This window comes from Kitasatospora sp. NPDC058170 (assembly GCF_042883905.1).
Classification (GTDB): Bacteria; Actinomycetota; Actinomycetes; order Streptomycetales; family Streptomycetaceae; genus Kitasatospora.
The window spans coordinates 111866-168261 of sequence record NZ_JBHVUV010000003.1 but is presented as its reverse complement, the minus strand read 5'-3'; the positions used below and the strand labels follow the sequence as shown (position 1 = coordinate 168261).

The 56396-nt window shown below is 73.4% G+C and carries 52 protein-coding genes (1 of these 52 cut by a window edge); 27 read left to right on the top strand and 25 right to left on the bottom strand.

What is annotated here, in order from left to right; all coding sequences use genetic code 11:
- Positions 1-8 precede the first annotated feature (8 nt).
- Genes sufB through ACFVVX_RS05280 form a run of 7 tightly spaced genes read left to right on the top strand, consistent with a single transcriptional unit; the run spans position 9 to position 5944 of the window.
- Positions 9-1424 (top strand): Fe-S cluster assembly protein SufB, encoded by a 1416-nt coding sequence (sufB, locus tag ACFVVX_RS05310; RefSeq protein ID WP_387941605.1) that lies wholly within the window; start codon positions 9-11, stop codon positions 1422-1424.
- Positions 1425-1480: 56 nt separating this feature from the next.
- The gene (gene sufD / locus ACFVVX_RS05305; RefSeq protein ID WP_387941603.1) at positions 1481-2713 is read left to right on the top strand and encodes a Fe-S cluster assembly protein SufD; all 1233 of its coding nucleotides are present in this window, start codon (positions 1481-1483) and stop codon (positions 2711-2713) included.
- Entirely contained in the window at positions 2713-3030 is a 318-nt protein-coding gene (locus ACFVVX_RS05300; RefSeq protein WP_209411713.1) for a bifunctional 3-phenylpropionate/cinnamic acid dioxygenase ferredoxin subunit, read from the top strand. The genes sufD and ACFVVX_RS05300 overlap by 1 nt, the downstream gene beginning before the upstream one ends.
- Positions 3031-3036: 6 nt before the next feature.
- A complete protein-coding gene (gene sufC / locus ACFVVX_RS05295) occupies positions 3037-3801 on the top strand; it encodes a Fe-S cluster assembly ATPase SufC (RefSeq protein ID WP_387941601.1) in 765 nt (254 codons plus the stop codon).
- A gap of 23 nt (positions 3802-3824) precedes the next feature.
- Positions 3825-5072 carry a cysteine desulfurase gene (locus ACFVVX_RS05290; RefSeq protein ID WP_387941922.1) on the top strand — a complete coding sequence of 416 codons (1248 nt, stop codon included), beginning with the start codon at positions 3825-3827 and terminating at the stop codon, positions 5070-5072.
- A 16-nt stretch (positions 5073-5088) separates the two neighbouring features.
- Entirely contained in the window at positions 5089-5541 is a 453-nt protein-coding gene (sufU, locus tag ACFVVX_RS05285) for a Fe-S cluster assembly sulfur transfer protein SufU (RefSeq protein WP_387941599.1), read from the top strand.
- Positions 5542-5563: 22 nt separating this feature from the next.
- Positions 5564-5944 carry a metal-sulfur cluster assembly factor gene (locus ACFVVX_RS05280; RefSeq protein WP_387941597.1) on the top strand — a complete coding sequence of 127 codons (381 nt, stop codon included), beginning with the start codon at positions 5564-5566 and terminating at the stop codon, positions 5942-5944.
- A gap of 147 nt (positions 5945-6091) precedes the next feature.
- On the opposite strand, the gene ACFVVX_RS05275 is transcribed toward ACFVVX_RS05280, so the two are convergent.
- The gene (locus tag ACFVVX_RS05275; RefSeq protein WP_387941596.1) at positions 6092-7423 is read right to left on the bottom strand and encodes an MFS transporter; all 1332 of its coding nucleotides are present in this window, start codon (positions 7421-7423) and stop codon (positions 6092-6094) included.
- Positions 7424-7787: 364 nt separating this feature from the next.
- Between ACFVVX_RS05275 and ACFVVX_RS05270 the strand changes: the two genes are divergently transcribed.
- A complete protein-coding gene (locus ACFVVX_RS05270) occupies positions 7788-9419 on the top strand; it encodes a hypothetical protein (protein ID WP_387941594.1) in 1632 nt (543 codons plus the stop codon).
- Positions 9420-9559: 140 nt separating this feature from the next.
- Here the strand turns inward: ACFVVX_RS05270 and ACFVVX_RS05265 are convergent, their stop codons facing one another.
- Positions 9560-10003: a VOC family protein gene (locus ACFVVX_RS05265; RefSeq protein WP_387941592.1), complete on the bottom strand. Its 444-nt coding sequence runs from the start codon at positions 10001-10003 to the stop codon at positions 9560-9562.
- A 177-nt stretch (positions 10004-10180) separates the two neighbouring features.
- Here ACFVVX_RS05265 and ACFVVX_RS05260 point away from each other — a divergent pair, with 177 nt between their 5' ends.
- Together ACFVVX_RS05260 and ACFVVX_RS05255 are read left to right on the top strand one after the other, a co-directional pair.
- On the top strand, positions 10181-11365 hold the full coding sequence (locus ACFVVX_RS05260) for a hypothetical protein (RefSeq protein WP_387941590.1): 1185 nt from the start codon (positions 10181-10183) through the stop codon (positions 11363-11365).
- A 228-nt stretch (positions 11366-11593) separates the two neighbouring features.
- On the top strand, positions 11594-13075 hold the full coding sequence (locus ACFVVX_RS05255; RefSeq protein WP_387941588.1) for an alkaline phosphatase PhoX: 1482 nt from the start codon (positions 11594-11596) through the stop codon (positions 13073-13075).
- Between the two features lie 141 nt (positions 13076-13216).
- Here the strand turns inward: ACFVVX_RS05255 and ACFVVX_RS05250 are convergent, their stop codons facing one another.
- Positions 13217-14818, bottom strand: coding sequence for a PucR family transcriptional regulator (locus ACFVVX_RS05250; protein ID WP_387941586.1), 1602 nt, complete (start codon positions 14816-14818; stop codon positions 13217-13219).
- A gap of 253 nt (positions 14819-15071) precedes the next feature.
- Here ACFVVX_RS05250 and pruA point away from each other — a divergent pair, with 253 nt between their 5' ends.
- Positions 15072-16700 carry an L-glutamate gamma-semialdehyde dehydrogenase gene (gene pruA, locus ACFVVX_RS05245; protein WP_387941585.1) on the top strand — a complete coding sequence of 543 codons (1629 nt, stop codon included), beginning with the start codon at positions 15072-15074 and terminating at the stop codon, positions 16698-16700.
- Positions 16701-16811: 111 nt separating this feature from the next.
- A complete protein-coding gene (locus ACFVVX_RS05240; RefSeq protein WP_387941583.1) occupies positions 16812-17741 on the top strand; it encodes a proline dehydrogenase family protein in 930 nt (309 codons plus the stop codon).
- Between the two features lie 70 nt (positions 17742-17811).
- Here ACFVVX_RS05240 and ACFVVX_RS05235 read toward each other — a convergent pair whose 3' ends face one another.
- Positions 17812-18405, bottom strand: a complete 594-nt coding sequence (locus tag ACFVVX_RS05235; protein WP_387941581.1) for a Uma2 family endonuclease — start codon at positions 18403-18405, stop codon at positions 17812-17814.
- A gap of 325 nt (positions 18406-18730) precedes the next feature.
- On the opposite strand from ACFVVX_RS05235, the gene ACFVVX_RS05230 reads away from it, so the two are divergent.
- Complete coding sequence (locus tag ACFVVX_RS05230; RefSeq protein ID WP_387941920.1) at positions 18731-19423, top strand: RraA family protein; 693 nt, start codon at positions 18731-18733, stop codon at positions 19421-19423.
- A gap of 16 nt (positions 19424-19439) precedes the next feature.
- On the opposite strand, the gene ACFVVX_RS05225 is transcribed toward ACFVVX_RS05230, so the two are convergent.
- From ACFVVX_RS05225 to ACFVVX_RS05215, 3 genes are all read right to left on the bottom strand, one after another.
- Positions 19440-19940 carry a GNAT family N-acetyltransferase gene (locus ACFVVX_RS05225; RefSeq protein ID WP_387941579.1) on the bottom strand — a complete coding sequence of 167 codons (501 nt, stop codon included), beginning with the start codon at positions 19938-19940 and terminating at the stop codon, positions 19440-19442.
- A gap of 79 nt (positions 19941-20019) precedes the next feature.
- A complete protein-coding gene (locus tag ACFVVX_RS05220; RefSeq protein ID WP_387941918.1) occupies positions 20020-21252 on the bottom strand; it encodes a TerD family protein in 1233 nt (410 codons plus the stop codon).
- Positions 21253-21451: 199 nt separating this feature from the next.
- Positions 21452-22681 (bottom strand): hypothetical protein, encoded by a 1230-nt coding sequence (locus tag ACFVVX_RS05215; protein ID WP_387941577.1) that lies wholly within the window; start codon positions 22679-22681, stop codon positions 21452-21454.
- A gap of 479 nt (positions 22682-23160) precedes the next feature.
- Here ACFVVX_RS05215 and ACFVVX_RS05210 point away from each other — a divergent pair, with 479 nt between their 5' ends.
- A complete protein-coding gene (locus ACFVVX_RS05210) occupies positions 23161-23556 on the top strand; it encodes an SsgA family sporulation/cell division regulator (RefSeq protein ID WP_387941575.1) in 396 nt (131 codons plus the stop codon).
- On the opposite strand, the gene ACFVVX_RS05205 is transcribed toward ACFVVX_RS05210, so the two are convergent.
- From ACFVVX_RS05205 to ACFVVX_RS05195, 3 genes are all read right to left on the bottom strand, one after another.
- The gene (locus ACFVVX_RS05205; protein ID WP_387941574.1) at positions 23508-25046 is read right to left on the bottom strand and encodes a GAF domain-containing protein; all 1539 of its coding nucleotides are present in this window, start codon (positions 25044-25046) and stop codon (positions 23508-23510) included. The genes ACFVVX_RS05210 and ACFVVX_RS05205 overlap by 49 nt on opposite strands.
- A gap of 132 nt (positions 25047-25178) precedes the next feature.
- Positions 25179-26228 carry a M56 family metallopeptidase gene (locus tag ACFVVX_RS05200; protein WP_387941572.1) on the bottom strand — a complete coding sequence of 350 codons (1050 nt, stop codon included), beginning with the start codon at positions 26226-26228 and terminating at the stop codon, positions 25179-25181.
- Positions 26225-26650 carry a BlaI/MecI/CopY family transcriptional regulator gene (locus tag ACFVVX_RS05195; protein ID WP_387941570.1) on the bottom strand — a complete coding sequence of 142 codons (426 nt, stop codon included), beginning with the start codon at positions 26648-26650 and terminating at the stop codon, positions 26225-26227. Before ACFVVX_RS05195 ends, ACFVVX_RS05200 begins: the two co-directional genes overlap by 4 nt.
- Before the next feature lie 231 nt (positions 26651-26881).
- On the opposite strand from ACFVVX_RS05195, the gene ACFVVX_RS05190 reads away from it, so the two are divergent.
- The 5 genes from ACFVVX_RS05190 (at position 26882) to ACFVVX_RS05170 (ending at position 30828) form a co-directional block, all read left to right on the top strand.
- Entirely contained in the window at positions 26882-27511 is a 630-nt protein-coding gene (locus ACFVVX_RS05190) for a DedA family protein (protein ID WP_387941916.1), read from the top strand.
- Positions 27511-28179 (top strand): phosphatase PAP2 family protein, encoded by a 669-nt coding sequence (locus tag ACFVVX_RS05185; protein WP_387941568.1) that lies wholly within the window; start codon positions 27511-27513, stop codon positions 28177-28179. Before ACFVVX_RS05190 ends, ACFVVX_RS05185 begins: the two co-directional genes overlap by 1 nt.
- A 143-nt stretch (positions 28180-28322) precedes the next feature.
- Complete coding sequence (locus ACFVVX_RS05180) at positions 28323-28835, top strand: pyridoxamine 5'-phosphate oxidase family protein (protein WP_387941566.1); 513 nt, start codon at positions 28323-28325, stop codon at positions 28833-28835.
- 182 nt (positions 28836-29017) lie between these two features.
- Entirely contained in the window at positions 29018-30139 is a 1122-nt protein-coding gene (locus tag ACFVVX_RS05175) for a TIGR03364 family FAD-dependent oxidoreductase (RefSeq protein ID WP_387941564.1), read from the top strand.
- Positions 30140-30150: 11 nt separating this feature from the next.
- Positions 30151-30828, top strand: coding sequence for a phosphonatase-like hydrolase (locus tag ACFVVX_RS05170; RefSeq protein WP_387941562.1), 678 nt, complete (start codon positions 30151-30153; stop codon positions 30826-30828).
- A 58-nt stretch (positions 30829-30886) separates the two neighbouring features.
- Here the strand turns inward: ACFVVX_RS05170 and ACFVVX_RS05165 are convergent, their stop codons facing one another.
- The 9 genes from ACFVVX_RS05165 to ACFVVX_RS05125 form a co-directional block, all read right to left on the bottom strand.
- Entirely contained in the window at positions 30887-32830 is a 1944-nt protein-coding gene (locus tag ACFVVX_RS05165) for a phosphocholine-specific phospholipase C (protein ID WP_387941560.1), read from the bottom strand.
- A gap of 14 nt (positions 32831-32844) precedes the next feature.
- Positions 32845-34263, bottom strand: coding sequence for an endonuclease/exonuclease/phosphatase family protein (locus ACFVVX_RS05160; RefSeq protein WP_387941558.1), 1419 nt, complete (start codon positions 34261-34263; stop codon positions 32845-32847).
- A gap of 195 nt (positions 34264-34458) precedes the next feature.
- Positions 34459-35367: a LysR family transcriptional regulator gene (locus tag ACFVVX_RS05155; protein WP_387941556.1), complete on the bottom strand. Its 909-nt coding sequence runs from the start codon at positions 35365-35367 to the stop codon at positions 34459-34461.
- A 188-nt stretch (positions 35368-35555) separates the two neighbouring features.
- Positions 35556-35876: a DMT family transporter gene (locus ACFVVX_RS05150; protein ID WP_387941554.1), complete on the bottom strand. Its 321-nt coding sequence runs from the start codon at positions 35874-35876 to the stop codon at positions 35556-35558.
- Between the two features lie 6 nt (positions 35877-35882).
- Positions 35883-36572, bottom strand: coding sequence for an HAD family hydrolase (locus ACFVVX_RS05145; protein WP_387941552.1), 690 nt, complete (start codon positions 36570-36572; stop codon positions 35883-35885).
- Between the two features lie 44 nt (positions 36573-36616).
- The gene (locus ACFVVX_RS05140) at positions 36617-37702 is read right to left on the bottom strand and encodes an ABC transporter ATP-binding protein (RefSeq protein ID WP_387941550.1); all 1086 of its coding nucleotides are present in this window, start codon (positions 37700-37702) and stop codon (positions 36617-36619) included.
- Positions 37703-37722: 20 nt separating this feature from the next.
- On the bottom strand, positions 37723-38589 hold the full coding sequence (locus ACFVVX_RS05135; RefSeq protein WP_387941548.1) for an ABC transporter permease: 867 nt from the start codon (positions 38587-38589) through the stop codon (positions 37723-37725).
- A complete protein-coding gene (locus ACFVVX_RS05130; protein WP_387941546.1) occupies positions 38577-39542 on the bottom strand; it encodes an ABC transporter permease in 966 nt (321 codons plus the stop codon). The genes ACFVVX_RS05135 and ACFVVX_RS05130 overlap by 13 nt, the downstream gene beginning before the upstream one ends.
- Before the next feature lie 34 nt (positions 39543-39576).
- Complete coding sequence (locus tag ACFVVX_RS05125) at positions 39577-40746, bottom strand: ABC transporter substrate-binding protein (RefSeq protein WP_387941544.1); 1170 nt, start codon at positions 40744-40746, stop codon at positions 39577-39579.
- 327 nt (positions 40747-41073) lie between these two features.
- Between ACFVVX_RS05125 and ACFVVX_RS05120 the strand changes: the two genes are divergently transcribed.
- Positions 41074-41883, top strand: coding sequence for a GntR family transcriptional regulator (locus ACFVVX_RS05120; RefSeq protein ID WP_387941914.1), 810 nt, complete (start codon positions 41074-41076; stop codon positions 41881-41883).
- A gap of 90 nt (positions 41884-41973) precedes the next feature.
- Here ACFVVX_RS05120 and ACFVVX_RS05115 read toward each other — a convergent pair whose 3' ends face one another.
- Together ACFVVX_RS05115 and ACFVVX_RS05110 are read right to left on the bottom strand one after the other, a co-directional pair.
- Positions 41974-43554, bottom strand: coding sequence for a phosphonate degradation HD-domain oxygenase (locus ACFVVX_RS05115; protein ID WP_387941542.1), 1581 nt, complete (start codon positions 43552-43554; stop codon positions 41974-41976).
- Between the two features lie 151 nt (positions 43555-43705).
- Positions 43706-44815 carry a pyridoxal-phosphate-dependent aminotransferase family protein gene (locus ACFVVX_RS05110; RefSeq protein ID WP_387941540.1) on the bottom strand — a complete coding sequence of 370 codons (1110 nt, stop codon included), beginning with the start codon at positions 44813-44815 and terminating at the stop codon, positions 43706-43708.
- 100 nt (positions 44816-44915) lie between these two features.
- On the opposite strand from ACFVVX_RS05110, the gene ACFVVX_RS05105 reads away from it, so the two are divergent.
- The 6 genes from ACFVVX_RS05105 to ACFVVX_RS05080 all read left to right on the top strand — a co-directional run bounded on the left by ACFVVX_RS05105 (position 44916) and on the right by ACFVVX_RS05080 (position 52947).
- Positions 44916-46007 carry an amidohydrolase family protein gene (locus ACFVVX_RS05105; RefSeq protein ID WP_387941538.1) on the top strand — a complete coding sequence of 364 codons (1092 nt, stop codon included), beginning with the start codon at positions 44916-44918 and terminating at the stop codon, positions 46005-46007.
- Positions 46008-46055: 48 nt separating this feature from the next.
- Positions 46056-46733: a uracil-DNA glycosylase gene (locus tag ACFVVX_RS05100; RefSeq protein WP_387941536.1), complete on the top strand. Its 678-nt coding sequence runs from the start codon at positions 46056-46058 to the stop codon at positions 46731-46733.
- Positions 46734-47051: 318 nt separating this feature from the next.
- Positions 47052-48086, top strand: a complete 1035-nt coding sequence (locus tag ACFVVX_RS05095; protein WP_387941534.1) for an SCO1860 family LAETG-anchored protein — start codon at positions 47052-47054, stop codon at positions 48084-48086.
- Positions 48087-48340: 254 nt separating this feature from the next.
- Positions 48341-49363 carry a glutamine synthetase gene (gene glnII / locus ACFVVX_RS05090; RefSeq protein WP_387941532.1) on the top strand — a complete coding sequence of 341 codons (1023 nt, stop codon included), beginning with the start codon at positions 48341-48343 and terminating at the stop codon, positions 49361-49363.
- A 421-nt stretch (positions 49364-49784) separates the two neighbouring features.
- Entirely contained in the window at positions 49785-50891 is a 1107-nt protein-coding gene (locus ACFVVX_RS05085; RefSeq protein WP_387941530.1) for an LLM class flavin-dependent oxidoreductase, read from the top strand.
- A gap of 292 nt (positions 50892-51183) precedes the next feature.
- Positions 51184-52947 (top strand): hypothetical protein, encoded by a 1764-nt coding sequence (locus tag ACFVVX_RS05080; protein ID WP_387941528.1) that lies wholly within the window; start codon positions 51184-51186, stop codon positions 52945-52947.
- Between the two features lie 77 nt (positions 52948-53024).
- Here the strand turns inward: ACFVVX_RS05080 and ACFVVX_RS05075 are convergent, their stop codons facing one another.
- From ACFVVX_RS05075 to ACFVVX_RS05060, 4 genes are all read right to left on the bottom strand, one after another.
- The gene (locus ACFVVX_RS05075; RefSeq protein ID WP_387941526.1) at positions 53025-53525 is read right to left on the bottom strand and encodes a cupin domain-containing protein; all 501 of its coding nucleotides are present in this window, start codon (positions 53523-53525) and stop codon (positions 53025-53027) included.
- A 411-nt stretch (positions 53526-53936) separates the two neighbouring features.
- Positions 53937-54698 carry a DUF4232 domain-containing protein gene (locus tag ACFVVX_RS05070; RefSeq protein ID WP_387941524.1) on the bottom strand — a complete coding sequence of 254 codons (762 nt, stop codon included), beginning with the start codon at positions 54696-54698 and terminating at the stop codon, positions 53937-53939.
- Between the two features lie 192 nt (positions 54699-54890).
- Complete coding sequence (locus tag ACFVVX_RS05065; RefSeq protein ID WP_387941522.1) at positions 54891-55754, bottom strand: helix-turn-helix transcriptional regulator; 864 nt, start codon at positions 55752-55754, stop codon at positions 54891-54893.
- Positions 55755-55840: 86 nt separating this feature from the next.
- Positions 55841-56083 (bottom strand): hypothetical protein, encoded by a 243-nt coding sequence (locus ACFVVX_RS05060; RefSeq protein WP_387941520.1) that lies wholly within the window; start codon positions 56081-56083, stop codon positions 55841-55843.
- On the opposite strand from ACFVVX_RS05060, the gene ACFVVX_RS05055 reads away from it, so the two are divergent.
- Positions 56082-56396, top strand: the beginning of a protein-coding gene (locus tag ACFVVX_RS05055) for a serine hydrolase domain-containing protein (protein WP_387941518.1). Its footprint extends 927 nt past the window's final position; 315 of the gene's 1242 nt are visible here — the first part of the coding sequence; the start codon lies at positions 56082-56084; its stop codon lies off the right edge, out of view. The genes ACFVVX_RS05060 and ACFVVX_RS05055 overlap by 2 nt on opposite strands.

Below are 56396 nucleotides of genomic sequence, written 5' to 3'. Positions count from 1 at the left end.
AAGCTCGCATGACTGACACCGTTTCGCACCCGGAGCTCGAAGGCCTGGGCACCTACGAGTACGGCTGGGCGGACCCGGACACCGCCGGTGCCACCGCCAAGCGAGGGCTCAGCGAGGACGTCGTCCGCGACATCTCGGCGAAGAAGAGCGAGTCCGAGTGGATGCTGAACCTGCGTCTCAAGGGCCTGAAGCTGTTCGGCAAGAAGCCCATGCCGACCTGGGGCTCGGACCTCACCGGCATCGACTTCGACAACATCAAGTACTTCGTGCGCTCGACCGAGAAGCAGGCCGAGTCCTGGGAGGACCTGCCCGCGGACATCAAGGCGACGTACGACCGCCTGGGCATCCCGGAGGCGGAGAAGCAGCGGCTGGTCGCCGGTGTGGCCGCGCAGTACGAGTCCGAGGTGGTCTACCACCAGATCCGTGAGGACCTGGAGGAGCAGGGCGTCCTCTTCCTGGACACCGACACCGCTCTCAAGGAGCACCCGGAGATCTTCAAGGAGTACTTCGGCACGGTCATCCCGGCCGGCGACAACAAGTTCGCCGCGCTGAACACGGCCGTCTGGTCCGGCGGCTCCTTCATCTACGTGCCGAAGGGTGTCCACGTCGACATCCCGCTCCAGGCCTACTTCCGGATCAACACCGAGAACATGGGCCAGTTCGAGCGGACGCTGATCATCGTCGACGAGGACGCCTACGTCCACTACGTCGAGGGCTGCACCGCGCCGATCTACTCCTCGGACTCGCTGCACTCCGCGGTCGTGGAGATCATCGTCAAGAAGGGCGGCCGCTGCCGCTACACGACCATCCAGAACTGGTCGAACAACGTCTACAACCTGGTCACCAAGCGCGCCGTGGCGTACGAGGGCGCGACCATGGAGTGGGTCGACGGCAACATCGGCTCCAAGGTCACCATGAAGTACCCGGCCGTCTACCTGATGGGCGAGCACGCCAAGGGCGAGACCCTGTCGATCGCCTTCGCGGGCGAGGGCCAGCACCAGGACGCCGGCGCCAAGATGGTCCACATGGCGCCGAACACCTCCTCCAACATCGTCTCCAAGTCGGTGGCGCGAGGCGGCGGCCGCACCTCCTACCGCGGTCTGATCGAGATCGGCGAGGGCTCCAAGGGCGCCAAGTCCAACGTGCTCTGCGACGCGCTGCTGGTCGACACCATCTCCCGCTCGGACACCTACCCGTACGTGGACGTCCGCGAGGACGACGTGTCCATGGGCCACGAGGCGACGGTCTCCAAGGTCAGCGAGGACCAGCTCTTCTACCTGATGAGCCGGGGCATGACCGAGTTCGAGGCGATGGCGATGATCGTCCGCGGCTTCGTCGAGCCGATCGCGCGCGAGCTGCCGATGGAGTACGCGCTGGAGCTGAACCGGCTGATCGAACTGCAGATGGAAGGCTCTGTCGGCTGACCCGCAGCCGCACACAGTCCAGTCCGCATTCCTAGGAAGAGAGCACCACGACAGCCATGGCTGACGTCAACACCCCCACCGGCTCCACCACCGCCGGTTCGATCGAGGTCGGTACCGCCGGCGCCGGCGCGCAGCTCGCCGGCCCCGGCACCGGCCGCGCCACCGTCCAGCAGCCGATCGACGCCCGGGTCGCGGTCAAGCCCTCCTTCGAGGTCGGCGACTTCCCGGTGCCGACCGGGCGCGAGGAGGACTGGCGGTTCACCCCGCTGCACCGTCTCGGCGGCCTGCACGACGGCACCGCCGCCGAGGCCGAGAAGGGCGAGGACAAGGTCGAGCTGAGCCTGCCGGACGGCGTCACCGCCGAGACCGTCGGCCGCGACGACGCCCGTCTGGGCAAGGCCGGCAAGCCGGTGGACCGGGTCGCCGCCCAGGCCTTCAGTGCCTTCGAGCAGGCGCTCGTGGTCACCGTCCCCAAGGAGACGGTGCTCACCGAGCCGGTCAGGATCGACGTGCACGGCGAGGGCGGCACCCGCTTCGCCCACGTGGTGGTCGACGTCAAGCCGTTCGCCGAGGCCGTCGTGGTGATCAACCACACCGGTGGCGGCACCCGTGCCGCCAACGTCGAGCTGCTGGTCGGCGACGGCGCCAAGCTGACCTTCGTCTCCGTCCAGGACTGGGACCGGGACGCGGTGCACGTGGCCCAGCAGACCGCCCTGGTCGGCCGGGACGCCTCGCTGAAGTCCGTGGTCGTCACCTTCGGCGGCGACGTGGTCCGCATCCACCCGCGGATCTCCTACGCCGGGCCGGGCGGCGAGGCCGAGCTGTTCGGGCTCTACTTCGCCGACGCGGGCCAGCACCTGGAGCACCGTCTGGTCATCGACCACGACACCCCGCACTGCCGCTCCAACGTGGTCTACAAGGGCGCCCTGCAGGGCAAGGACGCGCACGCCGTCTGGGTCGGCGACGTGCTGATCCGCGCCGCCGCCGAGGGCACCGACACCTACGAGCTCAACCGCAACCTGGTGCTCACCGACGGTGCCCGGGTGGACTCCATCCCCAACCTGGAGATCGAGACCGGCGAGATCGTCGGCGCCGGCCACGCCTCGGCGACCGGCCGCTTCGACGACGAGCAGCTCTTCTACCTGCAGGCCCGCGGCATCCCGGCCGACGAGGCCCGCCGCCTGGTGGTGCGCGGCTTCTTCGCCGAACTGGTCCAGCAGATCGGCGTCGCCGAGATCCAGGACCACCTGATGGAGAAGATCGAGGCCGAGCTGGAAGCGGCGGTCTGATGAGTTTTCTCCGTGCCTGCGCGCTGAGCGAGCTGGCCGAGGACGTGCCCCGGCGCGTCGACCTCAACGGCGTGCCGGTCTCCGTCGTGCGCACCGACGAGGGGGTGTTCGCGATCAACGACACCTGCTCGCACGCGAACGTCTCCCTCTCCGAGGGCGAGGTCGAGGACTGCATGATCGAGTGCTGGCTGCACGGCTCCAGCTTCGACCTGCGCACCGGCAAGCCCTCCGGCCTGCCCGCCACCAAGCCGGTCGCTGTCTACCCCGTAAAGATCGAAGGGGACGATGTGCTCGTCTCCGTCAACCAGGAGTCCTGAGTACACATGGCAACCCTTGAAATCCGCGACCTGCACGTCTCCGTCGAGGCGGAGAACGGCCCCCGGGAGATCCTGAAGGGCGTCGACCTGACCGTGAAGCAGGGCGAGACCCACGCGATCATGGGTCCGAACGGCTCCGGCAAGTCCACCCTGGCCTACTCGCTGGCCGGCCACCCCAAGTACACCGTCACCGGCGGCTCGGTGCTGCTGGACGGCGAGGACGTCCTGGAGATGTCCGTCGACGAGCGCGCCCGGGCCGGCGTCTTCCTGGCCATGCAGTACCCGGTCGAGGTCCCCGGTGTCTCGGTCTCCAACTTCCTGCGCACCGCCGCCACCGCCGTCCGCGGCGACGCCCCCAAGCTGCGGCTGTGGGTCAAGGAGGTCAAGGAGGCGATGGCCGCGCTGCAGATGGACCCGGCGTTCGCCGAGCGCAACGTCAACGAGGGCTTCTCCGGCGGCGAGAAGAAGCGCCACGAGATCCTCCAGCTGGAGCTGCTCAAGCCGAAGATCGCGATCCTCGACGAGACCGACTCCGGCCTCGACGTCGACGCGCTGCGGGTCGTCTCCGAGGGCATCAACCGGGTCCGCTCGACCGGCGAGGTCGGCACCCTGCTGGTGACCCACTACACGCGCATCCTGCGGTACATCAAGCCCGACTACGTCCACGTCTTCGCGGGCGGCCGCATCGTCGAGTCCGGCGGTGCCGAGCTGGCCGACAAGCTGGAGAACGAGGGCTACGAGTCCTACGTGAAGGGCGGCGCTTCCGAGTGACCCATACTCACGAGTCGGCGGTTCTGTCGGGCCTGCTCGACACCGATGCGATCCGCAAGGACTTCCCGGTCCTCCAGCGGCTGCTGCACGACGACAAGCCGCTGGTCTACCTGGACAACGCGGCGACCTCGCAGAAGCCGCGCCAGGTGCTGGAGGCCCTCAACGCCTACTACGAGCGGCACAACGCCAACGTCCACCGCGGCGTGCACGTGCTCGCCGAGGAGGCCACGGCGCTGTACGAGGGCGCCCGCGACAAGGTCGCGGCGTTCATCAACGCGCCGAGCCGCAACGAGGTGGTCTTCACCAAGAACGCCTCGGAGTCGCTCAACCTGGTCGCGAACATGCTGACCTGGGCGGACGAGCCCTACCGGGTCGACGCCGAGTCCGAGATCGTCATCACCGAGATGGAGCACCACTCCAACATCGTCCCGTGGCAGCTGCTCTCGCAGCGCACCGGCGCGAAGCTGAAGTGGTTCGGGCTGACCGACGAGGGCCGGCTCGACCTGTCGAACATCGACGAGCTGATCACCGAGAAGACCAAGGTGGTCTCGTTCACCCTGGTCTCCAACCTGCTCGGCACGGTCAACCCGGTCGAGGCCATCGTCCGCAAGGCCCAGTCCGTCGGCGCGCTGGTCGTCATCGACGCCTCGCAGGCCGCGCCGCACATGGTGCTGGACGTGCAGGCGCTGGAGGCGGACTTCGTCGCCTTCACCGGCCACAAGATGCTGGCCCCGACCGGCATCGGCGTGCTCTGGGGCCGCCAGGAGCTGCTGGAGGACCTCCCACCGTTCCTCGGCGGCGGCGAGATGATCGAGACCGTCACGATGGGCTCGTCCACCTACGCCCCGGCGCCGCACAAGTTCGAGGCCGGCACCCCGCCGATCGCCCAGGCGGTCGGTCTCGGCGCGGCCATCGACTACCTGTCGGGCATCGGCATGGAGCGGATCGCCGCGCACGAGCACGCGATCACCGAGTACGCGGTCGAGCGGCTGCTGGAGGTCCCGGACCTGCGGATCATCGGCCCCCGCACGGCCGTGGACCGCGGTGCCGCGATCTCGTTCACGCTGGGTGACATCCACCCGCACGACGTGGGCCAGGTGCTGGACGAGCAGGGCATCGCCGTGCGCGTCGGACACCACTGCGCGCGGCCGGTCTGCCTGCGGTACGGAATTCCGGCGACCACGCGGGCGTCGTTCTACCTCTACTCGACGCCCGGTGAGGTCGACGCCCTGATCGAGGGCCTCCACCACGTCCGGAACTTCTTCGGCTGACGGGACGGCCCACGACATGAAGCTCGACTCGATGTACCAGGACATCATCCTGGACCACTACCGCAACCCCCACGGCAAGGGACTGCGGCCCGGTGACGCCGAGGTGCACCACGTCAACCCGACGTGTGGCGACGAGATCACCCTGCGGGTGCGGCTCGACGGCGCCACGGTCGCGGACGTCTCGTACGAGTCCCAGGGCTGTTCGATCAGCCAGGCCAGCGCCTCGGTGCTGAACGACCTGGTGGTCGGCAAGAGCGTCGGCGAGGCACAGCTCGTCCAGGAGGCCTTCCTGGAGCTGATGCAGAGCAAGGGCCAGGGCGAGGGCGACGAGGAGGTGCTGGAGGACGCGGTCGCGTTCGCCGGCGTCTCCAAGTACCCGGCCCGGGTCAAGTGCGCGCTGCTGAGCTGGATGGCCTGGAAGGACGCCACCGCCAAGGCGCTCGCCGAGCACCCCGCCGTCAACGACTGAAGCAGAAGAGGAGGACAGACACATGAGTGACACCGAGACGCCCGCCCCTTCCGCTGAGGGCGGTCCGACCGTCATCGTCGGCACCACCGCCGGCACCGTCTCCGTCGAGGACCTGACCGAGGCCCTGATGGACGTCGTCGACCCCGAGCTGGGCATCGACGTCGTCAACCTGGGCCTGATCTACGGCATCCATATCGACGAGTCCGACGTGGCCACCATCGACATGACGCTCACCTCGGCGGCCTGCCCGCTGACCGACGTCATCGAGGACCAGGCCAAGACGGCGACCGACGGCCTCGTCCAGGACCTGCGCATCAACTGGGTCTGGATGCCGCCGTGGGGCCCGGACAAGATCACCGACGACGGCCGCGACCAGCTCCGCGCACTCGGCTTCAACGTCTGAGACCGGTCGACCGTCAACCCGCTGCCGCGCGAGTCTCCCCTTCGGGGGAAGTATTCGCGCGGCAGTGGTATATCTGCCAGCGGGCTGAGCCCGCGAATGCCGCTGCCCGGTACGGAGGTCCGTACCGGGCAGCGGTGTTTCTGCTGGTCAGGCGTGCTTGGGGCGGCGGGCGACGGCGACGGCCAGGGCCACGCAGGCGAGGGCGGCCAGGGTGGCGAACCCGCTGGTGGCCGGCAGCAGGCCGTAGTGCTGGACGAGGGCGCCGACGCCGACGATCGGCAGTGAGGAGCCGAGGTAGACGATGACCCACAGGGAGCTCAGCTCGGAGCCCCGGCGCTCGGGGTTCATCGCGGCGACGGCGGAGGTGAACAGCGACCGGAAGGCGACGCCCTGGCAGGCGCCGCCGAGGACGCTGCCGATGAACAGCAGGGCGGGGGTACCGGTGTACTGGGCGGTGACGACCAGGGCGAGGCCGGAGGCGAGGCCGGCCATGCCGAGCGCGATGACCAGGCGGTCGGCGGTCGGCGGGACGAGCAGCTGGGCGGCCGCGGAGGAGCCGAGCAGCAGGGCCGCCACCACCGCGCCGGTCAGCCGGGAGTCACTGTGCAGCACCTTGGCCGAGAAGGCCGGGGCCAGGCTGAGGTAGACCCCGAAGACGGCGTAGGAGACGAAGCCGGCCCCGGAGGCGAGCAGGAACTCGCGGCGGCCGGTGGTCGGCAGGGCGAGGCGCTGCGGGCGCAGGTGGGCCGGGGTGGTGATGCGCGGCGGGGCGGCCGGCGGGCGGTTGCGGCCGGGCATCCGGGGGTGGACCAGGGCCAGCGGCACACAGAGCGCCAGCAGGGCGACGGCGTGCAGCAGGAACGGCGTCACCAGCGGGTCCGAGCCGCCGGCCAGCAGGGCGCCGACCACCGGTCCGAGGGCGACGCCGCCCGCCGAACAGGCCAGGGTGAGCTTGGCGGCCAGGGTCGGGTGGTCCGGCAGCAGGTCGCCCAGCGCGGCCCCGGCGGCGCCGGTGGACAGGCCGACCGCGATGCCCTGGACGGCCCGGCCGAGCGCCAGCTGCCAGAAGCTGCCGGCGGTGGCGAAGACCACGTCCCCGGCGGCGGCCAGCGCCACGGCCGGCAGGATCAGGGCGCGCCGGCCGAGGTGGTCCGACCAGTGGCCGACCGCGGCGAGCACCGGGACCAGCGCGAACACGTAGATCGTGAACAGGACCGTGGTGTCGAACGGGCCGAGGGCCAGCCGCTGCTGGATCAGCGGGTAGATCGGGGTGGCCAGGTTGGCGCCGACCAGCATGAACAGCAGGGCGGCGGCCACCAGGCCGACGCGGATGCCGCGCAGCGCGTTCCAGCGGCTGATCGCGGAGAGCTGGAGCTGGGCGCGGGGCGCGAGCTCCAGGGGAAGCAGGGCCTCCGACAGTCGGCGTCCGTCGAACTGCGCGGTGCGCAGGCCGGAGCCGGCAGGGGAGAGGTCCGCCATGGCAGGGGTCTCCTGTGGCCGGGCACCACCGGGGTCGGCGGGGTGTGCCGATGCGCCCGTCCTGCGGCGCTGTGGTGGTGGCCTCGGTGCGGGACTCCCTGGTGGAGCAGGTGAGCGTGGGGCCCCTCCTGCCCGGTGCCGGGAGAGGAGGGAAAAGGGGGGGCGTCTTTGCCCGGTGGCCCGCGCGGGGTGTGCACGGCACCGTTTCGAAGGATAAGGGGTGGGCGCACGGTTGCGGCGCGCGCCCCTGGAGGCCGGGCATCGGGGGTGCCCGGCCTATACGCTGAGGTAGTAGACCGGTTACGCGGAGCCGATGCTCCGGGACCGGTCGGCTGACCGCTCGCTGTAGGGAGAACGCGCAACGATGGCCGGACGACGTCGAAAGAACGCTGGGGCCGACTCGGCGGGCGGACCCGCCGAGGGGGCGGTCGAGGCGGTGCTCCCGGCCGACCTGGAGCTGCAGGACCTGTACGGGGCGTTCGCCGCGCACGGGCTGGACGACGAGGACCTCGACGACTCGGCCGTGCTGGTGCCCCCGGTGCGGCTGCCGTCCGAGGACGAGCTGGCCGCCCAGGCGAAGGCCGTACCGATGTTCGGGTACGCGCTGCAGCTGGCCCGCTGGACCGCCCCGCACCGCCCGGTGGACGAGCTCGGGGACCTCACCGGTCCGGACCGGGCGCCGGCCGCGCGGCTGCTGGGCCTGGCCCCCGAGGAGGGCGAGGCCCCCGAGGAGGCCGTGGTCGAGGCGATGCGGGCCTGGTCGCTGGCCTGCGACCTGGACCTGATCGAGATCGGCACCACGGCGGCCGGCGAGCACGTCGCCATCCCCGGCCCCGACCTGGAGCCCGCCGAGCAGGGGGACGCGGAGACCGTCCTGGAGCTGTGGCTGACGGCCGCCGGGATCGTCCGGGAGCTGGCCGTGGAGGCGGACTCGCTGCCCGACGAGGAGGAGGGCGAGGGCCCCGAGGACGGCGAGGAGGACGAGGAGCGGCTGGCCGGGGTCGAGGAGGCCCGGGAGGCGGCCGCCGAGCTGCTCGACGAGGCGCTGCAGGTGCTGTACGAGACCACCGCCTTCGCCGAGCCCGGTACCGAGACCGTCCCGCTCGGGGTGCTGGCCGCGCTGCTGGTCGTCCCGGAGGGCGAGGAGCCGAGCGAGGAGCTGCTCGGCGACATCACCGATGTGATGGTCACCCTGGACCCGATGCTCGGGGATCTCGCCGAGCTGGGCCTGCTGGAGTACCGCCCGATCGACCCGGAGCTGTTCGACGAGGAGGAGGGCGAGGCCCCCGTGGAGGCCGCGCTCGGCGAGGAGCCGCTGGACGAGGAGGAGTCCGCCCGCTTCGGCCTGGTCCGGCTGACCCCGCTCGGCCAGTACGGCATCCGGCAGTGGCTGCTGGAGGACGGCTACGACGCCCCGCTGGTCGGCGAGCTGGCCCGGGGCGACGCCGCGGACCTGCTCCGCGGGATCTGCGAGGCGGCCAACGTGCTGCCCGAGCAGGAGCTGCTGGCCTGGGTCACCGGCCGGGAGCCCGTGGAGGCGGCGCGCGAGCTGCTGGAGGCGGCGCGCGGTCATGACGCGTACGCCCCGATGCGTCGGATGCTCTGCCAGCTGGCGCTCGGCATGCTCGGGCCGGAGGCCGAGCCCGCCGCCCGGGAGGTACTGGACGACCCGGAGCTGGGCGGGGGCGTGCGGGCCTGGCTGACCTCCCTCGACGCGGCCGACGTGCCCGCACCGGAGCGGTCGATGGCCCTGTGGACGGTGATCGACACCTTCGCCGCCCAGCTGCTCGACACCGGCGGTGACGCCGAGCTGCTGCGCGAACTGATCACCGGACTGCCGGTGACGGACAACCCGGCGAGCTACTTCGGCGAGCTCTGGCGGGTGGACCACCCGTACACGGCGGACGTGCTGGAGGCGGTCGGCGAGCTGCACCTGGACCGGACCGTCGCCAAGGAGGCGCGCAAGGCGGCCTTCAAGGCGCGGTCGAAGGGGTAGCAGCAGAAGCGGAAGGGGTGGCAGGGGCACCGCCGGGGCGGTCCTGGTCGAGGGCGGCCAGGACGGCCGGGACACCGGTCGGGCGGGCGCTGCGGCGGGCGCCGCGGCCCGCCGTGGCGGTCGGCGGTGGCGGCCGGCCGTTACGGAAGGTCCAGCGAGCCGTCCTCGGTGAAGGGGAAGAAGGGGTTGTGGGCCAGCTCCCAGAGGTGGCCGTCCGGATCCTCGAAGTAGCCGGAGTAGCCGCCCCAGCTGGTCGCGGTCGGCGGCTTCACCACCGTGGCGCCGGCGTCGACGGCAGCCTTCAGGGCGGCGTCCACCAGCTCGGGCGACTCCAGGTTCACCGCGAGGGTGACGCCCCGGAAGGACGGCTCGCCGCCGCCGGGCACGCCCGCGTCGGCGGCCAGCTCGTCGTGCGGGAAGAGGCCGAGCACCGAGTCGGCCGTCCGGAACCAGACGATCTCCGGGCTGGAGGCGGAGGACCGCCGCCACCCCAGGTCCTCGTAGAAGCGGGTGCTGCGGTCGAGGTCGGCCACCCCGAGGGTGACGATGCTGATGCGGGCCGGGAAGTCCTTGCGTGCTGTCATGCCCGACAGCGTAGGAAGGGCGACTGACAAACGCCCGCGCTGACACGGCCCCGGCTCCGGCCGATCCGCCGTCCGCCTGAGGGGAGCTGATGACCCGGCAGGTCCCTCCACGTATCGTTTCCCGCAGGCGGCGCGAGCGCGGCAGGGCACGGCGAGTACTTGGGGGTGCGGCACAGGATGGTGCGGGAGAGCGACGGCAGGCCCCAGGAACAGGACGGACTCCGGCGGAAGGCCCCCCGCCGCGGGGGTCTGCGGGAGGAGGGCCGGCTCGACGACCGGCTCGCCGAACAGGAGGACTTCTCCCGCCGGACCCTCGCCGCGGCGGACTTCCCGGTGTACGGCGTGGACGGGGCGGACCCGGACGGCGACGCGCTGGCCGCGTTCGAGACCTCCAACGGCGAGCTGCGCTGGGTGGAGGTCCGCTCCGGTGACTGGACCTCCGTCGACGGCCCGTACATCACCGTCCGCACCTACCGGCCCGGCTCCGAGTACCACGACCCGCTGCCCGAGCTGGAGGACGTGGTCGAGGACGAGCGCGACCGGGTCTACGAACAGCTGGGCGTCGACGAGGGCGACTGCCCCGGCCGGGTCCGGGCGCTGCGCGAGTGGATCAGCGTGGACGGCGAGCCCCGCGCGGTGGAGGTCCACGAGGACCGGCGCGCGCTCTGGCCCGGACCGGACGGCCCGGTGCCCGGAGCGGGCCCGGTCTGGGCGGGCCGGCTGTGGGTGGACGGGCTGACCGTCGTCGTCTGCGGGCGGGGCGTGGCGCCCGGCGCCGTCGAGCTGGCCCGGATCGGCGACTTCGAGCGGTACCTGCTCGGCCGGACCGACCTGCTGCGCCGGCTCGCCGCCCGGCGTGGCCGGAGCGTCCCGGTCGAGGAGCGCGAACTCACCCCCGCCACCGGGCTGGAGGCGCACCGCGAGGTGATCCACCAGACCATCGCCGAGTCCGCCGCGATGGAGGCGCAGGTCCGGGCCGGGCGCACGCCCCGGCTGCCGCGCGCCCTGCGCGGGGAGACCGGCGTCCTGCGCTGGGAGGCCGCGGTGCGCCAGCAGATGCGGCTCGCCTCGGAGACCCGGGAGGAGGCGGTGGCGGCGGTGACGACGATGGTGAACCACCTCAACCGGCTCTCCCGGCAGACCCAGTGGGTGGTCGGCACCCCGGAGGGCGAGGCCGCCGTCGAGGAGGTCATCCGGTACACCGTGTTCGCCAGCGAGGTGGCCAGCCTGCCGGCGCAGCGGGCCTGGGAGCAGCTCTGGCGCGACCGCCCCGGCGGCTCCGGCTGGGAGGAGCACCGCCTCGGCGAGCAGCTGTGGCTGTCGGCCTGGGAGCAGTGGCGGGCGGCGCGGACCGGGAGGTGAGCGGGCCCGCGGGCACCCGGGGCACCCCTGCTCTCCGGGCTGACGGCAAAGAGGAAGTCATGGGTTCGAATACGGTCGGCAAATGACCACCCTGACGAGGTGTCCGCTTCACCGTGCGTTCACCCGGCGGGCGGAGTCTGCTGGGCGTCGGAGACCTTCCTCGACGCCTCGCACGCCACGCACCGGGCCCCGCCCCGGTCGGCGGCCCACCTCTCAGGAGTGACTGCCATGTCGCTGTCCCGCCGGGACTTCGTCAACCGTTCCACCCTCGTCGGGGCCGGCGTGCTGATCGCCGGCAGCGCCGAGGCGCTGGCCAGCGCCCCCGGCGCGATCGCCGCCCCGGTCGGCGGCGAGGTGCAGAACGCCGCGACCGCCGACGCCGAGCGTGCCGCCGTCGGCTACGGCGCGCTGGTGAAGGACCCGGAGAACCTGCTGGCGCTGCCCAAGGGCTTCAAGTACACGGTCGTGAACCGGGCCGGTGTCACCAAGCTGCGCACCGGCGAGTTCACCCCGAGCAACCACGACGGCACCTCGGCCTTCGAGGACGAGCGCGGCGGCAACCTGCTGGTCGTCAACCACGAGCTGGGCGGCGCCCGTGCCAACTGGCCGAACCCCGTGCCGCTGATCGAGGGCCACGTCTACGACCCGGGCGCGGCCGGCGGCTGCACCATCGTGCACGCCAAGGCCAACGGCAAGGTCGAGCAGTGGGTCGGCATCGCCGGCACCGCCACCAACTGCGCCGGTGGCGTCAGCCCGTGGGGCACCTGGCTGTCCGGCGAGGAGACCGAGGACAAGGCCGGCAAGAACGGCTTCACCAAGGACCACGGCTACATCTTCGAGGTCGACCCGTTCGACGACGAGTACAACCAGAACCCGCAGCCGGTGAAGGCCTTCGGTCGCTACGCGCACGAGGCCGTCGTGGTCGACCCCAAGCGCGGCCAGGTCTACCTGACCGAGGACGCCTCCAACCCGAACGGCCTGCTGTTCCGCTGGACCCCGCCGGCCGGCTTCAAGCACGGCCGCTACCAGCTGCGCAAGCTCGCCGACGACGCCGGCGTGCTCGAGGCCTTCAAGGTGTTCGACGCCCAGGGCAAGTTCATCGACGACCTGTCGCGCGCCACCACGGTCGGCACCACCTACGGCGTGGACTGGGTCAAGGTCCAGGACCGTGACGCCAGGACCGTCTCCGTCCGCAAGCAGTTCAAGGACGGCGAGGTCACCCGCGCCCGCAAGCTCGAGGGCATGTGGTGGGGCGACGGCGGCTTCTACTTCGTCTCCAGCTTCGCCCGCTCGGAGAGCCCGCTCCAGCACGACGGCCAGGTCTGGTTCTTCAACCCGGTCCGCCGCACCATCACCCTGAAGGTGCTGCTCGGCGTCAACACCGACGTCTTCGGCGACCACGACAACTACGACGGCCCGGACAACATCACCGTCTCGCCCTACGGCGGCATCGTGATCGCCGAGGACGGCGAGGGTGTCTCGCACCTGTTCGGCGCCACCGAGGACGGTCTGGTCTACCCGATCGCCCGCAACGACCTCAACATCGGCACCGCCGAGAAGCCCGAGTTCAGCGAGTTCACCGGCGTCACCTTCTCGGACGACGGCAAGACGCTGTTCGCCAACATCCAGGTCCCGGGCATCCAGCTGGCCATCACCGGCCCGTGGCACCGCCTGAACGAGCACAAGCGCGGCCAGGGCTACGGCGCCTGATCCGTCGGCAACTGCACGTCAGGGAGGGGTCCGCTTCGGCGGGCCCCTCTCCGCCGTCCGGCCGGTGTTCCGGCCCGCGCTCCGGCCCGCGCTCCGGCCCGCGCTCAGGCTTGTGCTCCGACCGGTGCTGGGGTCGGCGGCTCAGTCCTCCGGCAGCCGCAGCTGCAGCATGGCCAGCAGCCGCTGCTGCGGCTGGGACAGGTCGATGCCGGTCAGCTGCTCGGCCCGGCGCACCCGGTAGCGCAGGGTGTTGGGGTGGATGTGCAGGGCGTCCGCGGCGACCCGCACCTCGCCGAGCGCGTCCAGCCAGGCCAGCACCGACTCGGCGAGCCGGGTGCCGTGCCGCCGGTCGTACGCGGCCAGCGCCGTCAGCCGGGGGTCGCGCAGCCCGGCCCGCTCCTGCAGCAGCGCCAGCATCTCGCTGACCAGCACCTCCGCCTGGACGTCGATCAGTGCGGCGACCTCCAGGTCCACCCCGCCGCGGCCCATCGCGTCCAGGATCCGGTCCGCCTGCGCCCGGGAGTCGGGCACCTGGGCCAGACCGTCCACCGTCGAGCCGATCGCCGCGCGCAGCGGGATGCCGAGGTGGTCCCGGGCCGCCTCGACCACCTCGTGGGCCCAGTCGCGGACGGTGGTCATCGGCAGCCCGGCGGGCAGTTCGGGCAGCAGCACGTACACCCGGGAGTCGATCGGCGCGAGCAGCGCACTGCGGTGCCGGGCGGCGGTGTGCACCGAGATCAGGCCGGTCACGTCGGCCCGGGCGAGCGCCTCGGTGGTGCGCGCGCCGTACGCCAGGACGGTCGCCGGGCGGCGCAGGTCCAGGCCCAGGTGGGTGGCGAGCGACTGCGGGCCGGTCGAGCCCTCCAGCAGGCCGGTGAGCAGCGTGCGCGTCAGCCGGACGTCCGCCGACAGCTCCCGGCGCCGGCGCACCAGCTGCGCGGCCGCCACCCGGGCCGCACCGACCAGCGCCTGCTCGGCCAGCGGCGCGAGCGGCTGCGCGCCCTCCTGCACCCAGATGGTGCCGAGCGGCTGCGCCCCGGCCCGGATGCCGATCGCCAGCCGGCGCCGCAGGCCGAGCTCGGGGTGCGGATCGACCGCGATCGGCGCGTCCGAGCTGCGCAGGTGCTGGAAGATGCCCCACTCGCGGAGCTTCGACAGGTAGGGCTCGGGGCCCTGCCAGCCGAGGATGGAGAGCCGGCGGAGGTCGTCCACCTCGTCGGAGTCGGAGGAGCGGGAGTAGGCCAGCACCCGGCTGGAGGTGTCCTCGATCGAGACGATGCCGCTGGTGAGGACCGCGACGGTCTGGGCGAGGGAGAAGAGGTCGCCGGCGTTGTGCTCGGGGGCGCCCGGCGCGTCCGGGGCGTCCGGCCCGGCGATGATCGCGCGGGCCAGCGAGTCCAGGTGCTCCCAGCGGGTCTCCCGGCGGACCGAGAGCAGTGCGACGCCGGCCTCGGTGGCCGCCTCGCGCAGGGCGTCCGCCTGCCCGGGGGCGTCCAGTTTGACGGCGACCGCCGCGGCGCGGGCCCGGCCCGCCGCGCGCAGCGCCGGGAGCGCGGCGCGGCCGCGGGCGCCGATGGCGAGGACCAGTTCGCCGGGGGCGGCGGTCGGCGGGTCCTCCGGGTCGAGGATCGCGACGTCGCGCACCGGGACGTCCAACCCCTGCGGTGCGGCCTGCAGTTCGACCAGCGGCTCGCCGAGGGACATCAGCAGCTGCCGGAGCGGGAGGCCCGGGGGCTGGGACATGCGGCCTTCCTTCATCCGGTTCACCCGGTTCGTCCGGTTCATCCGGTCGGACAGTGCCGTGCGGCCGACCGCCGGCGCCGAGGCGGCGGCCGTGACCGCGCCGTAATCCCTTCGTCGGTCCGGACAACGCCGTACGGATGACTTTAGCCGCCCGGCCAATCATGTGGCCCCCGGTGCAGGAATAGCGTTCGTGCTGTGGCCGACGTGCGACCCACGCCGGCATCCCCCATGAACCGAAGGAGAGCGTGCGCTCATGGATGCTGTGACCCAGGTCCCCGCGCCGGTGAACGAGCCGGTCCACAGCTACGCCCCCGGCAGCCCGGAACGGGCCCGCCTGGAGGCCAAGCTGAAGGAGCTGGGCGGCCAGGAGCCGGTCCAGCTGACCATGACGATCAACGGTGAGCGCCGCATGGGCGGCGGCACCGAGATCCACGTCGTCCAGCCGCACAACCACGCGGCGAGGCTCGGTACGCTGCGCAACGCCACCCAGGCCGACGCGCAGGACGCCATCGACACTGCCCTGGCCGCCGCTGCGGCCTGGCAGGCGCTCTCCTTCGACTCGCGGGCCGCGATCTTCCTCAAGGCCGCCGACCTGCTGGCCGGCCCCTGGCGCGAGACCCTGGCCGCCGCCACCATGCTCGGCCAGTCCAAGACCGCCCAGCAGGCCGAGATCGACACCCCCTGCGAGCTGGTCGACTTCCTGCGCTTCAACGTGCACTTCGCCCGCCAGATCATGGCCGAGCAGCCGATCTCCTCGGACGGCGTGTGGAACCGCAGCGACCACCGCCCGCTGGAGGGCTTCGTCTACGCGATCACCCCGTTCAACTTCACCGCCATCGCCGGCAACCTGCCGACCGCGCCGGCGCTGATGGGCAACGTGGTGCTGTGGAAGCCGTCCCCGACCCAGCAGTTCTCCGCGCACCTGCTGATGCAGCTGCTGGAGGAGGCCGGGCTGCCCAAGGGCGTCATCAACATGGTGACCGGCGACGGCCTGGACGTCTCCGCCGTGGCGCTGAAGCACCCGGCGCTGGCCGGCATCCACTTCACCGGCTCGACCGCGACCTTCCAGCACCTGTGGCGCTCGGTCGGCGAGAACATCGCCGGCTACCGCACCTACCCGCGGATCGTCGGCGAGACCGGCGGCAAGGACTTCCTGGTCGCCCACCCGTCCGCCGACCCGGCCGTGCTCAAGACCGCGATGACCCGCGGCGCCTTCGAGTTCCAGGGCCAGAAGTGTTCGGCGCTGTCCCGGGCGTACGTCCCGGCGTCGCTCTGGGCCGGCCTGAAGGACGCGTTCCGCGACGAGGTCGAGGGCCTGACCATGGGCGACGTCACCGACCTGGCGAACTTCATGTCCGCCGTCATCGACGAGCGCTCGTTCGCCAAGAACAAGGCCGCCATCGACCGGGCCCAGGCGGACCCGAAGGTCGAGGTGCTGGCCGGCGGCACGTACGACGACTCGGTGGGCTACTTCGTCCGCCCGACCGTGCTGGTCTGCGAGGACCCGGAGAGCGAGTACTTCCGGGACGAGTACTTCGGCCCGATCCTCGCCGTCCTCGTCTACGAGGACGACAAGTACGAGGAGATGCTGGCGCAGATGGAGTCGGCCTCGCCGTACGGCCTGACCGGCGCGATCATCGCCCAGGACCGCGCCGCGGCCCAGGACGCGATGCACAAGCTGCGCTTCGCGGCCGGCAACTTCTACATCAACGACAAGCCGACCGGCGCGGTGGTCGGCCAGCAGCCGTTCGGCGGCGGCCGGGCGTCGGGCACCAACGACAAGGCCGGCGCCAAGCAGAACCTGGCGCGCTGGACCTCGACCCGCTCGGTCAAGGAGACCTTCGTCCCGCCGACGGACTACCGCTACCCGCACATGGGCTGAGTGCCCCACCGCGCCCGGTCCCGCAGCCGGGCGCACCCGGGCGGCGGACCCCACCCCCGGTCCGCCGCCCGTTTTCTGCCACCCTTAGAAGCACCAGCTCCAGGAGTCACGATGCTCCGTTCCGCCCTCCTCGCGGCCTCCCGCTCCCCGCAGGTCCGCACCGTCGTCGAGAAGTTCCCGCCGACGCACGCCATAGTCGAGCGCTTCGTCGCCGGCGAGGCCCTCGACGACGCCGTCACGGCCTGCGACGACCTGGTCGCCACCGGCCGCAAGGTCACCCTGGACCACCTCGGCGAGGACACCAAGGACGCCGCCCAGGCCGCCGGCACCGCCGAGGCCTACGAGCACCTCCTGGCCGCCCTCAAGGACACCGGCCTCGCGGTCGGCGCCGAGGTCTCGGTCAAGCTCTCGGCCGTCGGCCAGTTCCTCCCGGTGGACGGCGAGAAGATCGCGCTGGAGAACGCCCGCCGGATCTGCGCCGCCGCGGCGGACGCCGGCACCACGGTGACCCTCGACATGGAGGACCACACCACCACCGACTCCACCCTCGCCATCGCGCGCGAGCTGCGGGCCGACTTCCCGTGGCTGGGTGTCGTCCTCCAGGCCTACCTGCGCCGCACCGAGGCCGACTGCCGTGAGTTCGCCGGCGCCGGTTCGCGGGTGCGCCTGTGCAAGGGCGCCTACAAGGAGCCCGAGTCGGTCGCCTTCCAGGGCAAGCACGAGGTCGACCTCGCCTACGTCCGCGCGCTGAAGGTCCTGATGGCCGGCGAGGGCTACCCGATGATCGCCTCGCACGACCCCAACATGATCAAGATCGCCGGCCAGCTGGCCCAGTGGAACGGCCGCAAGCGCGACTCCTTCGAGTACCAGATGCTCTACGGCATCCGCCCCGAGGAGCAGCTCCGCCTGGCGGCCGAGGGCAACACCATGCGGGTGTACCTGCCCTACGGCCAGGAGTGGTACGGCTACTTCATGCGCCGCCTCGCCGAGCGCCCGGCCAACCTGACCTTCTTCCTGCGCGCCATGGCGACGCGAGGCTGAGGCCCCCGTTACGCGAACGGCCCGCACCCCTTGTGGAAGGGGGGTGCGGGCCGTTCGTCGTCCGGAGCCGTCAGAGGAAGTCCTTGGTGTCCAGCTCGAAGCCGAAGGGGTCGGGCAGTGCGAGCGGCTGCCCGAAGGGCGCGAGGTGGACCTCGGTGTACTCGTCGCGGAGCGGCCTGCTGAAGATGCTGACCTGGGACCTCTCGCGGTCGACGAGCAGGTAGAGCGGGATCGCGGCGCGGGCGTAGCAGTGGCGTTTGGCGATCCGGTCCTGGTCGGGCTTGGTGGACGTCACCTCGGCGACCATGGCCACGCCCTGCGGGTCCATCCAGGAGGGGGCGCCGCGGAAGAGGCGGAGTTCCATCGGGGCGAACGTCGCGTCCGGAATGACGTGGTTCTTCGGACAGAGTCCGCCACTCACCAGTCGGAGACCCTTGCCGCCGGACACCTGCATATGGACCGTCGAATGGCGACCGACCTGGTCGATCAGCAAGCCGATGTAGTCCTCGTGATCGCCGTCCGGCGGTGGTGCCACGATGATCTCTCCCTCGATGAGCTCGGCCCGGAAGCCTTCGGGGGAGTGCAGGCTCAGGAAGCCCTCCAGCAGGATGTCCTCCTGCGACGGGGAGTTCGAGATCGGTCGCTCATGCGCCACAGCACTCATGATGCCCCTCCTTCAGGTGAGAGTCACGCTAGTGCCGCGTCAGGCAACCTTCGCCCCGTCGCGACGCCCGGCACGCACTCTCGCCGCACCGGCCGAAAGCCCAAGTACGTCCAGTACGAGGACTTCCGGCCGGCACGCCGATAGCACGCACCGGACGCCGCTCCTTGACGGGCAAAAGTTGCCTGACGCGGCACTAGCGAGGGTTTCGGGGAGGTATGCCGTGCACGGTCGGTTTTCACTCGATGGTGTGTGCGTGTCGGTCGGCCTAGGATCGCGGTGCTGGTGAACTGTGGTCGGATAACGTCGAGTTGGGCAGGTGGCTGTGGTGCTGAAGGCCTTCGCGGAGTTGTCGACGCCGTTGGTGGCGGATGCCTGTGTGCGGCTGGGGGTGGGGCTGCGGGCGGCGCCGGCGGGGGTCGGGGCGGTGGTGGCGGGCCACCGGGTCGCGGGGCGGGTGCTGCCGGTGCGGCACTACGGGAGCGTGGACGTCTTCCTGGAGGCGTACGGCGCGGCCGAGCCCGGGGACGTGCTGGTCGTCGACAACGGCGGGCGGGTCGACGAGGCCTGCGTCGGGGACCTGGCCGTGCTGGAGGCGCGGGCCGCCGGGGTGGCCGCGCTGGTGGTGTGGGGGCTGCACCGGGACACCCCGGAGCTGGTGGAGATCGGGCTGCCGGTGTTCAGCTACGGGAGCCTGCCGCTCGGCCCGATGCGGCTCGACGAGCGGGAGCCGCAGGCGCTGACCGAGGCCCGGTTCGGACCGCACCTGGTGGGCGCGCGGGACGTGGTGTTCGCCGACGCGGACGGTGTGCTGTTCGTCCCGGCCGCGCGGCTCGACGAGGTGCTGGAGACGGCCGCCGGGATCGCGCGGACCGAGCGCGCCCAGGCCGAGCGGATCCGCTCGGGCGACACGCTGCGCCGGCAGACCTCCTTCGACGAGTACCTGGAGCGGCGGGCCGCCGATCCCTCGTACAGCTTCCGCCGGCACCTGCGGCGGGTCGGCGGCGCGATCGAGGAGTAGCTGGGTCCTGTCCGGTCTAGGGCTGATCCGACAGCGCGCGGTGCATGATGTGCAGGCCCACGTAGCCCTCGGTGGGGTGGCGGAAGCCCTCCGGGAGGGTGCCCAGGATCTCGAAGCCGAGCGAGTGGTACAGCTTCACCGCGCGCTCGTTGGAGGCGACCACCGCGTTGAACTGCATGGCCCGGTAGCCGGATTCGCGCGCCCAGGCGAGGGTGTACGCGGCCAGGGCCCGGCCGACGCCGCGCCCGGAGTGGGCCGGGTCGACCATGTAGCTGGCGCTGGCGATGTGCGAGGCGTTGCCCAGGTGGTTGCGGTTCATCTTGGCGGTGCCGAGCACGGTGCCGTCCTCGTCCACCGCGACGACCGTGCGGCTCGGAGCGGGGAGCAGCCACCAGTCGCGGCCCTGATCGGAGGTCAGGTCGGTCGGGTAGGTGAAGGTCTCGCCGGCGGCGACGATGGCGTGGAAGAACGGCCAGACGGCGGGCCAGTCCTCGGTGACGGCGTCCCTGATCAGCATGGGGACATGATCCGCTCAGGGCGGCGGGAGCACCAGTGGTTTCCCGCCGCCCTGAGCGGGGCGGCCGCCGGACGGCCGGTCAGAGCATCGCGGAGGCGGGCTTGACCATGGCCCGCGCCGTCTTGGCGTCGACGTACTCGCCGATCGCCGTCATCACCCACTCGCCGGAGTACTGGCGGACCAGCTTGCACATCACCACGCCGGTGTGCGCCTCGGACTGGGTGAGGTCGAAGCGGACCAGCTCCTGGCCCGAACCCGCGTCCAGCAGGCGGCAGTAGGCGTTCTTGACGTCGGTGAACTTCTGGCCGGAGAAGGAGTTCACCACGAACACCAGGCCGCAGACCTCGGGCGGCAGGCCGTCGAGGTGGACCGTGATCGACTCGTCGTCCCCGCCGCCCTCGCCGGTGAGGTTGTCACCGGAGTGGGCGACGGCGCCGTTGAAGATGCCGAGCTTCATGAACCAGGCGGTGTCGAGCTTCTCGCGCTTGGAGTCGAAGGCGATGCAGGAGGCGTCGAGGTCGATGTTGCGGCCGCGGCCGGCGGGCTCCCAGCCGAGGCCCATCCGGACGGAGGAGAGGAAGGGCTTGCCGTTCTTCTCCAGCGAGACCGAGCCGCCCTTGGTGAGGCTGACCCGGCCCTTGTCCAGGGTGACCTTGGTGAAGGAGGGCGCGGCGGTCTCGGCGGGCGGTGCGGGCGGCGGCGGGGGAGCGAACTGCGGGGCCGGCGGGGCCTGGGCCGGGGGTGCCGGCGGGGCGGGCGGCGCGACCGGGGCCGGGGCGACCGGGGCCGCGACGGGGGCGGCCGCCGCGGGGGCGGGCTCGTCCTCGACGGAGACGCCGAAGTCGGTGGCGATGCCGGCCAGGCCGTTGGCGTAGCCCTGGCCGACCGCGCGGACCTTCCAGGCGCCGCCGCGCTGGTAGACCTCGACCACGATCAGCGCGGTCTCGCGGCCGAGCTGCGGCGGGGTGAAGGTGACGAGCACCTGGCCGGTGTCGGCGTCGCGGACGGTGGCGGTGGGTTCGATGCCCGCGAAGGTCGCGCCCGCCTCGTCGGGGCTGGCCGTCACCACGATCTTGGTGATGCCGGCCGGGACGGCGGCGGTGTCGATGGTGATGGCGTCCGGGGTGCCGCCGGAGGCCGGGCGGTGGGTCACGCCCGGGCCGTGGGGGGCGTTGAAGAACACGAAGTCGGCGTCCGAGCGGACCTTTCCGGCGTCGGTCAGCAGCAGGCCCGAGACGTCCAGCGCCTTGGGCGCGGTGACCTCGACGGTCACCCGCGCAGCGGTCAGCGGGGCGTTGCCGCCTTGGGTCAGGACCGTGGACACGAGATCCTCCTCGGATGCGGTGGCGCGGTGTGCGGGCCGTTGAGGGGCCACCGCGCCGAGTGGTACCCACAGTAACGAACGGGGCTGCTGAGAGGAGCCCGAGACGGCCCGTGACCTGTCGGGTTGTCGGATCGGGCCGGATCGGGCCGGGGGTGCGGCCGGACCCGGCACGACGTGCCGGGGCGGGTCAGCGGGCCGGTGCGAAGGTGCCGAGCGCGGCCACGGCGCGGGGGTGGCGGATACCGAAGGCGGCGGCGTTCCAGCTCTCGGCGGGGGCGGCCCGGCAGGGCTTCCCGAGGGGCGGGGCGGACGCCGGCGGCAGGGTGGACGGCGAGGGCTGCGCGGACGGCGGGCGCGGGGCCGACGGGCGGGTGCCGCGGACGCCGAAGGTGTACTGCCCGGGCCGGACGTCGGTGCCGGCCGGGGCGGTGAAGCGGTAGACGAGCGCGCCGCGCTCCTGGTGGGCGGTGACCACGGCGCCGGAGAGGTCGGTCCAGGCGGTGCCGGGGGCGGCCGCCGCCTCACCGGGGGCGAGCCGGAACTCGGCCTGGAGCGCGGTGAGCGGCTCGGTGACGGTGAGGGTGAGCAGGTGCCGGGTGCCGTCGCGGCCGAGGGTCTGGACGAAGGCGGCGCCGGTCAGGGCGGAGTCGCCGACCTCGCCGGGGTCGGGGGCGTCCGGCTTGGGTGCGGTGCCCGGCTCCGGGACGGCGGCGGGTGCGTCGGGCGCCGGGGTGCCCGGTGCACCGGCGAGCGGGCGGTGGGAGGGCGGCTGCGGCGCGGCCGGCTGTTCGGGAGGAACGCCGGTCGGCGGGGTGTCGGCCAGGGTGTCGGCCGCGGGGGTGTCGAAGACCGGGGTGTGCGTGCCCGGGGCGGCCGGGGGTGATGCGGCGGGCGGCTCGGTGCCGGGCTCGGTCCGGGTGGCGCCGAGCGCCCGGGCGGACGGGTCGCCGACGGTGTGCGGGGCGGTCGCGGGTGCGCCGGCCGTGGGGTGGCCCGTCGCCGGGGCGGCGGGCGCCGAGGCACGGGCCGTGGCCGGGCCGGAGGCGGTCGGGCGGGGTGCGGACACCCTGGGTGAGGGGGCGCCGGAGGGGAGGGCGGGCGGTTCGGGGGCGGCGGGGGCGTGGTCGGCCGCCGCCTCGGCCCGGTCGGAGGCGGCCGGGCTCGGCGGGGGCGCGCTGGAGCCGACCCGGGCGACGCCGGCGCGGCGGCCCACGCCCTGCTGCTCGTTGAGCAGCAGGGTGGTGGCGATGCTGATGCCGACGACGGTGGACATCGCCATCGCGGCGCCGGAGAACCGGAGGGTGGGCAGTCGCAGGCGGCCGCCGAACGGCCTGGGCCTGCCGTGCCGGCCGCGCCGCTCGTGGCACCGGGCCTGCTCGCTGTGCACGTCCCGCTCGGTGTCCTCGCGCAGAGCCACCGGACCCCCTCCCCGAAGTCGCCGTCGCAGTCGCCGTATTCTCCCACGCACCACAGGCGGGTCCGAATCACCGTCACGGACGGACCACCGCCGGGCAGTGCCCGTGCGGGTCCGCCGGTGTACGCGCGCGTGTCCGCGCCGGCAGGGGCACGAGCGTAGCAGCGCGTACCGGTCGCCCGGCCGGTCTTCGGGCAGAACCCGTCGATTTCGTGGACAGCCTTTCGGGGAAAGGAAGTTGACGATCTGTCTGACAAGGGCCGGGTAAGGGTCGTCCGGCGCGGACGGGGATTATTGCAACCTCCTTGCAACCCTTGCCCGCCAGGCGGGCGGTGGCCCAGGGTGGTGGAATCCCACGCCGTTCCGGAGAGACCGTCATGCCGTCCGATCCGCTGTCAGCACCTTCCAGTGCGCCTCTCGCCGCTACCCCCACGGGCGGCGATGAGGAAGACTCCACCGCCGCTCCGGCGGCGGTGGAGGAGGTGCTGACCCTGCGGATCTCGTTGGGCGAGGAGGTGGTCGGCGAGGTCCGCACCAGGTTCCGGTTCGACGCCGAGCGCCCGTACGAGGTGCTGCTGACCTTCCATATCGGCCGGCCGGACGAGGCCGACTGGGTGTTCTCCCGCGACCTGCTGCGGGACGGCCTGCGCTCGCTGAGCGGCCAGGGCGACGTCAAACTGTGGCCGGCGTACTGCCCGTGCCACGGCTCGACGTTGCACCTGGCGCTCGAATCGCCGCACGGCAGCGCGCTGCTGGAGGTCTCCAAGCCCAGGGTGCAGGCGTGGCTGGACCGCACCTACACGCTGGTGTCGGAGGAGGCCGAGCGCGCCTACGGGCCGACGGACGCCCAGCTGTCGGCGCTGCTCGCCGGGGGCTGAGCAGCCCGAGCCCGGGCGGACGGTGCCTGTGCCCGCTGCGCGGAAGGCGGCTGTGCCCGCTGCGCGGACGGTGCCTGTGCCCGCTGCGCGGGTAATGACACGGCGCCCGGCAGGCGGACCGTTCCGGCGGCCAGGCCCGCGCGCAGCCGGCGGACGGCCGGGGCCGAGGAGACCGGCAGCAGGTTGTAGGGGTCGTCCGGCCCGAGCACGGTGACCAGCACCGATTCGGCGAAACGGTACGGCCGGTGGGCCAGCAGACCGCCCAGGTAGCGGCGGAGCCGGGAGAGTTCGGCGCGTACCGTGACCGTCCTGGCCGGATCCCCGAAGAGCGCGTCCGCGAGCTGCGCGGCGCTGTGCCCCTCCCGCTCGGTGGCGAGCAGGAGCAGCAGCTCGGCGTGGCGCGGGGTGAGCGTGTGCGACCAGCTGCCGGCCGCGCCCTGGACGGACAGCTCGGGGCGGTCGGGGCGGCGCAGGTCGAGCCGGAGCCGGGCGCCCTCCGCCTGCTCGGCGGTGACGCCGCCGTCCGCCGGGTCGCTGTGGTCCAGGGGTTGCACCGGCCGTACCAGCCAGCCGTCGGCGAGCGGTTCTATCGCGCACTCGCCGAGGCCGGGCAGCCAGTGCACCGCGGCGGCGCCCCAGCCCTCGGCGGGCAGCCGCAGCCGGGTGGGCGGCGGGAAGCCGGCCGCGGCGGCCGTCCAGCCGGCCGCGTCGACGACCAGGGCCGGGCCGCTCACCCGGGCCAGCAGCGGGGCGGCCAGGGTGCGCAGGCGGTGCAGGGACTCCAGGCGGCGGGCGCGCAGCTCGGTCTCGGCGAGCCGGGCGGCGGTGGCGGTCAGCTGCAGCAGGTACGGCTGGACGTTGTGGGCCGGGCCGCTGAGGTTGACCGCGCCGACCAGGCGGCCGGTGCCGGGGTCGTGCACGGGGGCGGCGACGCAGGTCCAGGAGTGGTGGCTGCGCAGGTAGTGCTCGGCGGAGTGGACGTGCATCGGGCGCTGGGCGCGCAGGGCGGCGGCGATGCCGTTGGTGCCGACGCTCTCCTCGATCCAGCGGGCGCCGGTGAGGAAGCCGATCCGGTCGGCGCTGCGGCGAAGGCCGCGCTCGCCCTCCTGCCAGAGGATGTGGCCGTCGGCGTCGGCGATGGCGAGGATCAGGGGGGCCTGGCCGGACTGGTCCAGGAGGGTGTCGCGCAGGACGGGGAGCAGCGGGTCGAGGCCGCTGGTGCGGCGCCGGTGTTCGAGCTCGGCGGGGCCGAGGTGGACGGCGGCGGCGCCGGCGTCGGGGTCGAGGCCGAGGCGGCGCAGGCGGGCCCAGGAGTCGCCGATCTCCGGGCGGGGCTGGGGGAACGGTTCGGCGCCGGCGGGGCCGGTGTCCCGTGCGGCGCTCCGGGTGGCGGCCTCGGCCAGGGTGCGGTCGTGGACCTTGGCCAGCTCCGCCGCGCTCTGCGGGGTGCGACGTTCGGGTCGCCGGGTCTGCTGTCCGGTCTGCCGCACTCGGGTTGCTCCTCGCCGCCGTTCGAGGGCGCGTCGGGGTCGGCGCGCTGACGAAAGAGTACGGGGGCGGCCGAGGGATGGGGATGGGGTCCGCCAAGTCGGAGCGGGGGCCGGGCGGGGGCTGCGGCGGCGTCAGGGGGTGGCGGGGGCGCGCTGGGCGGCTTCGACGGTGTGGTGGAGGTCGGCGGTGGCGTCCAGGGCGGCGGCGGTGGTGACGGCCAGACAGGCGGTGAGGGCCAGCGCGGCGGCGCGGCGGCGGGGGGCGGGGCCGGCGGCGGGGTGGAGCAGGGCGGCGACCCGGCGGGGGACCGGGCCCGCGTGGGCGGCGGGGGCCCGCTGCGGGCGGGCCGGGCGGGGGGTGCGGCCGGCGGCGAGGGCGGCGCGGCCGACGGCGCGGGCGGTGGTGGCGCGGTCGCCGGTGCGGGCGGCGGCGGCCTCGTCGGCCCAGCGTTCCAGGTGGTAGGCGAGCGGGGTGCGCAGCGGGCGCAGGGCGGGGTGGATGGTGGCGGCGTGTTCGGCGAGGGCGAGGAAGAGGTGGTGGCGCCCGCGGAGGTGGGCGCGTTCGTGGGCGAGCAGGGCGGCCCGTTCGGGGGCGTCGAGGGCGCGCAACATGCCGGAGGTGACCACGATCCGGCCCGGTTCGGCGGGGCGGCCGGGGCGGGGGAGGCGGCCGGGGAGGGCGAAGGCGTCGGCGCGTTCGTCGTCCAGGACGGTGAGGGGGTGGTCGGTCGGGCGCAGGAGCGCGCGGGTCCGGGTGAGCAGCTGTCGCAGGGCGTGCGGGTGTCGGGCGCGCGCCCGGCGCACTGGTGCGTCGGCGGGGCGCTCGGCCACCGCGGCCCGGGTGTGGCGTAGTTCGCGTCGGTGCCGGAGGGCGGTGCGCGCGGTGAGGGCGGCCAGGGCGGCGAGGGCCGGGCCGGCGAGCAGCGCGGGCAGTGCGGCCCGGGGTGCCGCGGCGGTGAGCCAGGGGAGCGAGAGGTGGCCGAGGGCGGCGATCGGGGGGAGCCGGAGGAGGCCGGCGGCCACGAGCAGGCCGAGCGAGCAGAGGGTGCCGCCGGCCAGGGTCGCGGCGGAGGCGGCCAGGCTCCAGGCGGCGGCCCGGGGGGTGAGGGCGTCGGCGAGGCGGCGGGCGAGCGGGGCGGCGAGGAAGGGCAGCAGCAGCGGCGCCCAGACGGCGATGATCACGAGGTGGCGGGGTGGTCGCGGCCGTCGCCGAGGAGTTCGCGGAGCAGCCGCTCGTCCTCGCCGGAGAGGTCGGAGACGAAGCGGGCCAGCACGGTGGGGCGGTCCGGCTCGCGGCCCAGCTCGGTGTGCATCCGGCGGGCGGCCAGGCCGGCCGGGTCCTGGACGGTCGGGGTGTAGGCGTAGGCGCGGCCCGCCCGGGTGCGTTCCACGGTGCCCTTGTCGTGCAGCCGGGCGAGGATCGTGGCCACGGTGGTCCGGGCGAGGCCGCCGCCGAGGGCCGTCTGGACGTCCTGCGGTGTCAGCGGATGGCGTGCGGCCCAGAGGGCGGCCAGGACCTCCGTCTCCAGCTCCCCGGCGGGCCGGCGGGCGGACGGCGGGTCGGCGGGCAGGCCGGGCGGCAGGTCGGGTGGCAGGTCGGACATGGCGGCGATTCCTCCCGGTTTGGACTACAGTCACGTAGACCGTCTACATCACTGTAGACGGTCGAGGGCGTGCTCCGCTGGTGCCGCCCTCCCACGTACGGAGGTCCGCCAGCCTTGCTCCAGTCGCCCGCCGCCTCGGCCGCTCACGCCCTGGCCTCGTATGCCGGGGCCCCGCACGCCCTTGCCTCGCACGCCACGGCCGCTCACGCCGCCGCCGCCCACGGCCTGGCCGTGAACCCGTTGGACGCGTCCTCACTGCTCGCGGCCTTCGGCGCGCTCGGCATCGCCGTCGTGCTGTTCGCCGAGACCGGCCTGCTGGTCGGGTTCTTCCTGCCCGGCGACTCGCTGCTGTTCACCGCCGGCCTGCTCTGCGTGCCGGGTGCCACCAACGGCCCGCAGCTGGAGCTGTACCAGGTGCTGCCGGCGGCCCTCGCCGGGGCGCTCGTCGGCGCCCAGACCGGATACGTGATCGGGCAGCGGGGCGGGCAGGGGCTGCTGCGGCGCTCGAAGCGCAGGAGCCTGCAGGAGGGCGTGGAGCGGGCCGTGGTGCTGCTCGCCCGGTACGGCCACGGCAAGGCGATCGTCCTGGCGCGGTTCATCCCGATCGTCCGAACGGTGCTGAACCCGCTCTGCGGCGTGCTGGGCGTGCCGGTCCGCTCGTTCACCTTCTGGCAGGTGGTGGGCGGCACGGTCTGGGTGGTGGGCGTGGTGATGGCCGGATACGCACTCGGCTCGTCGGTGCCCAGTATCGACCGTTATCTGCTACCCATCATCGGTCTGGTAGTAGTTGTCTCCGTGATCCCGATTGTTCTTGAAGTGTTCCGTGCCCGGCGGGCCCGGCGTCGCGGAGGTGACGCCTGATGTCCGCCCGGATGCTCGCCGTGTACGACGGCAGCGGAATCGACGGCGGCCTCTACACCCGGGTGACCGGGTGGGCCGACCGCGCGCCGTACTGGCTGGACCAGCTGGTCACGGTGTGGTCGGCGGTCGGCCTCGGCCTGTTCGCGGTGTTCATGGTCTACGCCTGGTGGCGGGCCCGTGGCGCCGGATCGGCGGCGATGGCGCGGGTGCTGGCCTCGCCGCTGATCGTGGTCCTGGCCTACGCCGTCAACTCCGGGTTCAAGGGGGTGGTGGAGGAGGTCCGGCCGTGTGCGCAGATAGCGGGCACCGTGACGCTGGAGGCCTGCCCCGGGACGGGCGACTGGTCGTTCCCGAGCAACCACACGGTGATCGCGTTCGCGGCCGCGACCGCGCTCTGGTTCGTCGACCGGCGGCTCGGCGCGGTGGCGTACGTCGCCGCCGTGCTGATGGGCGCCTCGCGGGTCTGGGTCGGCGTGCACTACCCGCACGACGTGCTGGTCGGCGCGGTGGTCGGCGTCCTGGTCGCCGCCCCGCTCGCGCTGGCCGCCGGACGGGCCGCGCCGCTGGTGGACCGGGCGCGCAGCGGGCCGCTGCGGCCGCTGCTCGGCGCGGGCGCCGGCGCGGTGCCGACGGCCGGGGAGTCGCCGCTGGAGGCGCAGCGCCGCTGAGTTCGGGCGGTCCGCACCCGGCCCTTGTGTGGCCGCGGCGGCGGGGAGAGCATGTGAGCCGGGCGTGGGGCCCCTGTCGACCGGGGCGCCCGCCCGGCTCAGTCGTGCCAGGCTCAGCCGTGCCAGCGGAGGGATGCGCCGTCATGCCGTACAGACTTGAGATCCAGCAGGGGGACTGGCCCGCCGAGGAGCTCCACAAGGGGGTGGAGGGCCTGCTGGCGGAGGCCATGGTGCTCACCCTCGCCACCGCCGGCCACGAGCACGGACCGCACGCCAACCTGGCCTTCTTCGCGTACGACGACGACCTCGTCCTGTACTTCGTCAGCGAGCGTTCGACCCGGCACAGCCACCACCTGGCGGAGGAGGCGCGGGCCGCGGCGACCGTCTTCCTGCCGCCGCCGGTCTTCGGCGAGCAGCTGCGCGGCGTGCAGCTGACCGGCGGCGCGGGCGAGGCCTGGGGGCTGCAGGCGGAGGCGGCGATGGCCGCGTACCGGGCGCGGTACCCGTCGTTCGCGCAGGACGAGGAGGTGCGGCGGCAGTTCCTGACGGGCGGCGGGGCGGCGGCGCTGTACCGGTTCCAGGTGGAGAAGCTGACGGCGGTGGACGAGCCGAACTTCGGGCGGCGCAACTACCTGCGGGCGGCTGTGCTGCGCTGACCGGCCCGAGGGCCCGTCTGGTGCATCCCCGGGGCCCGCCGGTCCCGCCGGTCCCGCCGGTCCCGTCGGGCTGGTCGGCGGGGCCCCGCGAGAACGGGTTGTCTGTACAACTTTTCGGTCGGTTCACCTGGGCGCTGCGAACCGGACGCCGGGCGGACACCTCGCGGCATCAGCCTGGCCGCATGAGAGTCATCGTCGTAGGAGCAGGCGTGCTCGGCACCATGCACGCCTGGCAGGCCGTCGAACGCGGCCACGAGGTCGTCCACCTGGAGCGCGAGGCCGAGGCGCGCGGCGCCTCCGTCCGGAACTTCGGCCTGGTCTGGGTCAGCGGCCGCGCGGGGGGCGAGGAGCTCGACACCGCGCTGCGCGCCCGCGAGCTGTGGGAGCGGATCGGGGCGCGGGTGCCCGACCTCGGGTTCCGGGCCAACGGCTCGCTCACCGCCATCCGCACCGAGGCCGAACTCGCCGTCGCCGAGCAGGCGCTGACCCTGCCGGACGCGGCCGAGCGCGGCTTCCGGCTGCTCGACGCGGACGAGGCCCGGGCGGCCAACCCGGCGCTGCGGGGCAAGCTGCTCGGCGCCCTGGCCTGCGAGCGGGACGCCGCCGTCGAGCCGCGGACCGCCCAGCCCGCGCTGCGCGCCGCCCTCGCGGCGAGCGGCCGGTACACCTTCCTGCCCGGACGCGAGGTCCGGGAGGTGATCGGCGAGCGCGCGGTGCGCGACGACCACGGCCAGGTGCACAGCGGCGACCTGGTGATCCTCTGCACCGGCGCCTGGCTGGGCGGGCTGGTCCGGGAGCTGGCCCCCGAACTGCCCGTCCGCAAGGTGCGGCTGCAGATGATGCAGACCGACCCGCTGGGCGAGACGCTGACCACCTCGGTCGCCGACGGCGACAGCTTCCGCTACTACCCCGCCTTCGCCGGCGCCGCGCTGGAGCGCCTGAAGGAGGCGCAGCCGCAGCCGCCGGTGGCCGCCGAGCACAAGATGCAGCTGCTGATGGTCCAGCGCCTCGACGGCGGCCTCACCATCGGCGACACCCACGAGTACGACCAGCCGTTCGGCTTCGACGTGGTCGAGGACCCGTACGACCACCTGGTCGGCGTGGCCGAGGAGCTGCTCGGCCGCCCGCTGCCCCGGGTGCGCCGCCGCTGGGCCGGCGTGTACGCCCAGTGCGTCGACACCACCCGGGTGGTCCACCGCGAGCGGGTCCGCGACGGCGTCTGGCTGGTCACCGGCCCCGGCGGCCGCGGTATGACCTGCTCGCCGGCCATCGCCGAAGCCACCGCCGAACTCACCAATCTGTAGAGGTAGTTGACATGTCGATTGATATCCGTCTGGTCGTGCTCGACATGGCCGGCACCACGGTCGCCGACGGCGGCCTGGTCGAGCAGGCCTTCCAGGCCGCCGCCGGCGCGCTCGGCGTCGAGGCCGGCAGCCCCGAGCACGCCCGGATGCTGGAGCACGTCCGGGCCACCATGGGCGAGTCCAAGATCTCCGTCTTCCGGCACCTGTTCGGCGAGGAGGAGAAGGCGCAGCGGGCGAACGCCGGATTCGAGGCCGCCTACCACGACCTGGTCGACGCCGGGCACTGCGCCGCGCTGCCGGGCGCGGCCGAGGCGATCGCCGAACTGCGCGGCCAGGGGCGCAAGGTGGTCCTCACCACCGGCTTCTCCCGGTCCACCCAGGACCGGATCCTGCGCGCGCTCGGCTGGGAGTCGATCGCCGACCTGACGCTCTGCCCCGCCGAGGCCGGCCGCGGCCGCCCGTACCCCGACCTGGCGCTGACCGCGCTGCTGCGCACCGGCACGGACGCCGTCCGGCAGATCGCCGTCGCCGGGGACACCGGGTACGACATGCTGACCGGCGCGCGGGCCGGTGCCTCCGTGGTGGCCGGGGTCCTCACCGGTGCCCACGGCGAGGAGCGGCTGCGGGCGGACGGCGCGACGCACGTGCTGAAGTCCGTCGCGGAGCTGCCGGCGCTGCTGGCGGGCTGAGCCGGAGCCCGGAGCGGGAGGTCGGACCGGCCGACCTCCCGCTCCGGGCGGTCGGGGCTCAGTGCAGGGTGCCCGCGTAGCGCTGGGTGAAGCGGGTGCCGGTGGGGGCGGTGACGGTGACGTCGTAGCGGGACTGGTCGAGCGGGTAGGCGGCGGTGGCGGCGGAGCCGGGGGCGACCCGGACGGTCTGCGGGGTGCCCGCGTAGTCGTTCGGGGTGAGGGTGAAGGTGATCGGCGTCTGCCCGGCGTTGACGAGGTCGAAGGTCAGCGCGGTGGTGCCGGTGCGGGCGGTGACGACGGGGACGGCGATGTCGTCCTGGTCGGCGCGGACGACGGTGCCGGCGAAGCGGCGGACGAAGCCGTCGGGGCCGTGGACGGTGAAGTCGTAGCGGCCGTCGGTGGCGGAGGCGTCCCAGGTGTGGGTGCGGGTGGCGCCGGGGGCGACCGTGTAGGGCGTGCCGGCGAAGGCGTACACGATGTTCGGGTAGACGGTGAAGGGGAAGGCCGCCGTGCCGTCGTTGCGCAGCGTGCAGGTGATCAGGCCGGTGGCGCGGTCCACGGCGACGTCCGCCCAGGGGCGGTACGGCAGTCGGCGGTGCGGACGCGCGCCCGGCTCCTGGACGGGCATGGACTGGGCGCCGACGGCGGGGAGTTGGACGCCCGGGAGCTTGCTGCCCGCGTCCGCCTTGGCCATCAGGGCGACGGTGTCGGGGAGTTGCGGGAGGGAGTAGTCGGGGGCGGCGAAGTCGAAGCAGCTGGTGAGGTCGCCGCAGACCGAGCGGCGCCAGGCGGAGATGTTGGGCTCGGCGACGCCCGTGACGAGCTCCATGAAGCGCAGGACCGAGGTGTGGTCGAACACCTGGGAGTTGACGTATCCGCCGCGCGACCAGGGCGAGGCGACCCAGAGCGGTACCCGGTTGCCGAGGCCGATGGCCCGGCCCTGGGTGAACTCCTCGGGGGTGCCCGCCTCGGGGGTGGGCGGGACCATGTGGTCGAAGTAGCCGTCGTTCTCGTCGTACATGACGAGGAAGACGGTGTGCTGCCAGACCGCCGGGTTGGACATCAGCGACAGCAGCGCGGTGTTGACCCAGTGCGCGCCGTAGTCCGGGCTGGCGGTGGGGTGTTCGGAGAACAGGTAGGGCGCGACCAGCCAGGAGATGGTGGGCAGGGTGCCCGCCTTGCAGTCCCGGTCGAAGGCCGCCGGGTCGAACTTCGTCATCGCGTTGACGTACCGCGGGTCGGTGGTGGGGAAGTTGTGGAACTGCTTGAAGTAGGAGAGCGCGTTGTCGTCGTAGTCGCCGGTGCGGTCGTCCTTGCTGGGGTTGTGGTAGACCCGCCAGGAGACGCCGGCCGCCTGGAGGCGCTCGGCGTAGGTCGTCCAGTCGGCCACCGGGTTGTCGGTGACCGGGGTGTTGTCGATCCACGGGCCGGTGGTGCCGTCCCGGCCCGGGCCCGCGGTGCCCGTCCAGAGGTAGAGGCGGTTGGGGTCGGTCGGACCGGCCAGTGAACAGAAGTACGCGTCGCAGAGGGTGAAGGCGTCGGCCAGGGCGTACTGGTAGGGGATGTCGGCGCGGTTGAAGTAGCCCATGGTGCGCTCGCCCTTGGCGGCGATCCACTTGTTCATCGCGCCGTTGTTGATCGCCTGGTGGCCGGTCGCCCAGTCGTGCGCGAGGCCGCCGGCGTTCTGCGCGTTGTACTTGGCGGTGTCCATCCGGTACGGCAGCATCGCGCCGCCGTCGCTGCGGCCGGTGTCCGGCTGGCGGAACACGTCGGTGCCGTCCGGGAACTGCAGCGCCTGCCGGTCGCCGAAGCCGCGGACGCCGTTCAGCGTGCCGAAGTAGTGGTCGAAGCTGCGGTTCTCCTGCATCAGGACGACCACGTGCCTGACGTCGGCGATGCCGCCCGAGGGCGCGGCGGAGGCGGGGGAGGGGAGGCCGGTCAGCGCGGCGGCGCCGGCGGCCGCGGTGGCGCCGACGAAGGTGCGGCGGGAGAGTTCGGGCATGGCGGGCGGGCCTCTCAGAGCTGGAAGGTGGCGACGGCGGCGGCGCAGTCCGAGGGCCAGCCGTTCGCGGCGGCGTTCGGGTCCGGCTGGGGCCAGCCGGTGGTGAGGGTGTGGGCCTCGACGAGGGTGAGCGGTCCGGCGCAGTGCACGGCGGCGATGCGGTCCTGCGGCTCGGGCTTGGCGCCGCGCTGCTTGCGGACCGGCGACCAGGTGTTGCCGGGCGAGGCCACCGGGTCGGGGTGGGCGCGGCGGTAGGAGTCGGCCAGTCCGGCGCCCTGCAGGGCCACCGTGACCGGCCAGTTGACCGGTCCGGTGCCGCCGTGCGCGGGCGCGGCCGCCGCCGTCCAGTCCAGGTGCGACGGCGAGGCGAGGTCGGCGCCCAGCAGGACCGCGCGGCCCGCGGCCACGTCGGCCTGGACGGCGGCGGCCAGCGCCCCGGCCTGACGGCCGCGGACCGAGGCCGTCTCGGCGGCCTCGACCTGGGCGGCGCTCTGGCCGTCCTGGACGGCGTACGGGCCGTAGGCGGCCTCGTCCAGGTGGGCGGCCCAGAACCGGACGCCGCGTCCGCCCGGCAGCTGCACGGTGGCCCCGGCGGCGGGCAGCGCGGTGGTGACGGCCGTGACGGCGCTCAGCGGGTAGCGGCTGAGGATGCCCACGCTGCCCGCGCTCTGGTAGGCGTACCAGCCGAGCGCGGTGGCCAGCGACTGGGCGGCGGTGCCCGCGGTCTCCAGCAGGGCGAGGACGTCCAGGCCCTGGGTGAGGATCGTGCGCAGCTGCTTCTCCGGGGCGTCGGTGAAGGCCGCGCCCGCGTTGGCGAGGTTCCAGGCGGCGGTCTTCAGCCGCAGCGGGGCGGCCGGATCGACGACCGGCACGGTGAGGGTGAGGGCGTCGGTGACGCCGCCGGTGTCCTTGACGCCGACGAGGACCTGGACCTCGGCGGTGCCCGCGGGCGCGGTGCCGGTGACCGTGCCGTCGGCGGCCACGGCGAGCCAGGAGGGGCCGCTGATCTTCCGGAAGGCCGGGGCGCCGGCGGCCCGGCACCAGAGCCCGCCGAGCTTGACGGAGACGGCGCCGCCGGGGGCCACGGCGGTCGCGGTGAGGGCGTCCACGGCCAGGTGCGGGCGGACGGGCGCGGGCTTCGGGCGGAAGGTGAACGGCGCCGTCTGCGCGAGGATGCCGTAGCCGTCCTTGGCCAGCAGGTAGGCGGTGTAGGGGCCGCCGGTGAGGGCCGAGGTGTCGAGCTGGATGTCGCCGGAGGCGCCCGGGGTGTACTTCCAGAGCAGCGAGGAGCCGGTGCCGGGCTGGCGGGTGCCGTCGTAGATGCCGACCCAGTTCTTCGGGTCGGCGGCGGTGGTGGTCCAGTGGAAGGTGAGCTTGTCACCTTCGGTCGGACTGGCGGGGGAGGCGAGGGTGAGGGTGCTTCCTGCGGCCACGGGGGTCCTTCGGGTCAGGGAGGGCGTCTAGTTGGCTGAACAACTGGACGCCCATTGACCCGAAGAGCGACATACTCCGTATGAACGAGACATGACCGGACGCCGGGAGGATGGACAACTCGCCGTTGAGTGATGGTCGTTGACGAACCGAGGGGTCGCCCTCGGCGTGACGGGGAGGGCCCCGCCCCGCCCCCGTCAGGCCGGGCCGGAGCCGCCGACGGGGCGCGGACCGAGCCGGCGGGCCGTCTCGGTGAAGGCCCGCAGGCGCGGGCTGTCCCGGGCCGTGGACCAGACGAGCGCCCACTCGGTCGGCGGCGCGTCGTGCAGCGGGACGTAGGTGATGCCGGGGTGGGTGTAGTACCGCGTGACGTGCTCGTTCAGCGTGCTGACCACCTTGCCGGCGGCGACCAGCGCGAGCACCTCGTGAAAGGTCCGGGCGGACGGCCCGCGCGGGATCGGGCGGCCCTGCGGGGTGTGCCGCGGCAGCATCGCCTCGGCCCAGTAGTCCGGGGAGCCGGGGCCGGCCTCGAAGGTCGTGCAGTCGCCGAGGTCCTCCATCGACACCGACTCCTGCCGGGCCCAGTCGGAGCCCTCCGGGACGGCGAGCACCCGGCCCTCCGTCAGCAGACAGGGCCCGGCGGTCAGATCGGGCTCGCGCACCGGGAGCCACATCAGCTGGACGTCGACCTGCCCGGTGCGCAGCAGCGCGAACGGATCGCTGAAGTGGAACTCCGCCAGCGTGACCTCGCAGTCCGGGTACCGCGCCGTGAACGCCTCGACGAAGGGCTGCATCGCGTGGCCCAGCGCGCCCATGACACCCAGCCGTACGGCGCCGTGGACGCTCCCGGTCGCGGCCGAGGCCCGTGCGATCCCGTCGTTGATGAGGTCGTACGCCTGTCGCAGGTCCTCGCGCAGACGGCTGCCGAGCGGGGTCAGGGTGACCGACCGGCTGGTGCGCTCGAACAGGGTGCCGCCGATCCGGCGCTCCTGCTTCTTGATCACCTGGCTGACCCGGGACGGTGAGACGTGCAGCCGCTCGGCGGTGCGGCCGAAATGGAGCTCCTCCGCCAGCACCAGGAAGATCTCGATGTCCCGCAGCTCCACGCCCGCCCCCAGATCGATAACCGTACGGTAATCGGGATGGTAACGAAATCGGCCTTGATCCCGGCCCGCGCGGACCGGAGGCTTGAGCCGCTGGCCAGGGGCCCTGTCGGCCGTTCCGCGGGCTCGCGGAGCAGGACGTCGGACCGGCCGACCTCCTGCTCCGCGCCGTTCAGGGCGGGCCTCCCGCCTCAGTGGCCGCCCTTCAGGTTGAGCACCACCACGCCGACGATGATCAGCGCCAGGCCCGCCCACTGGAGCCGGCCGAGGGACTCACCGAAGGCGACCACGCCTATGCCGGCCACCGCCGCCGTGCCGGCGCCCGACCAGACCGCGTACGCGACCGAGACCGGGATGTGCTTCAGCGCCTTGCCGAGCAGGTAGAACGAGAGCACGTAGCCGATGCCCACCCCGACGCTCGGCCAGAGTCTGCTGAAGCCCTCCGTCAGCTTCAGGCAGCTGGTGGCGCAGACTTCGCTGAGGATCGCCAGGGCGAGGAGTACGTAGGGCATGGGAGGTCAAACCGCGGGCGGGGCGGTGAGCTTCCCCAGCAGGGCAAGGTCGGCGTGCTCCAGGCTGTCGAGCAGGGTGACCCGGGAGCCGCCCGGGATCGCCACGTCCGAGGAGGGCACCGCGAGGACCGCGCAGCCCGCGGCACTGGCGGAGGCGACGCCGGTCGGGGTGTCCTCGACGGCCACGCAGAGCGCCGGGTCGAGGCCGAGGCGCTCGGCGGCGGCGAGGTAGGGGTCGGGCGCGGGCTTGGTGCGAGGGGTGTCCTCGGCGGCCAGCGTGACGGCGAACCAGTCCCGGCCGATGGTGCCGAGCACCAGGTCGACCACCCGGCGGGGCGAGGCGGAGACCAGCGCGGTGGGCACGTGCGCGTCCCGGAGGGAGGCGAGCAGGGCGAGCGCGCCCGGTCGCGGGACGGTCTCGGCGGCCACCTTGCCGGCGAAGGAGTCGCCGAGGCGGGTGGCGAGTTCGTCCTCGCTGAGGGCGGTGCCGCTGACCCGGTGCAGATGGGCCGCGGTGTGCTCGATCGCCTGGCCGAGCACCTCGGGGACGTCCTGGTCGGTGAGGGCGTGCTGCAGCTCGTCGGCGAGCTCGGCGGCGGCCTGCCACCAGAGGTGCTCGGTGTCGACCAGGGTGCCGTCCATGTCGAAGAGGACGGCGGCGGGTACGGGTGCTCGGAACGAGGGGTTTTCAGGCATGGCGGTACCTTCGGTGGTTCATCAGGAGAAGAAGCAGTACGAGGTCAGACGGTACGGCGGTCCACCAGCACCGGACGCTCCGGGAGGGCCAGGTCGGCGGCGGAGCCGATCGGCAGCGCGGCGGCGGCCTCGGTCGGCAGGTCGGCCTTGACCTCGGTGCCGTCGGCGAGCCGGACGGTGAGGCGGGTGACGGCGCCCAGGAAGGAGGCGCCGACCACCAGGGCGGGGCCGTGCGCGGAGGGGGTCAGCGACACGTTCTCGGGGCGGACCAGCACCTGCAGCGAGCCGTCGGCCGGCAGCACGCCGTCCACCGCGTGCCGGCGGCCGAGCACCTCGACGCCGTCCGCCGTGCGGGTGCACGGGATGCGGCTCATGGTGCCGACGAACTCGGCGACGAAGGCCGTCGCCGGCCGTGCGTACAGCTCGGACGGCGTGGCGCACTGCTCCAGCCGGCCCGCGCGCAGCACGGCGACCCGGTCGGCCATCGAGAGCGCCTCCTCCTGGTCGTGCGTGACGAACAGGGTGGTGATCCCCAACTCCTGCTGGAGGCGCCGGATCTCCTCGCGCAGCGTCAGGCGCACCTTGGCGTCCAGCGCGGACAGCGGCTCGTCCAGCAGCAGGACGCGCGGCTGCAGGGCCAGCGCGCGGGCCAGCGCGATGCGCTGCTGCTGGCCGCCGGACATCTGGTGCGGGTAGCGGTCGGCGTGCTGCGGAAGGCCGACCAGCTCCAGCAACTCCTGGGCGCGCTTGCGGCGTTCGGCCTTGCCGGTGCCGCGCATCCGCATGCCGAAGGCGACGTTGTCGGCCGCCGTCAGGTGCGGGAAGAGGCTGTACGACTGGAACACCATGCCGGCGTCGCGCCGGTGCGCGGGGATCTGCGTGATGTCCTTGCCGTCCACCAGCACCTGGCCGGAGTCGTGCTGCTCGAAGCCGGCCAGGATGCGCAGCGCGGTGGTCTTGCCGCAGCCGGACGGGCCGAGCAGGGCGAGCAGTTCGCCCGGGTGGACGGTCAGGTCGAGGCCGTCCAGGGCGGTGGTCGCGCCGAACGAGCGGCGCAGGGTGCGGAATTCGACGGTCGCGCCGCCGGGTGCGAGGGGGACGCCGGCGACGGGGGCGGTAACCGTGGTCATGGTGGGTAACTCCGGGGGCTTCAGGAGGCGGTGGTCTTGTGGCGGCGCTCGCGGCCGGCGGTGGCCAGCAGGAGCAGCAGCAGCCAGGTGATCAGCAGGCTCAGGATGGAGACCGCGACCGACATGTGGGCCTGGCTGTTGCCGACCGAGTAGATCCACACGGGGAAGGGCTGGTAGCCGAGGATCGAGGCGGCGGTGAACTCGCCGAGCACCAGGGCCAGGGTGAGGAAGGAGGCGTTCAGCAGCGCGCCGCGCAGGTTGGGCAGCACGACGGTGAGCACCGCGCGCGGCCAGCCGGCGCCGCAGTTGCGGGCGGCCTCCACCAGGGTGCGGACGTCCACCGCGCGCAGGCCCGCGTCCAGGGCCCGGTAGGCGAGCGGCAGTGACATCAGCACGTAGGCGATGACCAGCACCAGCGGGAAGTCCGGGTCCTGGATGAACACGAAGGTCTGGAAGAACGGCGTGTCCATCAGGTAGTCCGGGCCCCAGCGCAGCACGCCGATCAGGCCGGCGGTCAGCGCGACCGGCGGGACGACCAGCGGCAGGGTGCAGAGCACGTCGATCACCGGGCGCAGCCGCGGCGAGCCGAGCCGGACCGCGATCAGCGCGGGCACCAGCAGGAGCAGCAGCACCACGACGGTGACCAGGGCGAGTTCCAGGGTGAGCCAGAGGCTGTCCAGGAAGCCGGGGGCGCCGAGCAGGCCGGTGTACGCCTCGAAGGAGTAGCCCTTCGGGTCGTCGATGGAGAAGTAGCCGGCGGCGGCGAGCGGGACGACGAAGTACACGCCCGCGACCAGCAGGACGGCGCCGCGCCACCAGCGCAGCTTGGGCCGGGTGGACCGCGAGGTCCGGGTGGACCGGGGGCGGGCGGAGGTCAGCTGAGCCATCGGGCACTCCGGCGCTGGAGGGGCAGGTAGACGGCCATCACCAGGACGGCGACCACGATCATGTTGAGGCTGAGGGCGAGGGCGAGGTTGCCCTGGCCGACCAGCACGTTGCCGGAGAGCGCGTCGGCGATCGAGCGGCTGACCAGCGGCACGGTGGCGCCGACCATGGCCGCGGCGGTGGCGTACGCGGCGAAGGCGCTGCCGAAGAGCAGGACGAAGCCGCCGAGCAGCGAGGGCAGCAGGATCGGCAGGGCGACGTGCCGCCAGTACTGGAAGGTGGTGGCCCGGTTGTTGTGGGCCGCCTCGCGCCACTGCACCCGCAGGCCGTCCAGGGCCGGGGTGATGGTCAGCACCATCAGCGGGATGAGGAAGTACAGGTAGACGATCGTCAGACCGGTGAAGGTGTAGAGCGACCAGCCGTGGTCGGTGAGGTGCAGCAGCTCGGTGACCTCGCCGGCGTTGCCGAGGGTGGCGACGAAGGCGAAGGCGAGCGGCAGTCCGCCGAAGTTGGCGAGCACGCCGGAGGCGGTGAGGACCGCCTGACGCAGCCAGGTGAACCGGGAGGTCACCACGGCCTGGGCGATCGGCAGGCCGATCACGGTGGAGAGCAGCGCGGTGAGCGCGGAGAGCTTGAGGCTGCTGACCATCGCGGTCCAGTAGGCACCCTGGACGGAGGCGGTGATGTTGTCCAGGGTGAACTGGCCGCCGCCGCCCTCCGCGTCGGTGGACGTGGTGAAGGCGCCGATCACGATGGCGACGGCCGGCAGGCCGAAGCCGATCGCGAAGAAGGCGAACAGCGGGGCGGTGGCGAGCCAGGAGCCGCCACCGATGCGCAGGCGCGAACGCCTGCGGGGGGTGGGGGTGGTGGTGTCGGTCGCGGTGGACGCCCCCGCGCCGCCACCGGGTTCGGTGGCGGCGGGGGTGGTCGGCACCGGGGTGGGAGCCGTGGTCATGAGGTGGGTTCTCAGCCTGTCCGGTTGGGCCGGGTCAGCCGGCGATGGCCTTGGTCCAGTTCTCGGTCACGACCTTCTTGGCGGCCGCGATCTGGTCCTGGGTGGGGAAGGTGGTGAAGGGCTTCTCGACGGCGGGCAGCTTGGCGGCGGCCGCGGTGTCGAGGGTGCCCTCCTTCTTCAGCGCCTCGAAGGTCGACGGCGTGGCGTAGCCGCCGAGGAAGAGGTTCTGGCCCTCCGTGCTGAAGAGGTACTCCTGCCACAGGCGGGCGGCCGCCGGGTGCGGGGCCCACTTGTTGACGCCCTGGTTGTAGAACTGGGCGTAGCTGCCGTCGACCGGGACGGAGACCTTCCAGTCGACGCCCTTCTCCTTGAACTCGTCGGTGTAGCCCGCGTTCAGGTAGGACCAGTCGATCGAGATCGGGGTCTCGCCCTTCTCGATGGTGGCCGGGGTGGACTCGACCGGGTTGAAGTTGCCGGACGCCTTCAGCTTGCCGAAGAAGTCGATGCCGGGCTGGATGTTGTCCAGCGAGCCGCCGTTGGCGAGCGCGGCCGCGTAGACGCCGCCGAAGGCCGAGCCGGACTTGGTCGGGTTGCCGTTCAGGGCGACCTGGCCCTTGTACTCCGGCTTGAGCAGGTCGGCGAAGGTCTTCGGGCAGTTGGGGATCTTCTTGGCGTCGCAGCCGATGGAGACGTAGCCGCCGTAGTCGTTGACGGCGCCGCCGTTCGCGTCCTTCATGGTGTCCGGCACCTTGGCGAAGGTGGCGACCTTGTAGGGGGCGAGCAGGCCGTCCTTGACCGCCTGCAGCGCGAAGGCGCTGCCGAGGTCGACGACGTCGGGGGCGCGGTCCTGGCCCTTGCGGGAGGTGATCGCGTTGATCTCGTCCTGGCTGGAGCCGTCGGGGTTCTCGTCCTCGATCTCGATGCCGTACTTGGCCTTGAACGAGTCCATGATCTTGCCGTAGTTCGCCCAGTCCCTGGGCAGCGTGATGACGTGCAGCTTGCCCTCCTTCTTGGCGGCGGCGACCAGCGCGTCCATTCCGCCGAAGTCGGCGGCGGAGGTGGCCTCCTTGGCGTCCTTGGCGCCGGCCTTGGCGGCGTCGCCGGACTTCGCGGTCGAACCGGCGGAGCCGCAGGCGGTGAGGGAGAGCGCGGCAGCGGTCAGTACGGCCGCGAGGGCGGCGGCGCGGGCACGGTGCACGGTCACTGGTCAGTCTCCTGATCGGGGCGTACTGCGGGGAGCGTTCGGGGGAGGGGCGGCGAGCCGGGGCTGGTCCGCGGGGCGTCCGGTGTGAGTTCGGATGCCCCCGAGTTGACTAGCCAACTTCGCCGACGGGGGTAAGTACGCCGGAGTCCGGTGACGGGAAGGTGAACGGACGGCCCAGAACCGGGGTCGGCTGCGGGAACGGTCGAATCAGGCCGTCGGAGGGTGATCTCCCGGGTGCGATGCTTCGAGGGCGCAGCGGGATAGGGTCGGGCTGTCCGCGCCGGTACGGCTGCGCAGGACACCGCCCCAGGAGGGATCTTGACTGACGTGGCACTGGAGCCCGGCCGATCCGCCGCCGAGGAGCGCGGCCGACCCGCCGCCGAGGAGCGCGGCTCCGGCGCGCTGTACCGCAAGGTGGCCGCCGACCTGCGGGAGGCCATCACCACCGGTGCCTTCGGCGAGGCCGGCCGGCTGCCCGCCGAGGGTGCGCTCGCCGAGCAGTACGGCGTCTCGCGCGGCACCGTCCGCCAGGCGCTGGCCGTCCTGCGCTCGGACGGGCTGGTCACCTCCCGGCGCGGGACCCGCCGGGTGGTGTTGGGCACCGCCCGGGTGCAGAGCTTCTCCGAGCTGCTGAGCTTCACGCACTGGGCGTACTCGATGGGCGAGGAGCCCGGCGGCATCCTGGACTCGCTGGTCCGCCGCCCGGCCGACGCCGCCGAGCGCGAGCAACTGCGGCTGGAGCCGGGCTCCGAGGTGTTCGTGACGGTACGTCTGCGCACGCTCTCCGGGACGCCGGTGATGGTCGAGCGGACCGTCTACCCGCCCCGGGTCGGCGAGATCGTGGCGCAGCTGCCGGCCGACGTGGTCTCGCACACCGAGGTGCTGCGCGAGCACGGCATCCTGTTCACGGACGCCGACCACACCATCGACATCGTCGCCGCCAACGCGGAGGACGCCCGGCTGCTCGGCTGCCGGCGCGGCGGTCCGCTGCTGCGTGAGCGGCGGCGCACCACCGACCCGACCGGGATGCCGGTGGAGTGGTCCCAGGACCGCTACCTGCCGGGGACGGTGGCGTTCAGCATCCACAACTCGCTGGCCACCTCGGCGCTTTCGCGGCACGCCCGGGAGGGTGACTGAGTCCGCCGGGCGCGGAGGGGGCCGGCCGCGCCGACTCCCCTCCGGGTGGCGGGCGTTAGCGCATCAGCGGCATTGGCCGCATCAGCCGCGTCAGCGCATCAGGGCGGCGAGCAGCGGGCGGAAGTGCTCGAAGCCCGGCGTCGCGGCGTCCGCCTCCTTGGCCTGCTCGTCCCAGCGGCGCACCGCGACGGCGTCGGCCGCGCCGGGCAGCGCCGCGAAGGCGGCCGCCTGCTCCTCGTCCATCGGACCGCCCTGCACCTGGAGGGTGTACTCGGAGGCCTCGGAGAGCCGCTCGCGGTAGCCGGGCTCGACCGCGCACAGGTAGCGCTTGGCGGCCACGTGCAGCCGGACCGGCTCGGTGACCTCCGGGCCGAACCACTGCGCCAGCCAGGCGGCGCCGGTGTCGCTGTGCCGATTGTCCTGACCCTGCATCAGATCCCGTCCGTGCAGAGCCCCGTGGAAGTGTCCGAGGTCGTGCAGCAGCGCGGCCGCGACCAGCTCCGGGGCCGCCCCGGCGGCCTGCGCCAGCGCACCCGCCTGCAGCATGTGCTCGGCCATCGTGACGGCCTCGCCCAGGTACTCGCCGGCGCCCTCGCCCGCGAACAGCTCGGCGATCGTGTCCAGTGCGGCGCAGTGGCGCTCCAGTACCGCGAGGGTGGAGGAGAGCGAGTCCAGGTCGGCGTAGCAGCCCTGGAGGTGGCGCGAGCCGTCCTGCTCGAAGGCGGTCCGGGCGTGCAGCAGGCGGACGTTGTCGAAGACCAGGCAGTCGCCCGGGTCGAGCCGGAAGTCCAGTCGCAGTTCCGGGCGCAGGGTGATCGCGGCGAAGCGGCGGTACGCGGTGTAGAAGGCCTCCAGCTCCCCGGCCGGGCCGCGCAGGGTGCCGATCGACCGGTTGTTGAACCGCACCTCGCGGATCCGGCCGAGCGGGTCGACCTCGATCAGCGGCCGGTCGGCGCGCAGTTCGGTGCCCCGGTCGCGGAAGACGAACGGGACGACCGTGCGGGTCAGCACGGCGAAGTCCGCCGGGGCCTCGGCGCGCAGCAGCGCCGCCGCCTGGAAGCCGTCCACCAGCCCGGAGTCGCCGCCGGCCGCGGAGTTGTCCAGGCAGTGCAGCAACTGGAGGGTGGGCACCGGGTCCCGGTAGGGGTTGTCGGTGTGCGGGGCGATCGCGACGCTGGTGAAGGCGAGGTTGTTGGGGTCGGGCTCGACCCGGACGTCGAACAGCTCGCCGTAGTTGGTCACCCGGACGTGGCCGAAGGTCCCGGCCACCTCCAGCACCTGCCGCTCGGCCACCGGCACGCCGCGCAGCACCGCGAAGCCGCTGTGCCGGACGGCTCGGAGCAGCGCGGCCCGCTCCGCCGGGTCCTCCAGGTACGCCGTCCACCGGGCCGTCGGCAGCCCGCCCGCGAAGTCGGCGGCCGTCCAGAGCCGCTTGTCCGCCTCCGTCCGCCCGTCCCCCTCGGCGTCCTGCGCCAGCCACGCCCGCGGGTACCGGGACCGGTGCCCGTCCGACCAGAGCACCTCCAGGTGCTCGGCCGACCCGGTCCGGGCGGCGACGGCGAGGTCGTCCGGCAGGTCGGTGATCTGGAACAGCTTCTGCCCGCTCCGGGGATCCCGGCACTCGGCACACGGGCAGTTGTCACGCAGCCAGTACGGCGACGGCTCGATCACGGTGCTCCTCCTCGGTGATCCGTGAAGTTGTATAGCCAACTTCACCTCGTGGGGGAGCCTGCCCGGCGGTGGTGAGATCCGGGTGTCCACACCGTGAACCCCTCGGGAACAAGAACTCCCGAGGGGTTGGGGGCGGCCGGCCGGCCGGGGGTCAGCCCTGCGGGGCGGCGCTCTCCCAGGCGGCCTCCCAGGCGGCCTGCGCGGCCTTCTGCGCGCCGTCCGCGGCGGTGCCGAGGGCGGTGGCCAGCGCGGCGAGGGTGGCCTGGACGGTGTCCGGCGAGGCCGCCCGGCCGTAGTGGTTGACGCGGAGCATCTCGGCGGCCAGGGCGCCGCCGCCGGGCTGGACGGGCAGGGCCGGGTCCAGGCGGAGGAGCTCGGCGGCCAGGGCGGTGGCCGCCAGGCCGGGCGGGGTGCGCACCGTGGTGGCGACGGGGGCGGCGTGGGCGTCCTCGGGGACGAACGGGGTGAGGGTGCCCAGGGCGCGGACGCCGGCGCGGGTGGCGGCGGCGGCCGCGCGGTGGCGGGCGATCACGGCGGGCAGGCCGTCCGCGGCGATCCGGTCCAGGCAGGCGTCCAGCGCCAGCATCTCCAACTGGGCGGGTGCGTGCGGGAGTACGGTGCGGCCGGCGTCCGTCCAGCGCTCCTTCCAGTCCAGCAGGGAGAGGTAGGAGCGGCGGGGGGCGGCGGGGTTGGCGGCGATCCGCTCCCACGCGCGGTCGGAGACCGAGACGGCCGAGACGCCGGCCGGGCCGCCCATCGCCTTCTGTCCGCCGATGACGCACAGGTCGACGCCCCACTCGTCGGTGAGCAGCGGTTCGGCGGCCACCGAGGCGACGGCGTCCAGCATCAGCAGCGCGCCGTGCGCGCGGACCACCGCGGCGATCTCGGCCACCGGGTTGGTGTTGCCGGTGGCGGCCTCGGCGTGGACCAGCGAGACGAAGTCGATCGCCGGGTGCGCCTCCAGCGCCGCCGCGACCTGCTTCGCGCTCACCGCCCCGTCGAAGGGGACGGCCAGGTCCACCACCTCGGCCCCGCAGTCGCGCAGCCAGTTGCCGAAGGTCTGCCCGTACGGGCCGGTGACGATGTTCAGCGCGGTGGAGCCGGGGTGCGCGGCGCTGCGGATCGCGGCCTCCAGCGGCAGCAGCGCCTCGCCCTGGGTGACGATCACGTCGGCGGAGGTGTGCAGCAGCGCGGCCACCCGGTCCTCGATCGCCGCGAAGTCGGCGGCGCTGAGCGGGGGGAGGTCGAGGAAGGGGCTCACGGTGACGGCCGGCCTTTCGCAGGTGGGGCGGTTCGGGCAGGGACGAGTCTGCCCCATTTCCCCTGCTTGCAGGGAACGGCCGGCTCGGTAGAGTGCGGCCATGAGCGATGGTGCGGTGCTGCACGTTCGGGGGCGGGTACTGGTCGGACCGGAGGACGTCCGGGACGAACTCTGGGTGGTGGACGGGCGGGTGAGCTTCTCGCGCCCGCCGGCCGCGGACGACGTGCGGACCGTCACCGGCTGGGTGCTGCCCGGCCTGGTGGACGCGCACTGCCACGTCGGCCTGGACGCGCACGGCGCCGTCGACGCCGAGACCAGCGAGAAGCAGGCGCTCACCGACCGCGACGCCGGCACCCTGCTGATCCGCGACGCGGGCTCGGCCGCCGACACCCGCTGGATCGACGACCGCGAGGACCTGCCGCGGATCATCCGGGCCGGCCGGCACATCGCCCGCACCCGCCGCTACATCCGCAACTACGCGCACGAGATCGAGCCCGGCGACCTCGCCGCCTACGTCCGCGCCGAGGCCCGGCGCGGCGACGGCTGGGTCAAGCTGGTCGGCGACTGGATCGACCGGGACCGCGGCGACCTCGCCGCCTGCTGGCCCGGGGACGCGCTCGCCGAGGCGATCGCCGCGGCACACGAGGAGGGCGCGCGGGTCACCGCGCACTGCTTCGCCGCCGAGTCGCTGCCGGACCTGCTGGCGGCCGGCATCGACTGCGTCGAGCACGCCACCGGGCTCACCGAGGAGCTGATCCCGGCCTTCGCCGAGCGCGGGGTCGCGATCGTCCCGACGCTGGTCAACATCGCCACCTTCCCGGCGCTGGCGTTCGGCGGCGAGGCCAAGTTCCCGGCCTGGGCCGCGCACATGCGCCGGCTGCACGAGCGCCGCTACGACACGGTGGGCGCGGCGCACGACGCGGGCATCCCGGTCTTCGTCGGCACCGACGCGGGCGGCTCGCTCGCCCACGGCCTGGTCGCCGAGGAGGTGGCCGAACTGGTGAAGGCCGGGCTCAGCCCCGCCGAGGCGCTGTCGGCGGCGAGCTGGGGGGCCCGCGCGTGGCTGGGCCGCCCGGGCCTGGAGGAGGGCGCACCCGCGGACTTCGTGGTGTACGCACAGGACCCGCGCGCCGACGTCCGGGTGCTCGCGGACCCGCGGTTGGTGGTGCTGCGCGGCCGCCCGGTCGGGTGACCGACCAGGGGCGCCGGGCTGTCGGGGTAGGCCGATAGGGTGGCGCCCATGGCACCGCGTCCCCTGAACGAGATCGTCGAAGCCGGCTGGGCCACCGCCCTGGAGCCGGTGGCCGGGCGGGTCGCCGCCATGGGCGACTTCCTGCGCACCGAGCTGGCCGCCGGCCGGACCTACCTGCCCTCCGGGCCGAACGTGCTGCGGGCCTTCCAACAGCCCTTCGACTCGGTGCGGGTGCTGATCGTCGGGCAGGACCCGTACCCGACGCCCGGCCACGCCGTCGGGCTCAGCTTCTCGGTGGCGCCGGACGTCCGGCCGATCCCGGCCAGCCTGGTGAACATCTACGACGAGTACGGGCGCGACCTCGGCCTGCCGCAGCCGTCCAACGGGGACCTCACGCCGTGGACGCAGCAGGGCGTGCTGCTGCTCAACCGGGCGCTGACCACCGCCCCGCGCAAGCCCGCCGCGCACCGCGGCAAGGGCTGGGAGGAGGTCACCGAGCAGGCGATCCGGGCCCTGGTGGCGCGCGGCGGCCCGCTGGTGGCGATCCTCTGGGGGCGCGACGCCCGCAACCTGCGCCCGCTGCTGGGCCAGGTGCCGGCCGTCGAGTCCGCGCATCCGAGCCCGTACTCGGCGAGTTCGGGCTTCTTCGGCTCGCGGCCGTTCAGCCGGGCGAACGAGCTGCTGGTGCAGCAGGGCGCGCAGCCGGTGGACTGGCGACTGCCGTAGGCCTCGGCGGGCCCGCGTCAGCCCTCGGCGGGCCCGCGTTCCGGCGCGTGCACCTTCGCCGGCGTCCGCGGGCGGTGGTGCGTGCGGGCGGTGGTGCGTGCGGGCGGTGGTGCGTGCGCGTGCGGGCTTCCGGGTGCGGTGGGTCAGTGTTCGGCGTCAAGCTCACTCGAACGAGTGAAATGACGTTCTGTGTGACTCATGTGACGGATTGTTCGAGAAGACTGGCGGCTCATCGTTCGGAGCGCCAGCCCCTTACCCCGTCCCGCGGGTGATGTCGGAGGCGCGCTCCACCGCAGCACCACCCGTGGGGGTACCGCCATGTCTTCTTCGCGTTCCGTCTCCGTCTCCACCTCCGTCGCCGCCGCGGTGGTGGCCTCGGCCCTGCTCGCCGTACCGCCCGCGTACGCGACCGGACCGGCCGGGTCGCCGTCCGCCCCGGCGAGCCCCGGCAAGGCGCGCGCCGTCACCGCCGAACTCGACCTGGACGTCAGCCTGTTGAACAGGACGGTGGACGTCCCGGTGAAGGTCTCGCTCAACAGGGTCGAGACCCCGGCGCAGCGCGACGGCGCGGTGCTCACGGCCGCGGTCGACGGAGTCGACCAGCAGGGGCCGGTCACCCTGGTCAAGGCGGACGTGGGCAGGTCCGTGACCAGGTCCGACGACAAGGGCACCGCCGCCTCCGTCCGGCTGGTCAACGCCGACGTGCACGCCCCGGGCCTGCCGGCCACCACCCTGCTGGGCCTGGAGGCGCTCAGCTCGGAGGTCACCTGCCCGGTCGACGGGCCGCCGACGGCCGACGTCGTCGCGCCCGCCAAGCTGACCGTGCTCGGCAAGCCGGTCACCCTCAGCCTGTACGGGCCGACCAAGGTGGACGTGCCGCTGATCGGCAGCGTCTCGGTGGAGTTCTCGAAGAAGACCACCACCTCGGCCACGGCCGCCGCCTCGGCCCTGGAGGTACAGGTCGAGGTGAACCCGCTGAACCTCAACGTGGCCCGGGTGAGCGGGCGGATCACCGTGGCCTCGGTGAGCTGCGAGAAGCCGACCGGGCCCAGCGCGCCGACCACCGCGCCCTCGTCGAGCGCCCCCACCGTTCCCGCCCCCACCGTTCCCGCCCCCACCGGGGCCGTCCAGCCGGTCGCCGACGCGACCGCTCCGGCCGGCCGCCGGGCCGTCCCGCAGGCCGCCACCGGGAGCCCTGTGGGGAGTCCGGCAGCCGGCGGCAGTCTCGCCGCCACCGGCAGCAGCGGCTCCACCGGCCCGCTCGCCGCCGGAGCGGTCGCCCTGCTCGCGGCCGGCGGCTGCGCCCTCCTCGCCACCCGCCGGCGCCGCGCCGCGCACGCCCGGCGGCACTGACCGGGCCGCCCGGCGGCGCTGACCGACCGCCCGGCGGTACCGGCCAGGCCGCTTCCGCGGCACCGGCCAGACCGCTCAGCGGTACCGGCTGCGCCGCCGGCGGTGCGGGAGTGCCACCCGCGGCACTCTCGCACCGTGACCGTGTCAACGCGGACGGTTGGTTCACCTGCGCGTTACATGAGGGGAACAACCGGGAAACGGCGGCTTGCGACGCTACGCGGGCACCCACCACCCAGCTTGCGAGGTTCACCGCCGTGGCAATCAAGGCCGAGTACATCTGGATCGACGGCACCAAGCCGACCGCCAAGCTCCGTTCCAAGACTCGGATCCTGGCCAACGCGGACAAGATCCCCACCTGGGGCTTCGACGGTTCCTCCACCAACCAGGCCGAGGGTCACGCCTCGGACCGCGTCCTCGAGCCGGTCTCGACCTTCCCGGACCCGATCCGCGGCGGCGACAACATCCTCGTCCTGTGCGAGGTCAACGAGATCGACGGTACCCCGCACGAGTCGAACACCCGCGCCCTGCTGCGCCCGATCGCCGAGCAGTTCGCCGCTCAGGAGTCGATCTTCGGCATCGAGCAGGAGTACACCTTCTTCAAGGGCTCCCGCCCGCTCGGCTTCCCCGAGGGCGGCTTCCCGGCCCCGCAGGGCGGCTACTACTGCGGCGTCGGCGCCGAGGAGGTCTTCGGTCGCGAGATCGTCGAGCTGCACATGGACCGCTGCCTCGCGGCCGGCCTGTCGCTCTGCGGCATCAACGCCGAGGTCATGCCCGGCCAGTGGGAGTTCCAGATCGGCCCGGTCGACGCGCTGACGGCCTCCGACCACATGTGGGTCGCCCGTTACCTGCTCTACCGCACCGCCGAGGAGTTCGGCATCGACGCCACCCTCGACGCCAAGCCCGCCCGCGGCGACTGGAACGGTGCCGGCGCGCACACCAACTTCTCCACCAAGGCGATGCGCGAGAACTACGACGCGATCATCACCGCCTGCGAGTCGCTCGGCGCCTCCCAGGAGAAGGTCCTGGAGCACGTCACCCAGTACGGCGCCGACATCGAGTCGCGCCTGACCGGCAAGCACGAGACCGCCCCGTGGAACGTCTACAGCTACGGCGTCTCCAACCGCGGCGCCTCGGTCCGCATCCCGTGGCAGGTCGAGGTCGACCAGAAGGGCTACATCGAGGACCGTCGCCCGAACGCGAACGTCGACCCGTACGTGGTGACCCGCCTGCTGGTCAACACCTGCTGCTCCGCCCTGGAGAAGGCCGGCCTGGTCTGAGCCTCCCGGCTCCCCGGCTGCCCGGCTTCGTACGCCCGCAGGCCCTCCCCGTGACGGGAGGGCCTGCGGGCGTCTCCATTCCCGCGGACCGGCCGCCCTGCCCCGGCTCCGGGCTCCGGTCGTCCCGCCCCGGCTCCCGGGATCCGGCCGCTCCCGCATCGGCCGTCCCCGAAGCGGCCGCTCTTGATCCGACCGCTCCGATGGCCGGATAATCGCCGTCATGAACGCCCCCGCCCGCCGCACGCTGGTCCGACGCCTGCACGTCGACCTGGTGCGCGTGTGCGCGGCCGCCTGTTGTCGCTGACCTCCCACCGGGCCCGCACCGAGTTCCAGGGCTTGTCCGACAAGCCCTGGCTCGGTCCCCGCCCGGTTCCCGCGACACCTTTCCCCCAGGCGACCCCCGGCGCAGGAGCGTACGTCCATGTCCCCCACGTTTCACTGGTTCCTCCCCACCAACGGCGACAGCCGGCAGATCGTCGGGGGCGGCCACGGCTCCACGCCCGGGACGGCCGGGTCGGACCGGCCGCCGAGCATCGCCTACCTCGGCCAGATCGCCCGCAGCGCCGAGCAGTTGGGCTTCGAGGGGGTGCTGACGCCGACCGGCGCGTGGTGCGAGGACGCCTGGCTGACCACCGCGATGCTGACGCAGGTCACGGAGCGGCTGAAGTACCTGGTCGCCTTCCGGCCGGGGCAGATCAGCCCGACCCTGGCCGCGCAGATGGCGGCGACCTACCAGCGGCAGTCCGGCGGCCGGCTGCTGCTGAACGTGGTGACGGGCGGCGAGTCGGCGGAGCAGCGGGCGTACGGGGACTTCCTCGACAAGGACGCGCGGTACGCCCGGACCGGCGAGTTCCTCGACATCACCCGGCGGCTCTGGGCGGGGGAGACGGTCGACCGGGACGGCGTGCACCTGCGCGTCGAGCGGGCACGGCTGAACCGGCTGCCCGATCCGGTGCCGCCGGTGTACTTCGGCGGCTCCTCCCCGGCGGCCGGCGAGGTCGCGGCGCGGTACGCCGACGTGTACCTGACCTGGGGGGAGCCACCCGCGCAGGTCCGGGAGAAGATCACCTGGATCCGTGAACTGGCCGCCGCGCAGGGCCGGGTGGTCCGCTTCGGCATCCGGCTGCACGTGATCACCCGGGACACCTCCGCGCAGGCCTGGGCGGAGACCGAGCGGCTGCTCGCCGCGATGGACCCGCAGCGCGTCCGGGAGACCCAACGGGCCCTCGCCGAAAGCGAGTCGGAGGGTCAGCGCAGGATGCTCGCCCTGCACGGCGGCTCCGCCGAGCGGCTGGAGGTCCACCCGGGCCTGTGGGCCGGCATCGGCCTGCTGCGCGGGGGAGCCGGAACGGCGCTGGTGGGCAGCCACCGGGAGGTCGCCGACCTGATCACCGAGTACCACGAGCTGGGCATCGACGAGTTCGTGCTGTCGGGGATCCCCCACCTGGAAGAGGCCTACTGGTTCGGCGAGGGCGTGCTTCCCCTGCTGGCCGCCCGCAAGGTCTGGAGCGGAAGGCCCGCGAGCTGACGGAACGGGGTCTGGGGGGGGTCGGTGATGTCAACTCTCCTTACCTGCAAGCAGGTTGGGGGATCCTTCGGATCCGTGATTTCGGTCAGACGGGGGGCCGGTTCGGGCCAGCTCCACCGGATCGCGGGGCTCGGACGGGTGGGGGCTGCTTACGCTCGACGGGTCTGTTGGCACCTGTCCCCGCGCGGGGCGCGCGGCCTCGAAAGACCCGAACGGCATCCGGCAACACCCCGGCCCCCGCGCGCGTCCGCTGCCCGCTCCGTGAGCAACGCCGAGGTAGGGAGTCCGCGCTGTGCCGTCTCTGCTGCACTACGAGATCGTCACGGATCCGACGTCACTGCAAGCATCGTCCGACGGCGCACCGTCCGTGGGATCGGTGTACGTGATCGTCTCCAACACCCACCAGGAGGAGGTGGACTGGAGGTACATCGATGTGGAGGTCCCGGTCGGCCCCGACCCCGACCACCTGACGGCCGACGCCTCGCTGATCAAGGCGAGTCTCACCAGGACGTACTACGCGACCTGGGAGCCGGATGATCCGCGGTTCGAGTGGGACGGCGACAAGGGCGTCTTCCGGGCGCAGCACCCCAACTGGCCGGGGAAGAAGCTGGCCCTGCCCGGCAATGCGGCGATCATCCTCAAACTGGAGAACATCCCGCTCTCCCGGGGTGACGGCCTGGTCCTCCTGAAGATCCACGAGCGGACCGGCGGCGGCGACCAGCAGGCGGGCATGCCGACGGACTCCTTCACCACCACGCTCGCGGTGGCGAAGCAGACGCCGAAGGTGCCGCGCAACTTCCGCCCGAAGACCGCCCTGCTGGACGCGGACGCGGGCCAGAGCGTCGTCCTGGAATGGGAGGGACCCGGCAACCTCGACTACTGGATCCGCTACCCGGACGGCACCCAGGTGCCCGTCGCGTCGGCGGACAAGAGCCCCGCGGTGGCCCTCCGGTACTACTCCTGGTCCGTCCCCGCCCCGAAGCGCGGCACCACGTACACCCTGATCGCCGGTACGGACAACGGCGGGCAGCCGCAGCACGGGTACTTCCTCACCACCACCGTCCACGCGCTCGTCCCCGAGTTCGGGAGCGGGACGCGCTCGCCGTGGGTCGAGGGGACGTCGGACAGGGGCCGGGTCACCTTCACCGCGGACGGCGTGAAGGTCGACGACCAGGGCGGCGCCGCGGGGACGGTCACGGCCAGGACCGCCGACGTGCGCGACGTGAAGACCGAGTCCGTCAAGGGCCGGACCGCCGGCTCCGGCTGGATCGACTTCCCCGACACCGGCATCGACGTCTACCACGGCCCGAACAAGGACCTCGGCGTCGTCACCGCCGACCGCGCGGACGTCAACGGCGTCAACACCAAGTGGGTGGGTGACCGCGATGGCGGTAAGGGGTGGATCGACTTTCCCCAGGCGGGTGTCGATGTTCGCAAGGACGGCGGTCAGGAGTGGGGGACGGTCTTCGCGGACAAGGCGGATCTGAACGGTCTGAACACCAAGTGGGTGGGTGACCGTGACGGCGGTAAGGGGTGGATCGGGTTCCCCCAGGCGGGGATCGACGTTCGCAAGGACGGCGGCCAGGAGTGGGGCATCGTCGCCGCGGACAAGGCCGACCTCAACGGCATCAACACCAAGTGGGTCCAGGGCCGCGACACCGCCGACGGCTGGATCGAGTTCCCGAAGGCCGGCGTCCGCGTCTACCGTGACGGCGCCCACGACCTCGGCGCCGTCATCGCCGACAAGGCCGACCTGAACGAGCTGCACGCCGGCGAAGGGCATGTGAAGGGCCTTCTCACCGTCGGCGGAGGGATGCAGCTCAGCCACGACGGTGAGCGGATGTTCGTCACCATGCCCGACCGGATCCTGTTCTTCGGGATCAACGAGTTCAAGAAGTGGGTGACCTTCGAGCGGGGTATCGCGGTCGCTTTCGGCAGGGGCAACCTCTCGATGACCAAGGACGGCGGGGTGCTGGTCAGCGGCAGCAACGTCCAGATTCAGCAGGGGAACCTCTCCATCTCCACCGGCAATCCGCCGAAGGTCAGGGAGCTCTGAAGCCACCCGGTCACGAGACGAGGAGGTCTCGGGACGACTCCCGCGACCTCCTCACCCGACCGGCCCGCGGCCCCCGGTCACTTGCCGGCCGCGGCCTCCAGGGTGGCGCGCCACAGCGGGCTGTCGACGTAGTGGTTGTCGTACTGCTCGGAGGAGTCCTTGATCTCCTGCGGGCTCGCCTCGCCGCGCACCACCCGGCCGAGCAGCCGCAGGTAGTCGAAGCGGGGCATGCCGGGGGTGAAGGTGAAGAGCACGTCGGCCTCGGAGCCGGGAGCGGCGGCGAAGGCGTGCGGGGTGTGCGGGGGGACGAGCAGGAAGTCGCCCTCGCCCAGGGTCTCGACGGTGTCGTCGAGCAGGACCTGGAGTTCGCCGCCGATGACGAAGAACAGTTCGGAGGCGCGGGTGTGGAAGTGGGCGGGGGCGCCGACGGCGCCCTTGGCGAAGGTGGAGCGGTAGCTGGTGATCGGGCTGCCGTCGGTACCGCAGTCGGCGAGCAGGGTCATGGTGCTGCTCGGGTCGTTGGTGGTCTCGGCGGTGGCGGCGCGGGTCAGCAGCGGCTTCAGCGGGTTGGCGGTCATGGTGGTTTTTCCCCCGTGTCGGGCGGTCCCGGCTCCCTGCCGTGACCTCGTGATGATCACTCTATTTCGTTGGCCGACCGCCTGAATGGTGCATTCCAGGACCATAATCATGGGTCAATTGGCGCCAGGGAGACCGCGCTCCGTGCTCGGTCGACCGCCCGATCGACCCGCCTCCGCGGAGGCGCCGGCCTCCCGGGTTTCCGGTGGCCGGCGCCTCGTCGACACGGCGCTTCCCCTGGCGCGGCACTAGTGCCGCGTCAGGCAACCTTCGCCCCGTCGCGACGCCCGGCACGCACTCTCGCCGCACCGGCCGAAAGCCCAAGTACGTCCAGTACGAGGACTTCCGGCCGGCACGCCGATAGCACGCACCGGACGCCTCTCCTTGACGGGCAAAAGTTGCCTGACGCGGCACTAGAAGTCGTCGGCGCCGTTTCGCAGCTCGGGCGTCCAGTAGCCGGTGGCCCAGACGGCCGGGTCGACGGCGATGCCGCCCGCGCCGGGGGACTTCACGGTGGCGGTGCCGCCGCCCCCGCCGAGCGTGACGGAGAACGCGGAGACCGGCTCGTTGTCCTCGTGGACCCCGCCGTTGGACAGCCGGACCAGGGCGTAGGCGGGGGCGCCGGGGGTGAGGACGACCGGGGCGCTCGGCTTGCTCCTGGCGACGGCCGGCACGTTCTCCCGGTGGCTCTCCAGGAACTGGATCTGCGGGAAGTCGCTCAGCTGGCAGCTATGGCCGGAGGTGTTCTTCGCCGTGAGGACGATGTGGGTGTAGGGCGGCCCGTCCTTGCGGGCGGCGCTGATGGCGAGGTCCTTGACGGTGCACAGCGGCGTGGCCGCCGTGGCCGGTCCGACCGGCGGCTTCGCGGCGGTGGCGGGCTGGGCGGCACCGGAGCCCTTTCCGGCCTCTGCCCCCTTCCCGGTCCCCGCGCCCGTCCCGGTCCCCACACCCTGCGGTGCACTGCCGCCCGGAGCGGCGGGGGCCGCCGGGGCGGGAGCCTCCGGGGCCACACCGGCACCGGCGGCCGGGGCGGATGCCGCCGTGCCCGCGGGCTTCGGGTCGGCTGCCTTGGGGCTCGCGGGCACCGGGTCCGGACCGCAGGCGGTCAGGGCCAGGGCGAGCAGGGCGGTGCCCGTCGCGGTCAGGGCGGCGGTGCGGCTGTGGAACGTACGCATGGGAATTCCCCCGGTGTCGGTGCTGCGGTGACGCATGCTCTGGTCGATCTGGAACGACCATGGCCCGGGCGCCGTCCCGCCCGCCAGCCACCACGGCGGATACGGGACGCTGGGACGTTCCAGCCCCTCTGACCTGCGGAAACGCGTGTGCCTGGAACGCCGGAATGGGACACGATCACCGGTTCCGGGGGCTCAGGCGTGCTGCTGCGGGGTGGCGGCGGTCCAGGCGAGGAGCATGCGGAGGGCGTCGTGGGAGGGGCTGCCGGGGGCGGCGGTGTAGGTGATCAGGGCCTGGTCGGGGTCGTCGGCGGCGCGGAGGGTGTCGTAGGTGAGGGAGAGGGTGCCGACGAGCGGGTGGTGGAAGCGCTTGGTGCCCCCGGTCTTGTCCTGGACGGGGTGCTGGGCCCACCAGCGGCGGAAGTCCTCGCTGTGCATCGACAGCTCGCCGATCAGGGAGGCCAGGTGGGGGTCGTCGGGGTGGCGGCCGGCCTCCAGGTGGAGGTAGGCGACGTTCTCCCGGGCGCAGGCGGCCCAGTCCGCGTACAGGTCGCGCGAGGTCGGGTCGAGGAAGGTGATGCGGGCGATGTTGCGCTCGGCGGGGGCCATGGTGCCGTAGTCGCCGAGGAGGGCGCGGGCGGCCGGGTTCCAGGCGAGGACGTCCATCCGGCGGCCCATCACCAGGGCCGGGACGTCCCGCAGCTCGGTCAGCAGCCGCTGGAGCATGGGCCGTACCGACTGCTCGTGGCGGGGCGCGGGGGCCATCGGCGGGCGGCGCGGGGCCGGGCGGGCCAGGTCGTGCAGGTGGCCGGTCTCGTCGGCGGTCAGCTGCAGGGCGCGGGCGAGGGCGTCGAGCACCCCCTCGGAGGGGTTGGGGACGCGGCCCTGTTCCATCCGCGTGTAGTAGTCGACGCTGACGCCGGCGAGCTGGGCGATCTCCTCGCGGCGCAGGCCGGCGACCCGGCGGGTGCCGCCGTAGTCCGGCAGGGCCACGTCCTGCGGCCGGAGGCCGGAGCGGCGTGAGCGGAGGAAGTCGCCGAGGCTGGTCGCGGTGGTCATGGGAGAAGTGTCGCCGCTCGCGCGGGGCGCTGCCTGGCCCTGGCAGGACCAGGCAGCGGGCCGGCGGGCGGCGGGACGGCAGGGGGTCAGGCCGGGAGGGCGTTGACCAGGCCGCCGTCGACGGCGAGGTCCTGGGCGGTGATGCCGACACCCGCGTTGGCGAACACGCCGTCCAGCTTGCCGGCCGGCGTCGCCGCGATCCGGCCCGGCTCGGCCGCCCGGTACGACGAGGCCCCGAGGCGCCGGGTGGAGCACTCCGGGTGATCCCCGGGCGGGTCGGGGCCGCGTCGCCCCGGCTCGGCGAGGCCGGGCCCGGACACTGCGGCCATGACACGTACCCGCCTCACCACCGCGCTCTGCGCGGCCCTGCTCACCGCGGCGAGCTTCCAGGTCACGGCCGGCGCCGGCCCCGCGACCGCCACCGGACCGGAGGCCGCCGCCGCCCCCGAGGGAGCGCCGCACCGGCCCTGCGTCGCCTCGCCGCCGCCCGACGGCGGCCCGGCCGCCGAGGTGTTGCGGATCGCCGAGCAGGCCAAGCAGGAGCTGGACCTCAAGTCCGTGATCCTGCGCGTCACCCGGGACGGCCACGAGCTCGTCACCGCCGGGCTCGGCGAGTCGATGACCGGTGTACCGGCCGAGCCG

Coding starts and splice junctions, on each gene's coding strand:
- sufU (WP_387941599.1), top strand. CDS start 5,089: ATGAAGCTCGACTCGATGTACCAGGACATCATCCTGGACCACTACCGC.
- ACFVVX_RS05225 (WP_387941579.1), bottom strand. CDS start 19,940: ATGCTGATCAGGGACGCCGTCACCGAGGACTGGCCCGCCGTCTGGCCG.
- ACFVVX_RS05075 (WP_387941526.1), bottom strand. CDS start 53,525: ATGACCGCCAACCCGCTGAAGCCGCTGCTGACCCGCGCCGCCACCGCC.
- ACFVVX_RS05085 (WP_387941530.1), top strand. CDS start 49,785: ATGTCCCCCACGTTTCACTGGTTCCTCCCCACCAACGGCGACAGCCGG.
- ACFVVX_RS05095 (WP_387941534.1), top strand. CDS start 47,052: ATGTCTTCTTCGCGTTCCGTCTCCGTCTCCACCTCCGTCGCCGCCGCG.
- ACFVVX_RS05280 (WP_387941597.1), top strand. CDS start 5,564: ATGAGTGACACCGAGACGCCCGCCCCTTCCGCTGAGGGCGGTCCGACC.
- ACFVVX_RS05240 (WP_387941583.1), top strand. CDS start 16,812: ATGCTCCGTTCCGCCCTCCTCGCGGCCTCCCGCTCCCCGCAGGTCCGC.
- sufC (WP_387941601.1), top strand. CDS start 3,037: ATGGCAACCCTTGAAATCCGCGACCTGCACGTCTCCGTCGAGGCGGAG.
- ACFVVX_RS05165 (WP_387941560.1), bottom strand. CDS start 32,830: ATGCCCGAACTCTCCCGCCGCACCTTCGTCGGCGCCACCGCGGCCGCC.
- ACFVVX_RS05255 (WP_387941588.1), top strand. CDS start 11,594: ATGTCGCTGTCCCGCCGGGACTTCGTCAACCGTTCCACCCTCGTCGGG.
- ACFVVX_RS05275 (WP_387941596.1), bottom strand. CDS start 7,423: ATGGCGGACCTCTCCCCTGCCGGCTCCGGCCTGCGCACCGCGCAGTTC.
- ACFVVX_RS05175 (WP_387941564.1), top strand. CDS start 29,018: ATGAGAGTCATCGTCGTAGGAGCAGGCGTGCTCGGCACCATGCACGCC.
- sufB (WP_387941605.1), top strand. CDS start 9: ATGACTGACACCGTTTCGCACCCGGAGCTCGAAGGCCTGGGCACCTAC.
- ACFVVX_RS05195 (WP_387941570.1), bottom strand. CDS start 26,650: ATGTCCGACCTGCCACCCGACCTGCCGCCCGGCCTGCCCGCCGACCCG.
- ACFVVX_RS05105 (WP_387941538.1), top strand. CDS start 44,916: ATGAGCGATGGTGCGGTGCTGCACGTTCGGGGGCGGGTACTGGTCGGA.
- ACFVVX_RS05065 (WP_387941522.1), bottom strand. CDS start 55,754: ATGACCACCGCGACCAGCCTCGGCGACTTCCTCCGCTCACGCCGCTCC.
- sufD (WP_387941603.1), top strand. CDS start 1,481: ATGGCTGACGTCAACACCCCCACCGGCTCCACCACCGCCGGTTCGATC.
- ACFVVX_RS05130 (WP_387941546.1), bottom strand. CDS start 39,542: ATGACCACGGCTCCCACCCCGGTGCCGACCACCCCCGCCGCCACCGAA.
- ACFVVX_RS05235 (WP_387941581.1), bottom strand. CDS start 18,405: ATGAGTGCTGTGGCGCATGAGCGACCGATCTCGAACTCCCCGTCGCAG.
- ACFVVX_RS05185 (WP_387941568.1), top strand. CDS start 27,511: ATGTCCGCCCGGATGCTCGCCGTGTACGACGGCAGCGGAATCGACGGC.
- ACFVVX_RS05180 (WP_387941566.1), top strand. CDS start 28,323: ATGCCGTACAGACTTGAGATCCAGCAGGGGGACTGGCCCGCCGAGGAG.
- ACFVVX_RS05140 (WP_387941550.1), bottom strand. CDS start 37,702: ATGACCACGGTTACCGCCCCCGTCGCCGGCGTCCCCCTCGCACCCGGC.
- ACFVVX_RS05265 (WP_387941592.1), bottom strand. CDS start 10,003: ATGACAGCACGCAAGGACTTCCCGGCCCGCATCAGCATCGTCACCCTC.
- ACFVVX_RS05060 (WP_387941520.1), bottom strand. CDS start 56,083: ATGGCCGCAGTGTCCGGGCCCGGCCTCGCCGAGCCGGGGCGACGCGGC.
- ACFVVX_RS05150 (WP_387941554.1), bottom strand. CDS start 35,876: ATGCCCTACGTACTCCTCGCCCTGGCGATCCTCAGCGAAGTCTGCGCC.
- pruA (WP_387941585.1), top strand. CDS start 15,072: ATGGATGCTGTGACCCAGGTCCCCGCGCCGGTGAACGAGCCGGTCCAC.
- ACFVVX_RS05270 (WP_387941594.1), top strand. CDS start 7,788: ATGGCCGGACGACGTCGAAAGAACGCTGGGGCCGACTCGGCGGGCGGA.
- ACFVVX_RS05170 (WP_387941562.1), top strand. CDS start 30,151: ATGTCGATTGATATCCGTCTGGTCGTGCTCGACATGGCCGGCACCACG.
- ACFVVX_RS05300 (WP_209411713.1), top strand. CDS start 2,713: ATGAGTTTTCTCCGTGCCTGCGCGCTGAGCGAGCTGGCCGAGGACGTG.
- ACFVVX_RS05135 (WP_387941548.1), bottom strand. CDS start 38,589: ATGGCTCAGCTGACCTCCGCCCGCCCCCGGTCCACCCGGACCTCGCGG.
- ACFVVX_RS05100 (WP_387941536.1), top strand. CDS start 46,056: ATGGCACCGCGTCCCCTGAACGAGATCGTCGAAGCCGGCTGGGCCACC.
- ACFVVX_RS05070 (WP_387941524.1), bottom strand. CDS start 54,698: ATGCGTACGTTCCACAGCCGCACCGCCGCCCTGACCGCGACGGGCACC.
- ACFVVX_RS05145 (WP_387941552.1), bottom strand. CDS start 36,572: ATGCCTGAAAACCCCTCGTTCCGAGCACCCGTACCCGCCGCCGTCCTC.
- ACFVVX_RS05250 (WP_387941586.1), bottom strand. CDS start 14,818: ATGTCCCAGCCCCCGGGCCTCCCGCTCCGGCAGCTGCTGATGTCCCTC.
- ACFVVX_RS05260 (WP_387941590.1), top strand. CDS start 10,181: ATGGTGCGGGAGAGCGACGGCAGGCCCCAGGAACAGGACGGACTCCGG.